Source organism: Eubacterium sp. BL-380-WT-2B (assembly GCF_009696115.1).
GTDB lineage: Bacteria > Bacillota > Clostridia > Eubacteriales > Eubacteriaceae > Eubacterium > Eubacterium callanderi.
This window is the reverse complement of sequence record NZ_VUMP01000003.1, coordinates 337,142-393,337: the sequence shown is the minus strand read 5'-3', so window position 1 is coordinate 393,337 and position 56,196 is coordinate 337,142. Positions and strand designations below refer to the sequence as shown.

Below are 56,196 nucleotides of genomic sequence, written 5' to 3'. Positions count from 1 at the left end.
GATGTTTTACTTTAGAAGGAACAAAATTGTGATGAAATTAATTGTAATCGTATGGCAAACCATGTATAATATAATTGTTAGTATCTGTTTGGCAAATTGGTAGATTATATTAGAAAAGGAGATTAAAATGACTCAGACAGGTAAACTATTGGAAATGGCCAAAAAAATGGCCGAAGCAGCCGAAAAAAAGGCTGTTGAAATTGATGTACCCATGGTAATTGCAGTATGCGATATGGGCGGAAACACCGTTTTAGTCCACCGCATGGAGGATTCTTTACTGGCAAGTATCAGTATTGCTCAAAACAAGGCCTACACAGCCGCTTCATTAAAAATGCCGAGCTCTGTTGCAGGGGATGCTGCAAAGGAAGCCGGAGAACTCTTTGGTCTTGGTAATTGCTGTGAAGGCAGAATTGTGACATTTGGTGGTGGATTCCCGATTATAGACGGAGATCGCATCATTGGCGCCATTGGTGTCAGCGGCGGCAGTGTCGCTGAAGACGAGAGCGTTGCCCAGGCAGGACTTGCGGCTCTCTAAGATATTCTTTTGATATAAAAATCTGCCCCCAACCTCAAAATTTCAAGTCTGAGGTTGGGGGCAGTTCTTTTAACCGCATTTTCACCCCGCCAGCAGCAGTCCAAAAGTGCCGCTCTTCAACAAAATATAAAGCCCCAGCCCGATAAAGACAAGGGGGATCAGCATATCCTTATATTTTTCAAGAAACACCTTAATCAGGGGATACTGGCCTATTTTCATTCCCAGAAAACACCATACGCCAATCAAAACCACAAAAATCACGATAATTGTTATGATTTCTCCAGCCCCCAGATTCGTGAACAAGGGGATATAAACACTCACATTGTCTGCACCGTTTGCCAGAGTTAAAAAGTAAACGTACAAAATATCTGCCGGAAATATTTTCTCGAGAAACTGTCTTAGCCTTCCGGGTTCCCTTTGCGCTTTGTCTGTCTGCTGGCTTTGATCACGCCCTTTATTTCTGAGCTGCCGCACTGCGCCCAGCCCAAGCAAAATCGGAACCAAGCCGAACAGGCCGATATACGCGTGGGGCACAAAGGAAATGCTGTAGCCAAAGAAAAGGCTGAAAAAGGTCAGTGTCAAAACTGCCAGGTACTGGCCAAGGATAATTCTCCACTTATCCGCCGCTGTCTCTGCCCTTGAAAAAAGCAGGGTCAGGATTAAAATATCATCAATATTTGTCCCCGCAAAGGACAACAGCGCAGTCATAACAATGGGCATACTTTCCTCCCTAATCCATAATAACTTTTACTCCACTATTTTATCCTTTTTCATCTGTAAAAGAAAGAGTTAAATGGCATTATGTGACTTCAAAACGGTCTGTTTATGTTATAATCATATTATCTCAATCTGTCTATTCGACAAAAAGGAGGCGCATCTTGGCGATTATAGGTATTGATTTAGGGACGACAAACAGTCTTGTCACCGTGTGGAAAAATGGACAAAGTATATTGATTCCAAACACTTTCGGCCATTTTCTGACACCAAGCGTAGTCAGCATTGACCATGAAACCATTTATGTGGGCGAGATTGCAAAGGAACGCCTGATCACCCATCCAAAGGAAACGGCCGGTATTTTTAAACGTTTTATGGGCTCAGACAAAATCTATACCCTGGGAAAGCGGCGTTTCAGACCAGAAGAGCTCTCGGCCTTTATTCTTAAAAAGCTGAAGGAAGACGCAGAAGCTTTTTTAAAGGAGCCGGTGGCGGAAGCCGTCGTCAGTGTCCCCGCTTACTTTAACGACGCTCAGCGCTCTGCCACAAAGCGGGCTGGAGAGCTGGCTGGCCTGAAGGTGGAACGGCTGGTCAATGAGCCCTCGGCTGCCGCTCTTGCCTGCCAGCTAATGAATGCCGAGGAGGACGCAAATCTCCTTGTTTTTGATTTTGGCGGCGGTACCCTTGATGTGTCCCTTGTCGAGTGTTTTGACAATGTTATCAACGTTCTGGCTGTCAGCGGCGATAATCGTCTTGGGGGCAGCGATTTTGACCGGCTGCTGGCCCGTTATTTCTGCCAGGAAAAACGACTTGATTTTGAGGCGCTCAACGAAAATACCAAAGGGGTGCTCCTGCAGAGTGCGGAAAAATGCAAATTTGACCTCACTGACGCCGAAACGGCAAAGATGACGGTTTCTGCCGAGGAGCTTCACGACACACTTCCAATCAGCCGTGAGCAGTTTATTGAAATTGCCGCGCCGCTTTTCACGCGCCTTACAGAGCCCATAAAAAAAGTGCTCATTGACGGCAGTCTCTCCCTCGATGAAATTGACCAGGTCGTTCTGGTTGGCGGCTCCTGCAAGATGCCTGTGGTCAAGCTCTATGTGAATTATGTCCTCGGCAAGGAGGCGGACAGTATTGGCTCGCCAGATACCATTGTGGCTTTGGGTACCGGTGCTTATGCTGGTATCAAGGCGCGCCACCAGGATATTCGGGATATTCTCCTGACAGATATCTGTCCTTTTTCTCTCGGCGTTAATATTGTTAACCCTCTGGAGCACTCCAGAGATTTGATGTCTGTCCTTATTGAGCGCAACACGACGCTTCCTGCCAGCCGCACGGGTATCTACTGCACAGCCAGCGATTTCCAGTCAAAAATCGAACTTAAAGTCTACCAGGGCGAAGGGCGCTACGCAGATGAAAACAGCTTTCTCGGCAAGCTTGATCTGCCCGTGCCCAGAAAGCCAAAGGGCCAGGAGACCGTTGATGTCCGTTTCACCTATGATATCAACGGCATTTTGGTAGTGGAAGCCACTGCCCTCTCAACAAAAAACACCAAAAGCCTTCTGCTCATCAGCGATTCCAACACCATGGATAAACATGAAATCGAAAAAAAGGTTGCGGCGCTGCAGAAATATAAAATTCATCCAAAGGATAAAGATGAAAACAGACTTCTTCTCGCCAGAGGTGACCGGCTGTTTACTCAGACAGTGGGCGAACTCAGAAAAGCCGTGGAATTTGAGCTTTTCCTGTTTTCCCACGCTCTGGAAAGCCAGAAAACGCACGCAATATCAAAGGCCCGGGAGCGCTTTTCTTATTTTCTTGATCAGGTTAGCTGGGAGCTTGAAAATGGCGGCTTTGGGCCGTCACTCACAAACCCGGATGAAAACTGGTATCAGACATTCAAGACTGAGGATACAGGCGACAAGACAGGAATCCCTTCAGAAGAGGACTTGAAAAATCTGTTCCTGAACTGGCAGTTGAACCGAAAAAAGAGGGATGACTAAATGGATATCTGGAAGATACTTGATATCAACCCAACCCGGGATCTCAAAGCCATCAAAAAAGCCTATGCCCGTCTGTCAGTAAAATATCATCCTGAGGAGCACCCTGAGGAATTCAGGCAGCTCAACGACGCCTACAAGGCAGCGGTTAAATACGCAAAGGGCAGTCTTACAGCACAGACCATCCCCGGGCCGTCACCAGCATCGGTCTTTCCTGTCTCTGAAAATGAAAAAAATATTCCAAACCAGGCTCAGGAGAAAGACGAGCCTGATTTTGAACAGCTGATTGAGCAGGGTCAGAAAAAAGCTCAGGAGGCAAGCCGCCGTGAAATCGACGCAGGCCTTTCCTGTGTGAAAAATCTTTATCTGAAAACAAAAAAACAGCGGTTGAAAACGCTCAATTCATTTTTACAGTCCGATTTTTTTGCCGAATTTCACCAAGACCCTTATTTTATCAGTCAGTTTATCCATATTTTGAAAAGATGCCCCATCGACGCCACAGTAAACCATCTGATCAAAAGCGCTTACACATCCACCTTTTTTACTGCTGACAGCGAATTGCCCTGTCAGCCTCTATTCGACTTTTTGGATAAACGCATTAAGCGTGACAGCCAGACACGCTCTTTTATCACCTTTGGAATCGTCCTTATTGCACTCGGGGCAATGATGGTTTATCATTTCACCCAATCCGCCCGTGATGCTGAAAAATACAGCGCCGCAAACGTCGAAGCCTATCTGGAGGATTTATATCAGATTGATTTAACCGTGGATGAGCCCAAGAGCGTTAATCCTGAAAAGGACCCAACCCGAAGCCTTTATCCTGATGGCCGGCTGTATACGGTCAAAACGGCTGACCAGAGTCTTCAGGATGCCACTGGCTTTGAGGCGCTCTGGAAAAATAACAATCCTGAAATTGATCTTCTGTCCGATACCTATGCACGGGAAACCTCTGATTATTTCGCTGCCCAGTGCAGCATTGACCCCAAGGGACAGTGGGCCATGCTAGACACCAGCTTTACCAACCTGTGCCACCTTTATTACAGCCCTTCTGAAGGAAAGGAGGCTTTTGTTGAAAAATTCGAGCAGTATTATAACGCGGTTCAGACGAGCCACTACCTGAGCCAGACCGGGCAGATGACAGTCCGCATTCAGGCGTCTGGCAGCTTTAGCGCCTCATTGCCATTAACAGTGGACATCGTTAAAAACGTTCCTCTGGACAGAGACGCCTTTCAAGCCGATTTCTCAGCCTATTGGGATGAGGACGCCTCGAAAAATCAGCTGGCTTATCAGCTTCTTAATCCTTAAAATTAATCCACCCATTAAAGGAATATCGTTCAAGCCTTTTTTCTTTTTAACGTGTAAAATGAATTTCAGCAACCAAAAAAGGAGACTGAAAATGAACTTGGAAAATGAAAAAAGTGTCATGATTATTGATGAAGCGCTTCCCCTTGGCATCATCACCAATACCGCCGCTATCCTGGGTATTACGCTCGGTAAAAAAAGGCCGGACATTGTGGGCTGTGATGTAACAGACCAAAATGGAAACGTGCACCTCGGCATTATCGCCTTCCCCATTCCTGTTTTGAAGGGAACTAAAGACAGCATCCGGGAAATCCGCCAAAGGCTCTACACATCCGATTTCAGCGATGTGACCGTTGTGGATTTTTCAGATTTAGCGCAGGGCTGTAATGATTACGAGGAATTTATTGACCTCATGGCAGGCGCGCCGGAGGCTGATCTTCAGTATATGGGCGTTGCCATCTGCGGCTCCAAAAAGAAAGTGAATAAGCTTACTGGCAGCATGCCGCTTTTAAGATAAATATAATGGCCCTATGGATGAGAAGCCTGTCCAAAGGGTCATTATTTGAAAGCTCACTTTTAAACCCGCATCAATAAAGCGGATCTTCAGTCATTTACCATTTTTTAATAATGGCGTTTACTGGGCAGTGGTGATAGCAGTTGCCGCACTCATCGCACCGGTTTCCGTTAATTTTATAGGGTTCACCTTCCTCAACGGCGTCAAAATAACAGAGTTCCGTGCATTTTCCACAGGAGATGCAGGCGTCTGTTATGGTCAGGCCGGGCTTTTCAAAGGACATGCCGCCATAGGCAAAACGCGCACGCTCCAGCTTATGATCCCGCTTTTCTTTTGCGTAATCAAAGTCATAGCGTTCTCCCCAGGCCCGATAGAGCACAAAAATGCGTGTCCTGGGATATTTTTGGATGTCATAGACCGCCACGTTAAAATCCCGGCTTCCCCTGGCCTTTTCCTCCACCTCATCCATTGTGAGCTCCCGCACGTCCCCGGTGATCCGCATGGTATAGCCCGGCACAAAGGAGGGCAGATTGTTTTCATCATGGCTCACCTGACTGCTGGGGTACATGCCACACACACTGACCTTGCCCGTCTGCTTCAGCTCTCTGTAAAACGGCTTAACGTCCATGGTTCGAAAGTACAGCCCGTCTTCATCAAAGGCGAAAAAATGGGCGATCCGCGATTCCACATAACCGTTCTCCGCCAGGGTTGAAAAAGTCACACAGCCAATCTGATCAAAATTTTCATATATTTCTTTTATCGTCATCATTTCTTTTCTCCATTTCTCTAAAACGTCCTGCAATATAAGCTGCGGTCTCCCTCATCAGGTCAAAACCAAACATCTCGGTATTGTCCTCTGACGCGTTGGAGACAGCGTTCACATCAATAATATAAAAATCCCTTTCTGTTTCAATAATATCAAGGCTGCCGAACTCAATGTCCAGAAGCGCCATTGCCCTTACGGCTGTCTGCCTGAGCTTTTCGGGGCAGTCTGCATAGTGGGCGTAGACAGAGCCCAGGTGATAGGCTGACAATCCATCCGATGTCACACTGCGCTTTAAAATGAGACGGCATTCTCCGCCAATCACCTCGACCCGTGTGATATAACCATAAACAGGACGGATGTATTCCTCCGCAATCATGCTGATCGCCGGCATCTCCGACAGAGTCTCTGCCATCGTTTCGGCCTCGCTGATGATGGCTGTGCAGTTGGTCCTTCCTCCGCAGTCTGGCTTGATGACGCAGGGATACCGGAGGCTTCCCAGGTCAATCTCATCGGGCAGAAACACGCCGTAGACCTCTGGAACCGCGATGCCCTTCTCCCTGAGAAGGGCTGTACTGAGGGCTTTGCTGGTTTCATAAAAATGCGCCCTGGGCGAATTGAGTATCGGAATACCTTTACGCTCTGCCTGCTTTATAACCCCCGGCATGCGCTCAAGCGATTTGTGATGCCCTCTGAACTGCGCGCTGGCAAATATCCGGCTGACAAGCAGATCACAGCCGTTAACCCGATCAAAGGCATGGTCCTCTTCAAGGCTGATGAGACAGGCCTCAATTCCAAAGGACTGGATTTCTTCAAGGAGCTTATAGCTTGACCATTCCTCTGACTCGTATAAAATCCCAACCATTTTCTATTCCTCCCTTCTCAGAAATGCAGCCAGCTTCTTTGTCTCAGGCGACTCAAGCAGCCCTGCCGGCCCATGCTCAACGATTTCTCCCTCGTCCATGAACACAAAATAGTCGGCAAACTTTTTGAGAAAGTCAATCTCATGCGTGACAAAAATACAGTCTTTTCCCAGATGCTTAAGCTCAGTGATGGCCTCCAGAACCTCGCCAGTCAGAATCGGGTCAAGGGCTGCTGTTGGTTCATCCAGAAACAGAAGCTCTGGCTCTGTGCACAGCGCTCTGGCAATGGACGCCCTCTGGGCCTGGCCACCGGACACATGGCGGGGCAGCTTATCAGCCTGCTCCGTGAGATGAAACTGGTCAAGGAGCCCGCTGGCCTTAAGCTCAGCCGCATCTGGGCTCACACGCTTAATCGTTTCAAGGATCAGCAGAATATTTTTCCTGAGGGTCAGATGGGGAAAAAGGCTGTGCTTTTGAAACACAACACCGATCTCCCGCTGGTATGCCTGAACGGTTTCCCGGTTAACCACTGTATCATTCACCTTGATGGTTCCCTCCTCTGGAAACTCGATCCCTGCCAGCTGGCGCAGCAGGGTTGATTTGCCGCAGCCCGAAGCGCCCATAATACCAACGGCCTTTTTATCTTCAATTAGAAGATTCAAATTTTTTAATACACAGGTGTCATACTTCTTTGTAACCTGTTGCAGCTCTATTCTCACTGTGAAAGCCTCCTTCCAATAACCTGAGCCAAAAGCGACAGCGGGATTGTCACAGCCAGATACGCGATCCACATTACCAGATAGCCCTCTACCGAAGCCCAGTTTTTGGCTGCGATCACGGTGATCACATAGGCGATTTCCGGAAAGGAAACGACCTTCAGCAGCGCAGAACCCTTAATGATCCCTGAGAGGTGATTGATGAACGCCGGCAGCAGAGGCTTTACCATCTGAGGCAGAATCACATAAAAATACTTCTGAAAACCTGTGAAATGGTAGAGCTGCATAACCACATACTGGTCCTCATCAATCACCTCCGCTGCGCTCTGGTAGGAGTTGGCCACATAGGGGGCTGTGTACAGGGTTAAGGCCGCAATGCCAAGTACAAACTTGTTGTTTATATGCACGGCCTCTCCCAGCACATAGACCGCCAGAAAAACCATAACTAAGAGCGGCGTTCCCATGATGATCTCTCTGAAAACAACCGCGATCCCTTTGATAAAAGGAATGCGGCTTTTCATCATCAGGTAAATAACAAATCCAAGCACAGCGCTCAGAACCAGGGTGATGGCGCTTACCAGCAGCGTATAGCCTACGCCGCTCAGAAGTAAAGGCCACTGGTCAAGAATCAGGTGGTACCGCGGGTGATCGGTGGTATGGCCCAGAACATAAAGGATCAAAAGAAAAAACAGAACGCCTGCCGCCAGGTATTGAAGCGGCCTGCTGTACTTTCTTACCATAATCCGCACGTCCTTCCTATTGCTTTGGCGGATAAATGATAAAATCAAGGCCAAGGCTGTCATCCTTCAAATAATTATGGATCGCCTCATCGTATTTATCGCCGGCTGTCTTGTAGAATCCGCCGTCCTCATACATGGTTTTTACAAAAGCGTTGGCCTGGTCCAGCAGCTCGGTATTGCCCTTTTTAACCGCCATTGCGGACTGGCTGTATTCTTTAATGCCCCAGTAAATTTCTGTGGTATCCGGATAAGCATCATGATTACCGATGATCGTGTTTGCTCCCACAAACACATCTGCGGTTCCGTTGTTTATCTCCATTAAACCGCTGGCCACATCTGTGATCTCCTCAACCGGGATACCATAGCTCTGGGGAACCGACACGGAGATCGTGCCTGCCAGCCCGACATATCTGGCGTCCTTAATGGCAAAGAAGTCCTCTGGCTTCATTTCATCTGTAACATTGTTCCGTACAGCAAAATCTTTGCCCACCAGCGCCAGAGTCCGCCCATACAGATAAGGCTCTGAAAAATCAACCACTTCTTTTCGCTCCTCATTGACTGTCATGTCACAGATGATAATGTCAGCTTCTCCTGTTTCCAGCGCTGGAATAAGCATGGAAAAATCTGTATTGATTATCTCGACCTCTCGTCCGAGGTAATCGCCAAAGGCTTTGGCGATATCCACCTCGATCCCTTTGGGATTGCCATTTTCATCCATCTCTGTAAAAGGCGGAAATTTCAGGTCCATGGCAACCTTAAGCGGAGCTTCTCCGCTCTGGGCGCTGCCTCCCTGGCCGGAACAGCCGGCCAAAATCAAAACCGCCATCAAAATACTCACAAACACACCTGTTATCTTTTTCATTGTCTTACTCCTTACTTTTTTTATTCTCTGAGCACGCTAGAGACGCTACAGCCTCAGCGTCACTCCCCCTGTCGTTTTTGAGCTCCAGGAGCACCTTCCCAATATCACCGTCGATACAGACAGACTGCTTCGCAATATCCTGTGGACATACTGCCTCTCCCAGATTGATACAAGCGAAAGCGGCCCTTGGATTTTCAGCAGTCATCTGCCAAAATGGATATTTAATGATCACCGGTGTCTTTCCGCCTACCCCGAGCTCCAAAAGCAAAAGCCTCGAGCTTTTATGTCGGCGGAAGAAATCCTCATATCGGCTGTGCGCCGCATACCAGCCCTCATCCTGGACAAAGTTATTGTCGCAGCGGAGATTCATTGTCATCGGCGCGCCGCATACCGGGCAATGCGGTAAAAATGCTGATGGAATCCGCCGGTCCTTCTGCGATGTGACCATTCTCCTGACTGCGGCCTCATTGTCCCATGTTTTATCACAGCAGGGCCTTGAACACTGCCACAGACCATAGTCCCCCTGCGTATAAAACAGCCTTTTCTTATCAAAGCCTGACAGCTGGAACTGATGGTCAACATTGGTCGTAAGCACAAAATAATCCTTATGTCCGACAAGCCCAAGGAGTATTTCATAGGGCTTGCGGTCATTCTCTTCGTAGCGGTTATGGTAGATATACCGGCTCCAGTAGCCCCAGTGCTCCTCCGGCGTGTCGTAGGGATAAAAGCCTGCCGAATACATATCCGGAAAATGGTAAGCCCTGATAAAATCCGGAAAAAGCCATTTAAAGCGATCACCAGAATAGGTCATGCCCGCGGAGGACGACAAGCCGGCCCCAGCGCCGATCAATACCGCCTCCGCTGTTTCAATGGCTTTTTTCAGCCAGCGGATCTTTCGGCCTATACCGTCTTCTTTTGTCATCATATTTTTAAAAGACAACCGGCTCACCTCGATTCGTGGTTCATGATTTTTTTTCACACTTCTATCATAAAACAGCGCGTGCCAGCTGTGAAGAAGGCACAATATTGTGGGGTAGTTTCCAAATGGAAACTATTGGGATTTTACAGGCTTTTTACTTTAAACTTTCCTTAAGACTCTTCTTGAAAAGCGCCATTAAAAAAAGGCCTTTCATGATCCTCATCCAATCATGAAAGGCCTTTTGCCCAGAGTACCGTACATTCTCACAGCGTGTCAAAAATCCGGACAATTTCTTTTGCTACCACGTCCACAAGCTTAAACTGCTCAGGTGTTAAGTTTTTTGTCGAAACCACGCTGTCCTTCAGCGCTGTCTTTTTTTCCAGAAGCGTCTCCACATCGACCATTCCTGATACCGGACCGCTGTATTTTTCAATGGCGCGTCTGGCACAGCACAGGCTGCAGCCATCCACTGATATAGTTGGATGGTTCTGGGCAAAGGCCCGTTCCTGCTCGCCGCCTGCGATGAACAGGGGCAGGCACAGGGTGCTGACTTCTCCAGGCCTCAGCTCCTCCATCATCTTGCGGACTGCCAGCCGTGAAAGGGTTCCGCCCAGACATTCCTCACCACTGCACGCGATAATCCCAATATTCTGTTCGCCCATTGCCTACTCTCCTTCCAGCACTGCTTTTGCTTCTTCTGCCATAACTTCGGCCAGCTCATCAGCGAATTTCCAGCCGTCCTCTGTCAGACGGGTTCCGTTGCCATGTTCCTCGCCCCGGTGCGGTTTCATAAAATCAATCACACGGTGCTTATTACAGATGTTTCCTCCCGCGGCCTCCACACTTTTCTGCGCGCAGCATTTGGCACAGCCGTCGATGGTGATACAGGGCTGCCCTTCTATTTTCGCGACAATTTCATCATCGCCGGTGACAATGTGGGCCAGGCACAGGCTCTCGGTTGTCTCGGGCAGCAGCTCACCCGTCACCCTCAAGGCTGATTCACGGGCAATCAGCCCAAGCACCTTTCCAATACCGCTGCATGGAATAACCTTTACCTTAGATTTCAATTTCTTCCACCTTCCTCTTCATGATTTCATAATACGCCTCATCACGGATAAGCATTTCGGTGTCCTCCTCCCATTGCTCCAGCCTTATCTCCGCGATCCAGCCCGCTTCATAAGGGCTTTCGTTGACAAGCTCAGGGGCTTCCTCCAGGGCTGTATTGATGGCTGTAACCACACCGCTGACCGGTGAAACCAGCTCAAAAATTGATTTCCCGGATTCTACTGAGCCCACATCGTCAAACTGAGCAAGCTCCCGTCCAACCTCTGGAAAATCTACAAACAAAATATCGGACAGGTTCTGCTGGACAAAATCTGTTATACCTACACGGGCAATGCCATTTTTCACAAGAGCCCAGCAGTCATTCTCATTGAAGTAATAATCGCTCTCAGGGACTTTGAAAATAAATTTCCCCTTGGAAAAGGACCTGTAATGGATGGGATTTGGCATCTCAAAGACAGAGGCTTCACCCTCGTCGGGCTTTGTCTCAAAACCGTCGGCGAGGGCATTTACAAAGTCTTCAACGGATTCATCCATTTCCAGATAATCGATTAATGGAAAGCCCCTTTCCCTGGCGCTCTCACTCACATTGATCCGTTCAGATACCTTTAAATTTTTTTCGGCAGCCAGTTTGCTGGCACATTTCGTATTACAGCCGTCAATGACCAGCAGCGGCTTTTCAGCCAGTGCCTTCCTGTATTGTTTCTCTGCGGTGTGGTACAGCACCGGACAGATCATCTCATGATCGCCATTTTCCAAAAGCTTAAGGGCGACTTCGCGGGTCAGCGAGCCCACGAATTTATCCAGCCCGTTACAGGGAAGCACGCAAAAATCCTTCTTCATGATTTTTTATCCTCTCTCCGCATTGCTTTGATGGCCTGGGTTGTCGCTGCTTTATCTGGAAATGTGATGGCCTCCGGACCGCAGGTCTTTCCGCAGGCACGGCAAAAAACCACGCAGTTTACCGGATTTTTTACCACCAGCTGGTGCACGCTGCCCTCCTGCACTTCAAATACCCGGTGCGGACAGAAATCCACGCAGTCCATACAATCGCTGCATTTGCTGTAATCAATGCGGGGGAACCAGTCAATCCGGTTTCTTTCCACGCCCATAAATGTTGTGTCACTCATACTTAAACCTCCAGTCCCATAGCTTCAAGGGCTTTTTCAAGCTTTTCAAAAGCCTGCTCGTTTGTCATATCCCGGATATCCAGCATAACCGCATCCTTTTCAATATCCATCCCAGCCTCCCTAAAGGCATCCTTAAACATTTTTCGCTGCATATTCGGCGCACAGGCGCCAATTATAAGTTTTCGATGTGTTTTTAAAAAATCTGCCCAAAAACGGTCCCCATCCTCCTCACACAGCTGCGGATGAATGACGGCATACTCCACAGGCAGCTCCACACGCACCTGATTGATAAAATCCCATATATCCATCGCCTGAAATCCCGGACATTTTCCCGTACACACACACATTATAAAACCCGGCAATTCTCCATTCACATTAGCACCTCTTTATATAATTATTTAATTATATATTTATAATATTACGTTTTCAGGGGAAAGTCAAGGCATTTTATATCGGGAATTTGTCAATTCCTTTTTATTAATCCGCTAGGTCTCTTGTTTTTTAACCATACATCCTATATAATCATTATATAATAGATCAATTATATTATTATAGAAAAGAGGCTTAATATGGATATTGAAGCGTTATCCGTCAAAATATTAAAAGCGATGGGCCACCCCATCCGCTTAAAAATCGTTAAATTTTTACTGGACAAGCCCCACTGTGTCTGTGAGCTGAAAGAGAACCTTGAGTTCAGCCAGCCCAATCTTTCCCAACACCTGAAAATACTGAAGGAAGCTGGCATCATTGAGAGTGAAAAGGTTGGCGTCCAGACACACTACCATGTCGCTTTAAAAAGCGCCGCTGCCCTCATTGCTGCGGCAGAAGCCATGGGCCGGGAATATCTGAGCCAGTTTAAATAAATAAAAAACGCAGCGGGTACCTGTCACTGGGTATCCGCCGCGTTTTTTTAATTTACATTTTTTCATCCATTAAATCCCCGATATACACACCTGGCGTTTCAGCTCATCCGAATAAAACACACAGACTCTTTCCTGATAGAGTTGTGTGAGAGCTGGCTCTGTGAGGATATCCTCAGGCACTCCGCAGTGCAGTTTTCCCTGCCGGTCTAACAAGGCAACAAAACCACCGGTATAAAACACCTGGTCGGGATTGTGCGTTGTCATGATAATACCAAATCCATTTTCAGCCAATTTTTTGACAAGGCGCATGGTCTTAATCTGGTTGCCAAAGTCCAGATGGGCTGTCGGCTCATCCAGAAGGATAAAATCCGGCTCCTGCACAATGGCTCTGGCAATGGTTACAAGCTGTCTCTCTCCGCCGCTGATCTGTGTATAGGGCTTTTCAATAAGATGCTTTATGCCTACCATATCCAGCGCCCGCTCCACCTGCTCGTAGTCGGCGTCGCCCGGTGAACGCATTTTTCCCAGATAAGGGGTGCGCCCCATGACTACAAACTCTCTGACGGTGTACTCGTAGGTGGGAATATGAATTTGCGGCACATAGCCAATTCTCTGTGCCACTTTTTTGGGCGGCATTTTATCGACGGCTTCCCCGTTCAGCCGAATTTTTCCCTTCTGCGGTGTCATTAGATTTCCAATGCAGTTCAGCAATGTCGATTTTCCCGCTCCGTTTGGCCCTAAAACAGATAATATCTGACCTTTTTCAAGTTCGAAATTCACCTGATCAAAGATAACGCGGCTGTTTAAATATTTAAAACTAAGATTATTGACTTCCAGCTTCATGAGAGGTTCATCCTTTGCTTCTTAAGCAGATAAAAATAAAAGGGCGCGCCGATCAGTCCGGTTAAAATGCTCAGGGGCAGCTCGGCGCTTGTGAGTGTCCGGGCAATGGTATCCACCACCAGCAGAAAAATCCCGCCGACTACAAAAGAGACTGGCAGCAGTTTCATATTATCTGGCCCTACCAAAAGCCTGCCGAGATGCGGCACAACCAGCCCGACCCAGCCGATGGTCCCACAGATACAGACGGAGCAGGCTGTCAGCAGTGTCGCGCAGACAATCACGATCATCCGTGTTGTTTTGATGGTGATCCCAAGACTTTTGGCCTCTGTCTCTCCGAGGGACAGCACGTTAATCCGCCATCGCATTGCCATCAATACCACTGTGGAGATAAGCACCGCAGGGCAGATCATCAGAAGACTGTTTGGCAGTACCTTTGCAATGCTGCCCATCTGCCAGTAGGTAATCTCTGCCAGCTGCGTCTCGGGGTCAGCAATATACTTGATGATCCCCATAATGGAGTTCATAAGCCCTGTAACAATGATACCAGCCAGCACCAGCATCATATTGGAATTGTTTTTGATGACTCTGGGGATGGCGGTTGTGATCATGACTGCGATAATGCCCCCGATAAAAGCGCCAACCTGCACACCAAAGGTACCGACACTGAAAAGAATGGCAAGGGCCGCGCCAATACAGGCCCCAGAGGATACCCCCAGCAAATCCGGCGCCACCAGAGGATTTTGAAAAACGCCCTGATAAACCGCGCCAGATAAAGCCAGAGAGCCGCCAACCAGTACCGCTGCCGCTACACGCGGCAGACGAAGGGTCATGACCACGCTCTCTGTATTGGCGTCCCAGCTTCCCGAAACCGGAAAAACTCTGGATAAAAGCACTTTAACCACATCGGGAAAGGGTATCCAGTAACGCCCCAGGCACAAGGCCAGAATCCCGGCCAAAATCAAAACGAGGATCAGTCCAGCGAAAACAGCATCGTATTTCTGGTTGATTTTCTTTTTAAGTCCCGCTGTATCCATATTCTCTCCTCTTCAAGCTTTACTGGTTTGCTTTCACATTATAAATGGTGTCGATCTCTTCTTCGGCTAAATCGTGATTAAAAAACTTCTTGTAGAAATCTTTAATGTCGCTCCGGATATCATAATCCGAAAAGATTTCAGGCTGCTGGATGCTGCCCATCCACTTAAGCATCAGCGGTGTTTCCACACATGGGGCATCCCAGCGCAGAGTCCCTACCGGGGTTTTGTAAACACGGTGGTTTTTGACTGCGTCAATATTACTCCAGTCCTGGCCTTCAATTTTATTTTCATATAAATCCTCTGGCATGGTGTCGTCAAAATTTGAGAGGTAGATGATCTCAGGGTTCCATTCCATGATCTGCTCCATATTAACCTCTGCCCACTTTTTCTCTAAGCCGGCGGCAACATTGCGCCCACCTGTCAGTTCAAGGAGGTAGTTGTTAATATTTTTGGACCCTGCGACGCTCAGCTTTTTATTCTGCAGATAGAGAACGCTCTTTTGGTCTGCCGCGGCAACTTGATCTTTTTTGTTAATAAAGTATGTCTCGGTATCATTGTGGTAATCAATGAGCTCCTGGGTAAAATCCTCCTTGTTCAGAACCCTGCCCACCAGTGTTAAATCTTTTTTGAGGTTCTCAAGGTTTTCGGCGTAGTTCAGCATCACAGGGGTAATGCCAACAGCCTTCAGCTTTTCGGCCTCAGCCTCCTGGTCATTCCAGATAAATGCCACCTCTGGTGAAAGCTTCATAAGCTCTTCGATGTTAATGGAAAAATCCTGAGAGATTTCTCCTGTGGAAATATCCGCAAATTCCGGCGCCAGCTTAGTCATAAAGCTCTTTTTATACTGGGCCATCGCGCTGGGGTTAATGGACACAATCCGGTCGCTTCCCCCGTCAATCGTCCACACTGCCGATGCCCACGGAATCGGGGTAATGGCCACCTTGGTGATCTTTTCCGGCAGCTCTACCTGATTACCGCCCTCATCGGTTATGACATGCGCCTCCACTTTGTCTGCATTTTCTGCGGTATTTCCGCTGCTGGCGCAGCCTCCAAAAATCAAACTGACAGCCAGGCACAGGCCTGCTGCTTTTAACCATTTTTTTTTCATTTTAAACTCCTTTATTTTTAGATTACATAAAAAACTGTTTTAAATACTGGTGTCCTTTTCGGCCAATGATACAATAGTCCCGTTTCACATAACGGTTTCCGCTAAGTGCCGGAAAGGGTAAGGGAACCCTGAGCGCTGCACCTTCAGGAAGATACTGAAAATACAGCGGATCTGCGATGACATAATCCGTTTCTCTATCCAAAGGCCACCCAAAAGAACGAGCCTCAACTATGGTGCACTCAACAATAAATTCATTTCTCAGGGCCACACTTACCTGGCGGTTCAGTTCATGGCTGCCGATCATCACAGCGGTTCTTACCGGCTGCTCTGAAGGCGCCGGATCTTCGGTGCAGCCCTGAAACACAGCGTCCCCGGTTATGCTTTCCAGGTATTGATAAGCTGTCCGGACGCCGCTTACGCTGACAGGCATCTGATAAAACCACGGCGTACCATACTGCTTTTCCATCCATTTTGCCAGATCAAGGCCTGCTTCTGAGATAACCCAGTTGGCCTTTGCTTTTGGCGCGTCTCTAAAGTCCGCGAGCGTTCCGCCTCCCAGCCAGTAAACAGCATAGCCCAATCGCTCCAGATCGTGCGCAATCGTCTCAAATTGCCGCTGGTTTCCAAAAAGAAAGGGCGTATATCCCACAAGATTAATGCGCTTTTCGGTGTATTCACAGCGCCGCATCTCCTGTCTTGAAACGGTAGACAGTGCTTGCCGGGTGCCGTCAAGGGCATCTTGAAACCCGTCGGTCTGTATGAATATTTTTTCCTTCAGCACTGGGAAAGAACTGTCATCAATACCTGTCATGGCAGTCAGCGGCGTGCCGACAATGAACGCCGAGCGCCTTTTTTCTTCCTGCATGACAGCCCCGATGCCCTTCTCAATGCTCTCAGCCGCACCCAATGTTATCTGAAGGTCATTCATCTTTGAATACCAGAAGGGCTTCCCGCTGAAACTGTCAATGGATCTGGGGCAGGAGGCACAGCCTGAGCCTGTTACCAGGCAGGTACAGAGGGCGCGGTCCTTTTCAAAAGCCGTCATCGCACCGCTGTAATCTGCTGCCAGAGGCGGCGGTGGACAAAGGCACGCATCCTTTCCAACCCAGTGGTTTTCCCGAGCCGTCTCAAAGCCCCGAAGTATTTCTTCAAGCCGCTCCACAGGCTTCCTCTTCCGTTTTTCCATGGGGCCTCGCCTGAAAACAGCGACCGGCACATTATGAGGGTTATCTGCCTCCGACATCATGGCCTCAAAATCGGTCTGTGTGAGCAGGTCTGGACAGGAGACATAAAGCACCACCCCTTTTGTCCCACTGGTCATGACAAGCTCCTCAATCATCCTACGAACCCTGGGTACATAACTGCCAAGTGTGTACTCCAGCCTGGAAACAGGACAGAGCCTCAGACGGCTGAGCGCTTCCTTCTCCATCGCTCTGAAATAAAGAATTCGGAGACAGGCCGGCGGCCCCACTGCCAGAACACGCACACCCTCGGTCTGGAAAAGAAGTCTGGACAGCGCTTCATCTCCCATGCCTGGCTGCGCCTTCTCAACAGCTGCTGCGCCCATGACGGTCCTCCTTCTCAAGCTGATAGAGTGTCTCACCCAGGTTATCCATATCCGCGTCGGAAAGCGGCTTCGGCCATAGCTTCCCTTTCTGGCTGGCTATGGCTTTGGCCAATGCCATAAAGCTTTTTTGAAGCACCTCACCCTCTCGCTGTTCAAAAACAGTTGTCCTCCGATAGTCCGCAAGGCGAAGCGTGTCACTTTGGCAGACAGAAGCCGTAATCGGGCTGCCTGTCTTGCTGCCAAAGCACTCAACAACCTGGTGATCCGTACCGGGACGTGCCCGGTTGTGGATCAGTCCTCCAAACAACGGCTGTGTCCCGGCAGAGTACCGGACAATGCTCTTCATGATATTGTTGGCGGCGTAAAGCGACATCAGCTCAGAGGAGGTGACAATATATACCTGATCCACACACTTTTTTCTCATAGGCATTGAAAACCCACCGCAGACCACATCGCCCAGCACATCATAGGTGATTAAGTCCCAGCCCGCTTCAAATATCCCAAGCTTTTCCAATGTCTCCAGAGTAGTGGCGATCCCCATTCCTGCGCAGCCAATACCTGCCTCCGGCCCTCCGGCCTCTACACACGCCACACCTGTCTCACTCGTAAACAGAATATCCTGAGTTGTCACCTGTTCCCCTTTTTCATTCAGCCTTTGAATGACTGTGGGAATCCGCTTTTTCATCAGACACCGCGTTGAATCAGCTTTGGGGTCACAGCCTATGTGCAGCACCCTTTTTCCCATTTTGGCGAAGGCGGCGGATACATTGGCCGCAATGGTCGACTTTCCAATGCCGCCCTTTCCATAAAACGCAATTCTTTTACTGCTTTTTTCCATAATTTCTCCCATTAAAAAAACTCTTCTGACCGATTCATCAGAAGAGTTCCTCAACACAAGCAACACCCTCTCCCAATGATCCGTTAGGTTAGGTATAAACAAGAAATGTTGAAGTATCCTGACTTGGGTTCATTGCCAGCTGTAACAACTTCCCAGAGACTGCTCTCCAGTGTTGATAAAACTTACAGCGGCTCCCCCTTACAGTGGCGGCACCGTACCGGATTCTCACCGGTTTTCATGCAACAAGTCTTCTATGTAATTTTGCTATATTATATCACGATATCTGATAATTCACAACCACTGCAATTAACTCAATTTTTGATTGCCAGCTATCGTATTTTTTGATAGTATAATTAAAACAGAGGAAAGGAATCGTATCAATATGATCTCCATGCAGAACATGAAATACATCGTCGAGATCGCAAAGCACCACTCGATCTCGTCTGCCGCCAAGTCGCTTTTTGTCTCACAGTCAACGCTCTCCACCGCAGTGCGTGAGGTCGAGCAGCAGCTCGGCATCTCAATTTTTAAACGAAACAACCGTGGCATTGAGGTCACCTTTGAGGGACAGGACTTCTTAAACCACGCCAAGGATATTGTTGAGCAAAGCGAGTACCTTGAAAGGCGGTACAAGCATCGGAAAACACTGCCTATGCGCTTTTCCGTTTCCACCCAGCGCCTTCCCTTCTCGGTCATGTCCTTTATACAGATTGTCGAGGATCTTGAGCTCAGGCATTATGACATTGCCATCCGCGAGTGCCCGACCCATGAGGTCATACACGATGTGGCGTCCAGGCGCAGTGAGCTCGGCATCCTGTGTATCAACGAGCATTATCTCAATACCATGCAAAAGCTCCTTGATTCCAGCAATCTGGGCTTTTATGAGCTGGGACAGCTCACCACCTATGTTTTCCTGCGGAAAAAACACCCTCTGAGCGGCAATACCTCCCTGACGCTGGATATGCTCAGGGAATACCCTTTTGTAACTTACGACCAGGGGGAGGACAGCATGATGCATTTCTCTGAGGAGATCCTGTTCAATGAAATCTGGGATAAAAATATCCATGTGATTGACCGCTGCTCCAAAATTGCCCTGGTTCGCGGCACAAACTGTTTCAGTATCGGACCGGACCTGACCAACAGCGACGCTGACCGTATGCATTCCAACATGAGCGAAGTAAGGGCTATCCGTCTTTTGGATAATGACCAGCGGCTCCACGCCGGATATATTCTCAGAAACGAGCACGGCTTAAGCGCGATCGGCGAAAAATACATAAAAGTCCTGACTGAAAAAATAAAAGCCTTTGAGAAATGGGACTGAAAAAGCAAAATAAAAAGCCGTATCTCTGTGGATACGGCTTTTGCAATCTTCTGCCAGGCGATTTTTTATGAAACCCGGCGGGCAATAACGGCTAAGCGGCCGTCATTGAGTCCGACATTAAAGATACAGGTGGACAGCGTGAGGATCTCGTCACCCGGCTGTACACTCACATTGCTTGCGACAATGCTCTGATTCTTTATATTTTGGTAATAGTTCAGAAAGCTCTCATCGTCGGCAAATTCCAACTGTCTGTAATCATAATCCTGCTCAACCACCAGCACGGCAAAAATTTCCCAAACGCCATCACCGCCCAGCTCTGGCGGTCTTCTGTACACAATTTTATTGTGCTCTGTGATAAAATTGGGGTCTTTATAGTAATAAAGCAGATCGTCAAACATGACGTGCACACCGCTGCGCATGGTGCTGTGCCCATAAATCAGAGAGTTCTGGCTTTTAGGCTGCCATTTATAATTCATATCTAAAAAGGGCACGCCCCTTTCATCCGACTCTCCGTTAAATGAGGTGTACAGATATTTGTCATTATCGGTTGTCTGTACCACAGGGGTATCAATATTTGTCCCTTCAATACTCAGCCAGCCAACGGTTTCGGGGTTCACCTCACGCAGCGCCGCCCAGTCGATGCTGTTATCTTCGCGGTTTGTAACCTGCATTTTAAGAATCGGCGTATTGTTGGGAAAAAACTCCTTATAAAGCATCCATCCTGCCGCCCCCAAAAGGGACAGGATGATCAGAATAATGACGATGTCTCCAACAATGCGCACTGCGCTTCTTTTTTTCTTTACTTTCTTTTTTGTCATATTTATGCTCTATAGCCTTCGGGCCTTGCGCACCCATATTTTGTCATCCATAGTTTTAAAACCCAAAGGCTTTCCACCTCCTTTTATGGTTATTCATTATATCAAATCTTTCTAAATTGATAAAGACTTAAATGATAACAAAAAGGATTTTATGCTTGTCTTAAAAAAGAATAAAGCTAAAATGCCTCAAATCAAACACGGGCTTATACGCCGATGCGCTTCTGCCCAGTGAAACAGACCCCGGTCCGCAGTGTTCCCTGCATCGGGCGCTGCAGAAATGGCAGAGCGCGTCTGGATTGTCCAGCTCCGTGGCCTTCTTCTGTTGTCTTTGTCAGGAAAAAGAGCCAGGGAGTGCTACTTGACACGACAGGTTTTATACGATTACTGACAAATGCATTGACACCAGATTAAGAGTATGATAAAGTTTTTATAGTTATACGACTGACGGAAGTGGAATAAACCACATGAAGTATAATAATCAAGAGCCGACCGTCTGGGCAAAAGAGTCCGGATCTGTCGGCTCTTTTTATATGACATGGAGGATGAAAAAAATGAAAGAACTGGAATTAAAGTATGGCTGCAATCCCAATCAGAAGCCTGCCCGAATTTTTATGAAGGATGGTGAGCTTCCCCTTCAGGTGCTAAACGGAAAGCCCGGCTTCATCAACCTGCTGGATGCCTTTAACAGCTGGCAGCTCGTCAGGGAATTAAAGGAAGCCACAGGCCTGCCGAGCGCCACAAGCTTTAAACACGTCAGCCCTGCCGGCGCCGCTGTGTATGTTCCCCTGACCGACATTGAAAAGAAAATGTACTTTGTCGAGGACACGGAGCTCACACCTGCCGCCACAGCCTATATCCGGGCAAGAGGCAGTGACCGTATGTCAAGCTACGGCGACTTTATCGCCCTGAGCGACGAATGTGACGCGGCCTGCGCCCGCTATATTTCGATGGAAGTCAGCGATGGTATCATCGCCCCTTCATTCTCAGAAGAGGCTTTAGCGCTGTTATCCGAAAAGAAAAAAGGAAATTATGTTATTCTCCAGATCGATGCCGATTATGAGCCCGCTCCACTGGAATATAAGGATGTTTTTGGCATAACCTTTGAACAGGCCAGAAACAACCAGGCCATCACCGAGGACCTGTTTCAGAACATTCCAACCAAGAACCAGACGCTCAGCGCTTCGGACCGCGTCAATCTCCTGATTGCACTGGTCACTCTAAAATACACTCAGTCAAATTCCGTCTGCTATGTCAAGGATGGACAGGCCATCGGCATCGGCGCCGGGCAGCAGTCCCGTGTCCACTGCACCCGCCTGGCAGGTAACAAAGCAGATAACTGGGCGCTGCGTTACCACGAAAAAGTGCTGAACCTGCCTTTTAAGGAAAATATGCAGCGGGCTAACCGGGACAATGCTATTGATGTCTATATATCAGACGACGCTGAGGACATTTTGGCTGATGATGTATGGCCAGAGTTTTTCACAAGCAAACCTGAGCCCTTATCTCGGGAGGAAAAGAAAGCCTGGCTGTCCCAGATAAGCGGTGTCGCGCTTGGAAGTGATGCCTTTTTCCCCTTTGGCGACAACATTGAACGCGCGCACAAAAGCGGTGTCACCTGTATCGCCCAGTCCGGTGGCTCGATCAGAGACGACCTTGTCATTGAAGCCTGTGATAAATACAATATCGCCATGGCCATGACCGGAGTCCGCTTATTCCACCATTAAACTTTAAAGCTGAGCAGCGAGACCTTTTCGGGGCTCGCCGCTCAGCTTTTTATGGTTTTTGACTGAGAACAGCATTAGGCATTCTGCACCATCACAAACGCTCAAACATCCTCTCCAAACTCATCTGCACTTTGTCATCCAACAATTCCTTAAGGCTTCTCTTTTGTTGAATTTCAATCATTGACACTTATTCAATCACTATGCTATCATATATGTGAGGTGATGAAATGCGAGTATCAAAGGACCCGGATATCCGAAAACAAGAAATTTTAGATGTTGCCATGCGTGTTTTTGCAGAAAAAGGCTATGAGACCACAACGATGAAGGATATTGCCAAAGAGGCCGGTGTTGTAGCCGGTTTGTGTTATCACTATTTTCAAAACAAGCATGTGCTGTACCAGGAAGCCCTCACGCAGTACGCTAGGGCGTGCAGCAAGCCCTTTGTAGATATTTTTAAACAGACCGAGCTATCGTTAGCCAAGTGTATCAAAATATTGGAAACAACATCCGAAAACGAAGCAGAAAACTATAAATACCGTGACTTTTTCGATAAAGACGGAAATGAACTCTTCCATGCCCAGCTGGAAGTATATATGTCAAAAGAAATTTTTCCACATCTTGAAACCTATATTAAAAGCCTGATGGCGCGCGGAGAAATCGAAAAAAGGGATGCACACATGCTATCGCGCTTTATATGGGGCGGACAGATGGCCGTCACGAACAATGCCGCTGGCTCTGTTAAAGAAAAAAATTTTTTTATACGGCAGATGCTTACCTTAATTTTAAAATAACACCACAATTAACCCCGCCTTTACGGGCGGGGTTAAAAATAGCCATTCATTGAATATTTATCAATGAATCTGAATCAATGGAGGGATTATTATGAAAAACACCAGAAACACTAAACAGACCACTATAGACTATTTTAACAGCACCGCGGAGGATTATGACAAAAGTCACGATGGAAAATTTGTCCAGTGTATGTATGACACTATCGTGAACCGCGTCCTTGATTTAAATCCTAAAACAATTTTAGATCTTGGCTGTGGCAATGGCAATATTATCGCCCGCCTTCAAAAACGTCTGAACGCTGATTATTATGGATTGGACATTTCAGAGGCAATGATCGCTCAGGCTGAAAAACGGCTGCTCAACGTTCATTTTATGGTAGGTGACGCCGAAAAACTGCCCTATGAGGATAATAAATTTGACGCGATTGTCTGCAACGCTTCCTTTCACCACTACCCCCATCCAAAAGCGGTTATCCGTGAAATACAGCGTGTTTTGAAAAAAGACGGGACCCTCATACTGGGCGACCCAACGGTTCCCTTCAAATTGCTGACTGGCTTTTTAAACAGCACTATGGCCCACAGCAATTCCGGTGACCACCACATCTACCATAAATCTGAAATCATTGATCTCCTCAGCCAGGAAGGATTTCAGGTCTACGGATGGGCCAAGCCCAACTATAAAACCTTTGTTTTAAACGCAAAGCTTTCATAATGAGCCACCCATCCACTCTGCCTCAGGAAATAATTCCCATTTTATTGCTTACCGATTATCCCATCACTCCTCATCCTCACCGGAGACGGTTATCTTATACCCTTTCTTCACGGGCTCGTCCTCATCATCCAGTGACAGCCGTACGGGCTTTTTGATCTCTACCAGGCTCATCTGGCTGATCTCCCGCTTGACGGCCCGGTCGATGGCGGCGCAGGTGCCTTCAAAGTCGGTGTCAATTTCACGGTAGGTGTAGGCAATGCGTTTTAAGCCTAAATCCCTGAGGGCGTCGCCCTTTTTCCCCAGCGAGCCGCTGCTGGTGTCCCCAAACTGTTTAAATTTCTCCAGCTCCACCACCAGTCTGGCAGAGGGGCAGAAGAAAAGAAAGCCGTCAAAGCCCGGCAGCGCGCTGCGCTTAAAGGGTTCGGGATAGGTTTTAAGGTACTCGTTCCACAGCTTCTTTTCCTGGGGTGAGGTTTGTTCTTCAAAGTCTTTTAAGGTTGGTTTGTTTTTTTCTGTCTGTTTTCCATAAGCCATGGGTTCCTCCTTTAAAAACGCTGGCCTGTTATAAAATAGCAGGCCAGCGTTTTTGTCAATTCATCATTCTATTTTTCTTTCATTTCCAGTGCGGCCTGTGCAGCGGCTAAGCGCGCGATGGGCACACGGTATGGTGAGCAGGAGACATAGTTAAGTCCTGCGCGCTGGAAGAAGTGGATGGACTTGGGATCTCCGCCGTGCTCGCCGCAGACACCGATCTTGAGGTCAGGTTTTGTTGTGCGGCCAAGCTTGACGCCCATTTCGACCAGTTTACCAACGCCACCTACGTCAATGCTCTGGAATGGGTCGTTTGGCAGGATGCCTTTTTCTTTGTATTCACCAATGAATTTGCCTGCGTCATCTCTGGAGAAGCCGTAGGTCATCTGGGTTAAGTCATTGGTACCAAAGGAGAAGAATTCTGCTCTTTCGGCAATTTCATCCGCGATCAGGGTCGCTCTTGGGATTTCCATCATGGTCCCTACTTTATAGTCAATGTCGGAGCCCTTTTCTGCCTTGATCTTTTCTGCGGTTTCTCTGACAACATTTTCGACATAGTCCAGCTCTTCTTTCATGCCGATCAACGGAATCATGATTTCTGGGACAATGTTATAGCCATCTTCTTTTTTCACTTCGATGGCAGCTTCCATAATGGCTCTTGTCTGCATCACCGCAATTTCCGGGAAGGTGACTGCAAGACGGCAGCCCCGGTGTCCGAGCATCGGGTTGAATTCTTCGAGGCCATGGATCGTGCTCATCATTTCATCCATACTCATATCCATATCTCCCGCTAAAGCTTCGATATCTTCCGGTTCAGTTGGCAGGAATTCATGCAGTGGCGGGTCCAGCAGACGGACGGTTACCGGCAGATCCTTCATGGCTTTGTAGATACCCATAAAGTCTTCCTTCTGCATTGGCAGCAGCTCGGCCAGATATTTTTCGCGCTGTTCTTTGGTCTTTGACAAGATCATACGGCGTACACTCGGGATTCTGTCTTCGTTGAAGAACATGTGCTCTGTACGGCAGAGCCCAATCCCTTCTGCACCAAAGCCTACCGCTACAGCGGCGTCTCTCGGGGTGTCGGCGTTTGTGCGCACGTTCATGGTTCTGCAGGCGTCTGCCCATTCCATGAGCTGTCCGAAATGTCCGGAGAGCTCAGGTTCCTTTGTTCCGATGCTTCCCTTATAAACCTTACCGGCGGAGCCGTCTAAAGAGATATAATCGCCCTCGTAAATATATTCTTTACCGACGCGGAACTGCTTGGCGTCCTCATCGACCTTTGCGTCCTCACAGCCTGCAACACAGCACTTACCCATGCCGCGCGCAACAACCGCCGCGTGTGAGGTCATACCACCGCGTGCGGTCAGGATACCATTGGCGGCGTACATGCCTTCAATATCTTCGGGAGAGGTTTCTTTTCTGACCAGGATCACTTCCTCGCCATTTTCTGCAGCGGTCTTTGCTTCTTCCGCTGTAAAATAAACCTTACCGGTGGCAGCGCCGGGAGAGGCGGGCAGGCCGCTGGCCAGAACGACTGCTTCCTTCAGGGCGGTTTCGTCAAAGGTCGGGTGGAGCAGCTGGTCTAAGGATAACGGTTCAATGCGCATAACGGCTTCTTCCTTGGTGATGAGGCCTTCTTCTTCCATTTCTACAGCAATTCTGAGCGCAGCCGGGGCGGTTCGTTTACCATTACGGGTCTGGAGCATGTACAGCTGGCCCTTTTCAACGGTAAATTCCATATCCTGCATGTCTTTATAATGTTTTTCAAGGAGCTCTGCGGTATCGTGGAACTGCTTGTAGACTAAAGGCATAATTTTCCGGAGTTCATCGATTTCACGAGGAGTACGGATACCTGCAACAACATCTTCGCCCTGGGCATTTACCAGGAATTCTCCGAAGAGCTTGTTTTCACCTGTTGCTGGGTTTCTTGTGAAGGCAACGCCAGTACCGGAGTCATCACCCATGTTGCCGAATACCATTGACTGTACATTGACAGCTGTACCAATGTCATGCGGAATATCATTCATGTCACGGTAGACAAACGCGCGTGGGTTGTTCCAAGATCTGAATACTGCTTCAACAGCCATGAGCAGCTGTACGTTCGGGTCCTGTGGAAAAGGTTTACCTGTTTCGGCTAAAACAATTTCTTTATAACGCCCTACAACTTCCTGCAGGTGATCGGTCGTGAGCTGTGTGTCAATCTGGAAGCCTTCGCGCTCTTTGATTTCATCCAGAACGTTTTCAAATTTGTTTTTGTCAATTTCCTGCACAACATCACCGAACATCTGGATAAAGCGACGGTAGCTGTCATAGGCAAAACGTTCATTTGCTGTCTTTTCAGCCAGACCTACAACGGTTTCATCATTAAGGCCAAGGTTTAAGATGGTGTCCATCATACCCGGCATTGAGATTCTTGCGCCGGAGCGTACTGATACCAGCAAAGGATTGTCTTTATTGCCAAATTTTTTCTTGGTAATATCTTCCAGAACCGACATATGGCTGTTGATCTGGCCGATCATTTCATAGGTCAGCTTGTTTTCCTTCAGATACTCGATACACGCTTCGGTCGAAACGGTAAAGCCCTGTGGTACAGGCAGGCCGATTCGCGTCATTTCCGCCAGATTCGCGCCCTTTCCACCTAACAGGTTCCGCATGTCCGCATTGCCATCACTAAATAAATAAACCCATTTTTTATCCATATTGACTACCTCCTCATAATGGTTGCAAGTATGAAATTCGCAATTTCTTCAATTGCTTTGGATGTAACGTCGATAACCGTACATCCTAATTTATCAAAGAGCTCCTGAGCCTTGTCAAGCTCATATTCCACTCTTTTTAAACTAGCATAATTTGAATCTCCGGTAAGCTTCATGGTTTTTAAACGCTCTTCTCTGATGCTGACAAGCTTATTGGGATTTAAAATCAATCCGAATATCTTTTGACTGGATATCTCAAAAAGTTCTCTTGGCGGTTCTACCTCAGGCATGACCGGTATGTTGGCAACCTTGAAGTTATTGTTCGCCAGATAAACACTGATCGGCGTCTTTGAGGTTCGTGAAACCCCAAGCAGAATAATGTCTGCCTTGTTAAGATGGTCCATGCGTTTTCCGTCATCATATTTGACGGCAAACTCAATGGCTTCCACCTTTTTAAAATAATCCTCATCCAGCTTGCTTCTGCTGAAAGGGTCAAGATTCGGTTTAACGCCTGTTAAAATCCTCAGTTCATCCAGAAAGGGATCCAGCACATCGTAAACCGGCACCTGTTTTTCTTTTGCTCTTTCTTTAACACATTTTAATAACTCCGGCGTTGTGATCGTACAGACAAGCAGGGCGTTTTTTCCCTTCGCCTCAGCTAAAATCTGATCAATCTCTCTCTTTTCATGGACAAAGGAAAAAACCTTAACATCCTCAATCGAGTCCTCAAAATGGCCTCTCCCCGCCTTTGCCAGCACTTCACCCGGCTCGCCAAGGGAATCGGAGACAACATATAGGGTTAAAGGCTTGTTGTCATTCATTCGTATCATCGTCTTTACCTAAATTCACAACATAACGTGTAATATTGGTACGGGAAACCTTTCCGAGCAAGATTAAACGCAGGTTGTTTTTTTCATCCATTTCTTTTTTCACAATGGGCAGCGATTCGACTTCGTACTCCATGGTTTTAACCGCAGCGTCATAAACCGATTCGTGCTCCTCCAGATAGACTATATTGGGCATTCGGGTCATGATAATCGGAATCGGCAGGGTTTCAACATCCTTCCGGCCAATCATCGACTTGATGAAATCCTTACGTGAGACAATGCCAGACAGGTATTTGTCCTTCACCACATAGAGTGTTCCGGCGTCTTTCGTAAACATGGTGATTATTCCGTCATAAATGGTTGTGTCTTCTTCGACGGTGGTCGGCTCAGACTGGATGTCCATGACGCTGATGGTTTTAATGTAGCTGCCCATAACATGCAGCAGCGAACGCCCCGTATAATTATACCCGACTTTTCGCTTTGCTTCCAGGATGCCCATCATGGTAAGCACCTTTAAATCAGGCCGGATCGTCGCTCTGTTAACGCCGAGCTGCTCTGCAATTTCGACACTTTTCACGGGTTCTCTGGCCTTAACAATTTCCACAATCTGATTCTGTCTTTCTGATAGCTCCATTCAACCACCTACCATTCATGTAACTTTTATAATATAAAGTATAACACATATGGCCAAAAAGTAAATAACTAATCCTGATACTTTTCTGTCATTTCATCTTATTATTTTGTTAAAACTTTGTCAACCTTTTCACAAACTCGTAAAAAAATAATTTTTATAGTGTAATTGAATCCTTCAGCTTCTCAAAAACCTTGTCACCGATGCGGTCAACCTCCTTCAAATCTTCAAGGGATCTGAAAGCGCCGTTTTTCTCCCGGTAGTCGATGATGCTCTTCCCGATGGCGTCACCGATTCCCGGCAGGGTTTTCAGATCCTCCAGACTGGCTGTATTGATATTGACTCTGCCCGTACCAGATGCAGCAGACGCACTGCCGACGCCTGTCTCTGCGGTTTCATCTTTGGTGTAAATGTGGATTTTATCCTCGTCTTCCAGCACTGACGCGAGGTTGACGCTGTCGGTATCTGCGTTTTCTGCCAGGCCGCCCAGTTTTTCAATGGCGTCGATCAGTCTTGAGCCCTGGGCCAGCTTGATGACGCCGGGGTTATTGACGGCCCCGGTAATATGCACGTAGATCTCCGCGGCGTTTTCCTGGCCGTTTTCGGCATTAACAACTTCTGTATCGGAGGTCTTTAAGACTGCTTTCTGCCGGCTGTCCTCCTGAAGGAAAAGCCACAGGGCAAAGATCACCAGAGCTGCTGTTATAATACTGATATAAATCCACCTTTTCAGGTTCTTAGACTTTTCCATGGCGCTCAGATACTTTCCTGAGCCCAGCTGCCCTTTTTTCGCACCATAATGGCTTTAAAGCCGACTTTTTTCAGGAGCGTTAAAACTTCCTCATACGCATAGCAAATTCCCTCTGTCGTATGCGAATCGCCGTTTAGGGTGATGGGGATCTCTTTTTCCAAAATCGTTTCCATCAGCCAGCGTTCCGGATAAAGACAGCGGTCTCCATAGCGAATCATGCCGCCGGTATTCACCTCGATGATTGAGCCTGAAGCCTTAATTTTATCAAGGCAGGTGCCTGCGGCTTCCTGGTACCAGGCTTCCTGGTCGTCAAAAAAACGGTTATCCGCATTGTTTTTCTTGATGATATCCATATGTCCGATAATACCAGGCTGAATCGTGAGGGCCATATTTCCAAGCGACTCATAATAACGCCGGACAAAGGCCGAAACCGAGCCGTCAAAGCAGTCTTTTATCCCCGCTTCAAAAATCTCGGGCGTGTAGTCAATATCAGCCATCAATCCGTTTCTCATCTTTCCGATGGTGTGGATCGAGCCGATAAAGAAATCCAGTTCCGGAATCAGTGCCTTTGAATCGCTGCTGATGTCTTCAGTATCCATAAAATAGTCGATTTCCATGCCCAGGCTGATGTCGATGTGTTCCTGATACTTTTCTGCCAGAGTCCGGACCTCGTCCATATAGCTGCGGACTGTTTCCTTTTTCATGGTCCAGTCGTTCTCATAGGGAAGCGGCGCGTGGCCTGTAAAGCCAATGCTTGTGAGCCCCTCTTGAATGGCTGCCTGCACCATTTCTTCCAATGAATTTTTGCCGTCACAATAGTTCGAATGAATATGATAATTTGAATGTACCATAGCTCCTCCTTTAGAAGACATATCTGAAATGCGACATCTTTATTATTGTAGCATAAAAAGATGTATAAAAAAAAGCCCCTGAGGGCATTTTTTGAAATACATTACACCACTAAAGAATCTTATTCAGGAAGCTCTGTGTACGTTCTTCCTGTGGATTAAGAATAACCTCCTGCGGTGTTCCCTGCTCGCAGATCACACCTTCGTCCATAAAAATGACGCGGTCTGCCACTTCACGGGCAAACCCAATTTCGTGGGTTACGATCAGCATTGTCATCCCGTCATTGGCGAGTTCCTGCATGGTGGCAAGCACTTCCCCGACCAGCTCAGGGTCAAGGGCTGAGGTCGGCTCATCGAACAGCATAATCTTCGGGTTCATCGCCAGCGCTCTCGCGATGGCCACACGCTGCTGCTGTCCGCCGGACAGGCGCACCGGGTATTCATCCCGCTTATCGGCAAGTCCAACCATGTCGAGCAGCTCCAGGGCCCGCTTTTCTGTCTCAGCCGAATCGGCCTTGCGCACAATTCTGGGGGCTATCGTAATATTATCTAAAACAGATAAGTGTGGGAAAAGGTTAAAGTTCTGGAATACCATCCCTAAATCGCAGCAGAGATTCTGTAATTTTCCAGGGTCAATTTTTTCCAGATCTTTTCCGTTTTTGCGTTTTTCCATCAGCTCGTCTTCAATATAGATTTCGCCTTCTGTGATGCGTTCCAGGCGGTTAAGGCAGCGCAGCATTGTACTCTTGCCAGAGCCGCTTGGCCCGATGATACAGACCACTTCACCGGATGCTACTTCAAAATCGATTCCCTTTAAAACCTCAAGGGCGCCGAAAGATTTTTTTACATTGACTAATTTTACCATACTCATTGTTGTTACCACCTATCTCTTTTCATATGCGCCAAGCTTATTTTCCAATTTGTCGAATACCACCTGAAGGATGGTTGTCAGGAAAAGATAAATGACGGCCGCATAGATATAGTAGACCCAACTGCCTGTGGCACTGGCCATTGTTTTGACTGTCCTGAGTAAATCAAACAATGCGATCGTGGAGACAAGGGAGGTATCCTTTAAAAGCATGATCAGCTCGTTGCCCACCGGGGCTACCAGACGTTTAAAGGTCTGGGGAATAATGATCTTACCCATCGCCTGTTTATAGCTCATTCCCAAGGCTTTGGCAGCTTCCATTTGTCCATGGTCAATGGATTCGATGGCCGCACGGATAATTTCTGCCAGGTAAGCTGTGGAGTTCAAGGAAAAAGTAATGAACGCACAGATCATCGGATCAATTTCAAAGGTCGCGCCGGTCATATCCAGATAAACAATCGGTACCGCATAAAAGATAATGAATAATTGCAGTAAGAGTGGTGTTCCTCTGAAGAACCAGATATAGAACCATGAAAGTCCATTAAAAATCTTATTCTTTGAGATTCGTCCCAGGGCTATGACTACCCCAAAAATTGCACCAAAGATAATCGCGACAACCGCAATCTCAAGGGTAACAATCGTTCCGTCAAAAATCGCCCACAACTGGGTTTGGTTTAACAAATTAATCGCTCCTTCTTAAGTAATAAGTCCGGCAAAGTGGTTTGCCGAACTTATAACCGTTTTTTTCTATGGATTATTCAATGACTTTGATTTCGGAGTTGATATTATTGGTCATATCTTCTCCAAACCATTTCATAGAAATCTCTGTCATTGTACCATTTTCTTGTAATTTTTTCAATGTTTCATTTAATTTTTCGGTAAATGCATCTTCACCTTTACGTACAGTAACCGCAATTGGTTCATTGGTTAAAACTTCAGATGTTACTTCAAACAGCTCTGGCTTCTGAGCCACATAGTACATGGCAACGCCCACATCGGTCATGACATTATTAATCTGTTTACCTTCAAGCGCGGCGAAAGCGTCTAACATGCCGTCATACTGTTTGATTTCCACATTGGTTCCAGTCTGTTCTTTCAACTTCTGGGCGCCGTTATCAGCGGTTGTGGCCAGCTGTACGCCGACGGTTTTACCAGCGAGCTCTTCAAAGGTTTTTACAGGTGTGGCATCCTTGCGGGATACGATGACAATACCGTTGGATACATAAGGATTTGTCTGATTGAAACCTTCCTGTCGTTCCGGTGTGATACTGGTACTGGAGATAATCGCGTCATACTGCTTTGCGTTTAAGCCATTGAAAATACCATCCCAGGCCACAGTTGTAAAGTCAACCTTTACACCCAGGTCTTCACCGATCGCCTTTGCGAGATCCACGTCAAAGCCCACCAGATTGTTCTGATCATCCCTGAATTCCATTGGAAGATAGGTATCATCAACAGCAACGGATAATGTACCGTCTGCGATCGGATCGTCATTTGAAGCAGAATCGCCTTTACCGTTACCACTACAACCAGCCAACGTCACGGAGAACACCAGCATAAATGCCAAAGACAACACCAAAAATTTCTTTTTCATCATTTCCTCCTTTTATATACGAAAATTGATTAAAAGCATTATATCGCATATTGTATACATATACAAGTATTTTTTATAAAAACACCTTATTTTTTCATTTTTCTGCATGTTTATACAATTATTACTGCGATAGATCGGGATTGTCAGGAGAATGTTTGTATAAAAATACCAATAATGTTGAGGCTGCCTGTAATGTTGCCGATGGCACAGCCGACATTGGTCAAAATTACCACCAGGAGTATTTTGGTCACCTTATTATGCCAGAGGCCTTTTAGCGAGCCCAGATCCTTTGGCAGAGATTCAAAATCCTCCACCTTGGGCTTTCTGAAATGAGCCTCGGTGATGCCGGAAAACCATCCGGCGGCCAAAACAGGGCTTAAAGCGGAAATCGGAGCCGCAACAATGGCGGTGAGGATCGAAAGGATATGCCCTCCTGCCAGAAGTGCGCCAATACCCGCCAGAGACGTAGTCCATAAAAGCCAGTTGCGCGTTTGCTCCCAGCCCGACCCGGGGTTGACCGTAAAGGTGGCCAATACCAGAAGCACCAGCAAAATCGGGATGGACCAGCCGATAATCTTACCGGCCTTTGACTTGGGCGGTAAGGACTCAAGCTCAGCAATATCCTGGTCTTTGTAGAGCTCTTCCCGTATTCCCGGAACATGTGCCGCCCCCAGAACCGCAACCACCTTTTTACCCGGAGCGTTTTTGATCTTATACGCCAGATACTGGTCCCGCTCGTCAACCAGGTATTTTTTTACACCCTTGAAGGAATTTCCAAGTTCGGACAGCGCCGCTGACAGCATGTCCTCTGTTTTCAACTCCTCAAGCTCTTCTTCGGTAATTTCTTCATCATCAATGATGCTCATGATGATGGTGGTCAGCAGCTTCATCTTTTCCCAGAGGCTGCAGCCCTTCCAGATACGGTTAAAGGTAACCTGGATACTGCGGTCTGCCAGCACCAGCTGGGCCCCGCATTTTTCAGCGGATTCAATTCCCTGCATCATCTCCTGGCCAGAGCGGATGTCAAACTGCTCGGCCAGCTTTCTCTGATAATTTGACAAGATGATATTGGCAAATAAAAAGCCTGCCTTTCCAGCCTTTATTACTTTTACTATGTCTGTATCTGCCCACTGCTCCTTTTGGTTCATGGACTCATATCTGCCGGCATCCAGCTCGATGCAGACCGAATCGGGACACTCGCTCTCGATGAGATCCTTTACCTCAGATACGCTTGTGGGGGATACATGGGCTGTGCCAATCAAAATAATCTCTTTGTCATTTACCTGCAGGCGCGTTATGTTTTCTGATTCCAATCGTTCATCACTCCCTAATAAAGCATCAGATCGATGAACTCGTCATCTGTCATGCCATTGATGTAATCCGACAGATCATTATTCTGCAGCAGGCGGCGCAAAACACTTTCCTCGGGCTTTGATCCTACCAGCTGCCCCTCAAGCTTTGTAATATCACCATTCCCAAAGAAATCACCGTAGAAGTGTATATCTTTAATAATACCCCTATCGACTGTCATTAAAACAGTTACAAGACCGCAGGGGTATTTTCTTTCTCTTCTCAGGTTGTATTCCGGAGACCGGCCGTAGTTCCATTCCCAGGTGGCGTACTTCTCTTCCTGCAGCTTTTTGATGGCCGCAATATCCTCTTGGGTAAGACTGCGCTCTTTAAGCTCGCCATCCTCAAACATATAGCTGACAAGGGCCTTTTTAAAATCCTCCAGTGTAAAGTCCGGGTCCAGATAGTCGGCAATATTGGTCACCCGGCTCTTGACGGATTTCACGCCCTTTGATTCGATTTTATCCTTCTTTACCTTCAGGGCGCTCTGAACCGTGTCCAGTTTTGAATTAAAGAGGACGGTTCCGTGGTGGAGGACCCTGCCGCGCTTGGCGTACTGAGAATTGCCTGAAAATTTCTTTCCATCAATGGTAATGTCATTGCGCCCGTTAAACTCGGCATTGACGCCCAGGCTCTGCAGTGCTTTGACAACCGGTCTGGTAAAGGACTGGAAATCAAAGGGCTTGCCGGAATCATTATTTACAATGAAGGTAAAATTCAAATTACCCAGATCATGATAAACCGCGCCGCCGCCGGTTAAACGGCGAACCACCTTAATGCCCTGCTCCTTGACAAAATCCTGATTGATCTCCTCAATCGTATTCTGATGCTTGCCAACAATGATGGCATGGTCGTTCTGCCACAACATGAAATAAGTTTCATCCTGGTCCATGGATTCAAAGACATATTCTTCAAATGCCAGATTAAACGTCGGGTCTGTGCTGTAAGTATTATTAATAAAAATCATTTTAATATCCTCAAATACATGGATCGGCTGCCATAAAGACAGCCGACAGCTCTTTTTTATTCACTTTTCAGATTTTTGACAGAATTGCGCATCAGCATTTCGTAAGGGACAAAGACGGTTTTTGTCTCACGCTCTTCCTTTTCGCACATCTTGATGAGCATTCTTGTGGCGATAGCCCCAATATCATACATTGGCTGGCCAACGGTTGTGATCTGCGGTCTGGTCCACTCTGCGATCCAGAAGTTGTTAAAGCCGCAGATACTCACATCGTCCGGAATAACCTTTCCGTTATCCTCAGCCGCGCGCATTGCGCCCAGGGCGATCTGGTCATTGAAGCAGAATACATTGGTGAACTCTCTTCCGCTTGCCAGGGCTTCTTCCATCATATGATAGCCGCCCAGTGTGCTTTGGCTTCCAAAATAGACCAGGTCATCGTCCAGCTCAACATTCCATTCGCCAAGGGCTTTCTTAATCCCCTGAAGGCGTTTCTGGTTAATGTAGCCTTCCTTGTACTCATCGTAGAAAATCGCGAATTTGGTGTGCCCCATCTTCAGGCATTCAATGGTCAGGTCGTAGGCAGCGGCTTCATTGTCAATCAGGACACCGCTCAGCTGTCCGGATTCGTCCGGTACACAGCCAAGAACAATCTCGCTGGGAGCGTCGATCAGGTCGTCTCTTAATTCATCGGTCAGATGCTTGCCGACATAGATAATTCCATCACACTGCTTTTCAACAAGAACGCCAAGGGAGTTCTGTTCCTTTTCGTGGTCAAAGTCTGTATTACTCAGGATGATGTTGTAATTATAAATACCACAGACATCCTCTGCACCACGCACCATTTCTGTATAGAAAGGGTTGGTAATATCCGGGATCATGATGCCCAGAGTGTTGGTCTTCTGGATTTTCAGGCTTCGCGCAATGGCATTCGGCTTATATCCAGTTTTCTTGATGGCCTCCAGCACGCGCTCCTTTGTCTCTTCGTTGACCAAGGGAATGTTGTTTACAACACGCGATACTGTTGCCACCGATACGTTTGCTTCTTTTGCAACATCAACAATTTTTACTTTCAAAATAACACCTCCGTTTATTTATTTTTAGCATCCTGCTACTTCTTTAATGGCGTCTAAAATGAGCTGCGGCGCTTTGCGGCATTTTTCTTCGGATACGGCACATGGTGCAAAACGCAATCCCTTTGCCAGCGCAACAATGAACACATTTTTTTCCATCAGCAGATCGCTGACAGCCTTTGGATTTTCACAGGGAATGCTGATAAAGAATCCATCACAATAATTGCAGAGCTTCAGACCAATTTTGTCTGCTTCGTCAAGGAATGCCCTGGCGCGCTTCTGTAAGATTCCCTTGTGGAAATCCTGCTCTGCGATAAAGCGGTCGCGCAGATTGTCATCAGACATAATGTCTGCCAGCGTCTGCATGGCGCCTCTGGTTCCATTTGACCAGGTGCCGCGGTTTGAATAGGCGCAGGCCGCTGCAAATTCCTCTGCAATTTCTTCCGTCGGCGCGACACAGATAATAGCGCCGTTTCTCAGGCCATACATGGTAAAGCCCTTTGAAGCGCTGTAGGCGTACAGCGGCAGAACATTTTCCGGCAGTCCGGAAAGCAGCGGCATAAAAGCCCGCGCGTCCTCACCCTTTCCTGCAAAATCAATATACGCGATATCACACAGAATAATGATTCTCGCATCAGGATTAGCCTCGGCCATTTCGGTATAAAACGCGGTCAGCTCTTTCCATTCATCCAGCGAAATACTGTAGCCGGTCGGGTTATGCGCCGGTGTATTCAGAATGCTCAGCACTCTGTTCTGCTTTTTAAGCAGGTCTGTAAACGCCGCTTTATAGGATTTCATATTAAAATTGCCCGCTTCATCAAACAGCTCAAAGGTTGTGGTCTCACGTCTGTTTTCATCGGCAATGGTGCTGTAGGGCGCCCAATACCAGTCTGGAATCAGAATCTGGTCACCAAACTCGGTGTAGTTGCACACCGCGTGGCGCACAGCACCGGTTCCGCCCGGTGTTGCCACTGCGCGAATATGGCCTTCTGGTCTGTAGGACTTAAAGCAGGCGTCCACCACCTTATCCAAAAACTCTGGAATCCCCGGAATCCCGGCATAATCACAGATCTGCTCATCTGGCAGCCCCTTCAGAACATCAAACACTGATTTGAAGGCAACCAGATCGCCATGATCATCCATCAATGCCCCAATCGTTGAATTGATCACTGCCTCGGTTCCCAGTTCCTTTGTTCTCTGCGCAGCTTCGCCTGCAACTCTAAAAATCGGATCTGTCCCGGCCTCCCGGACAGAACTCTCGATAACCATACGTGACATTTCCTATTCCTCCTAATCAATAAATTTATTAGCGTATTTCTGACGTTCCGTTTCATACAGATTGTTGCCCTTGGAATCAATGACAACAAGGGCAGGAAAATCTTCTACCACCAGCTTGCGCAGCGCTTCTGTCCCCAGCTCCTCGTATGCCAGAACCTCGACAGATTTTATGCAATCCTGCAACAGTGCCCCTGCGCCGCCGACACACCCAAAATAAACACACTGGTTGATCATCATGCTGTTGATGACCAGCTCCCCGCGGTTTCCCTTGCCAATCATGCCGCGCAGGCCATTTTCCATCAGCACAGGCGCATAAGCGTCCATACGGTGGCTTGTGGTCGGCCCGGCTGAGCCAATGATCTCACCCGGCTTGGCAGGACAGGGCCCTACATAGTAGATAATCTGATCGGTAAAATCGACGGGTAGTGCGCCGCCGGATTCAAGGGTTTCAACCATTCTTTTGTGCGCCGCGTCCCTCGCCGTATAGATGACTCCTGAAATCAGAACCTGATCCCCGGCTTTTAATTTTGCGGCGTCGGCCTTTGAAAGCGGCGTCGTTAATCGTATCACACTCATGTAAGCCTCCTAAAGTGTCCGTTCCACATGACGGTTAACATAACAGCAGATATTGACAGCAACGGGCAAACCGGCAATATGCGTTGGGAAAACGTCCACATTGACACTCAAAACCGTGTTGATGCCGCCGAGCCCCATGGGCCCGATCCCCAGGTTATTGCACCGTTCGATCAGTATTTCCTCAAGGCCTTGAATGTGCTGCCTGGCATTGCGCACCCCGATGGGCCGGCTCAGAGCCTCCTTGGCTAACAGCGCGGCCTTTTCAAAGGTACCGCCCACCCCCACACCGACAATGATCGGTGCGCAGGCGTTTGGCGCGCCCTTCTCAACGGTTTCCAGCACAAATTCCTCAACACCTTTGATCCCGTCCGATGGCTTAAGCATCTTCATGGCACTGGTATTTTCTGAACCAAAGCCCTTTGGCATCACCTTAATATGAAGATCATCCCCCGGGACGACCTTATAATGAATGATGGCCGGGGTATTGGTGTTTGTGTTGTTTCGGATAAAAGGGTCGTCCACGACCGATTTTCTCAGATAGCCCTCGCGGTAGCCCTTTTCGACGCCGTCCTGAATGGCGTCCTCCAGGGAGCCGCCGGTTATCTGCAGGTCCTGTCCCATGGTAACAAAGATAACCGCCATTCCCGTATCCTGACAGATGGGAATCTCTTTCTTTTCTGCTACCTCAAAGTTTTCAATCATCGTTTCCAAAATGGCGATGGCGCTCGGCGATTCTTCCCGCGCCAGAGCGACTTCCATTTCTTTGAGAATATCATCGGTAAGTACAGTGTTTGCTTCAATACACATTTCTGCGACAGTGTCTCTTATGTACTTAACATCAATTTTCTTCAAATTTATCTCCTTCTTTCAGCTGTTCTTTCTTCTTAAATGATTCTTCTAATTCTTCCTGTTTGATGACATGCTCAATGTCCAAAGCCTCGGTCCGCGTGATTTTTTTGTATTCCTTTTTCCCCATGATGACAGACCTCAGGGAAAGGAAGATACCCCCAAATAAAATAATGAAGTAAAAAGTGATAATACGCCACAGAATCAGGGCTACCGACATGTTAACAGCGCCGTAAATCGGCCCGAACAGCAAAGCAAAGCCCGCTTCGGCGCCGCCTGCCGCCCCCGGTGTGGGGATAAAGGCAACCGCTACATAGAGGATCGCCTGCATGGATATGACCAGAAAAGCACTGGAGCCGCTTAAGCCCAGCGAACAGTAAACCCAGTAGTTAATGCTGTAAAAAATCATGATCTGCACAATGGAGACAATGAAAAGCTTAAAGGTTTCCAGCTTGTGCTCCTTGAGCGCAGTGATGGCTTCTGAGTATTCCCCGATAAAGTGGTCCACCTTGGCATAATATTTATCCGGGTCCTTAAAGACACGGATAAACAGCAAAAACCGAACGACGCCATTCATGATCCCGCGGGCCATCCTCGGGCTTAAAGCCAGGATAAAAACAAGGATAACCCCAGCGATATTAATGATGAGGCCAAAGGCGATCAGCCATCTCGCCGCAACCAGGCCACTGTTAATCTCAGAAAGATTGAGCAGTGTGGCCAGAATGGCAAGGAGTGTGACCGTAACCTGGTACAGCGCGTATTTCTGGACCAGCACGGCGGTTCCTGTCCCCATACTGTAGCCCCTGCGGGACATTTCGTAGAGCTGGAGCGGCTGACCGCCGGAGGAGCCGGGTGTTATCAGGTTATAATATTGCCCTATAATGGTGACGATCATCGCAAAAGACAGCTTCTCCTCGGGATAATCGCGCTGCATCAGCTTCAGGAGCATGTACCCTTCCAGAAGCCAGTAAATAAAAACGCAAACGATTCCCAGCAGAAGAAAACCGATATTCGCGCGGCGCAGGGTATCTGCAAACTCCTTGAGATCCACCTGCGTCAGGATTACAATAACGGTCGCGCCGATTAAGAAAACAAAAAAGATATAGTTTGAATACTTTTTCCAAAACTCAGAAAAGCGGCTTTTCGCTTTTCCACTGTTGCTGTCATTCATAGTCACCTACCCGTAAACGTTTCTCACTCTAATGACGAATCGTTTACTTTTTCATTCAAATATTATAACACATAATTAATGGAATTTAGAACACTTTTTGAAAATTTTTTCAGTTTTTTTCATTGTTTTTCATGATACGCTGCACAAAGCTTAAATCAGCTCAGGGAAGCCCAGTTGTCTGAGCGCCTCATACAAAACAATATTGACCGAATTCGACAGGTTAAGCGAACGGGCCCGCTCATGGTTCCTCATGGGAATACGAAACCGGTGGTCTGGATAAGCGCTGTGGATTTCATCCGGCAGGCCGGCAGTCTCGCGGCCAAACAAAAGGTAGGCATCCCCGGTGTATTCAATGTCCGAATAAAACGCTTTGGCGTGGGTGGTGAGCACATAGATTTCGGGATCTGGATTTTTGTCCAGAAAATCCTCAAAATCGTCGTAGACAGCCAAATCCAGGAGATCCCAGTAATCCAGCCCTGCGCGTTTCAGGTGTTTCTCGTCCAGTGAAAAACCCAGTGGCTTTATCAGGTGCAGCTTTGTGTTTGTCAGCGCGCAGGTACGCGCGATGTTTCCAGTATTTTGTGGTATTTCCGGTTGATACAGTACAACATTCATTTTTACTTCGTTACTCTCTTTCCTTATTTAATGTCCATTTTATGGAGGTTAAAACCATAAAAAAAGATAAATCTCATTCCGAACACTCAGAACGTCATGAAATTTATCTTTATTACTATTTTAAAATGGTCTTGGGCAGTACAATCGTAAAGGTGCTTCCCTGATCGGGCACACTGTCGATTTTTATTTTGCCGTTATGCTGCTTAACAATCATATCCGCAATGCTTAAGCCCAGGCCCACACCGCCTTTTTCACGGTTCCGCGCGTCATCCACACGGTAAAAGCGGCTGAATATTTTCTTTTTCGCTTCCTCTGTCAGCCCGACGCCCGTATCCTTAACCGCGATACAGACATTCCGCTTTGTCATTGTCAGAGAGAGCGTCACTGTCCCTTCTCCAGGCGTATATTTAATGGCGTTGTCAACCAGAATACGAATCGCCTGTTTTATCCGCTCCTCATCGCCTTTATAGTCAATGCCCTCTGCGATGCTGCCCTTCAGCGCAATCTCATTTTCCCTGGCAACATCAAACATCAGGTCGATAATCTCGGCGCAAAGCGCACTCAGATCAAATACTTCCTTTTTCATAATGACCTTTTTATTGTCCGCCTGGGCAATCAATAGCAATTCCGATACCAGATGCGCCATGGTCTCGCTCTCAAGGCTGATGTTGTTGAGCCACCGGATATTATCCTTAAGCACCTCATCCTCCTTCAGTTTTAAGACCTCCACATTGGTCTGGATCACTGTCAGCGGTGTCCTAAGCTCGTGGGAAGCATCGGCAATGAATTTCTTCTGATTCTCAAAGGTCTCCTTGATCGGCTGTAAGGATTTCCCGGCCAGAAAATAGCTGATCGGGATCAGCAGAAGGATTCCCCCGCTGCCGATGAACAGCAGAAAGGAAATAACATAGGTAATCATTGAGCGCTCGGTCGTGATCTGCTGAAAAACCTCCAGTGTGTGGGATTCATCATCACGGCTGAAGCGCGTGACATAAACTCTGTAATCTGCCCCGTTAAGATTAAAAACCTTAAAATCATTGTTAAAGCTTTGATCCATTGCCAGTTCGTAGCCATGCATAATCAAATCATTATCTTCGACCTTCATGCTGACGGTCTGGTTATTTTCATCCCATTCAATGTATTCATACCCCATTTTGTCGTGCATGGAATTATTGTTGAAAATACCGTCGCCCTTTTCAGACTCCATGGAATTATTGATGATGCCCTTGGCGGTATCCATCAGGTAAACCTCCCCGGTGAGGCCCAGACTCCACTGGACGAGAAAGCCCAGCAGCAGGATAAATAAAAAAAGAAAAGCAATGAGAATCAAAGTGTTGAACAGCGTAATTTGCCTCTTGATCTCTTTAAACATTATTTTTTACTCAAAGTGTAACCCACACCACGGATTGTGTCAATCTTAACGTTTGTATTGGCGAGTTTCTTACGGAGATTATGGACATATATTTCAATGTTGTTTTCATTGACTTCCTTGTCAAAGCCCCACACCCGGTCTAAAATCTGTTCTCTTGTAAATACCTGGTTCGGACGCTTCAGCAGCATTTCAAGGATCTTCGCTTCCTTCACAGAGAGCTTATACTCATTTTCCGGCGTCTGCATCATGTTCTTCTTGGTGTTAAAGCTGACATCCTCAAAGGAGATGATTTCCCCTTTTATTTCATGGTCGGGGCGTCTGCTCAGCGCGCGGATTCTGGCAAAGAGCTCCTTGGCAGAGAACGGCTTGATCAGGTAATCATCTGCGCCGAGGTCAAGGCCCTTGACCTTATCGTCAACCGTCCCCTTGGCCGTCAGCATTAAAACAGGCGTTGTAATGTCCCTGTCCCGGACCTCCTTGAGAATCTCAAGTCCGCTCTTCATGGGCAGCATAATGTCCAGTACAATGACGTCATAAATCGGATTCAGGGCAAAGAGAAGCCCCTCCTCACCGTCGTTCGCCACATCACAATCTATATTTTGGATTTTACACAGCTCCTGGAGAGCGTCTGTAATTTTCACTTCATCTTCTATAAATAATATGCGCATTTTATTCTCCTATTTTTTGGAATTTTATTATTATTAAGTATATAGGCCAATCCTTAAATTTGGATAAATTCAAGAGCTAAAGCGCCTGAACAAGCGAAATTCATTGCAACCCACCCCCAGAATCCTTATAATAAAGAAAGATAAAAGGAGGAGGTACCCCATGGATTGCATACTTATTGTTGAGGATGATAAAAAAATTTCCCGCATCATCGAGCTTCAGCTGAACCACGCAGGCTTTGAAACGGTCAAGGCGTTTAACGGACGAGAGGCCATTGATGTTTTCAACAACACCCCGGACATCGGCCTGGTTCTGCTGGACATCATGCTGCCCCAGTTTAACGGCTACGAGGTTTTAAAGTATATACGCGAGCGTTCTCCCGAGCTGCCTGTTATATTTCTTACCGCGAAGGATGATACCGGCGATGTGGTCAACGGCCTCAATCTCGGAGCCGACGACTATATCACCAAGCCCTTTATTTTTGATGAGCTTCTGGCGCGCATCAAGGCGAATCTCCGAAAAAAAGCCGCTGTCTCGCCCAGGAACAGAGTTGCCTTTGAAGACCTGTCCATCGACCTCGATACTTTTATGGTTAGCCGCGGGGGCGAGAGCATCGAGCTTTCAAAAACAGAGTTTGACCTTCTGCACTACCTTGTGCTCAACCACGGGCTGGTCCAGTCCCGGGAACAAATTCTGGACCAGGTGTGGGGCTTTGACTATTTTGGAAATGACAATATCGTAGACGTTTATATAAAATACCTGAGGGATAAAATTGACAAGCCCTTTGAAAAAAAGCTGATCCAGACAGTGAGAGGGCGTGGCTATGTCATCAAATAGGGTTCAGGAACCAAAACCGATGAAGCTCTACACGCGCATCGTCCTGTTTTTTGTGCTGGCGTTCTCCATTCTGCTGGTCATTTCCTTTGTAATGGTGTTTTATTTTTCCCAGCAAATCGTTTTAAACGAAAACCGGAGCAATCTCATAAAATTCAACAGCTATATCATCAACGTGATCAAGGAAAACGAAGAGGCGCTGCTGTCGCTTCCCACCAGCAGCCGGCTGGACTTTATCTCTGAAAAAATATACCCCAATATCAAGGATAATACCTTGATTTCTTATAAAATTTCGGATAACTACGGGGATGTGTACCTGTCCTCCGAAGGCGTGGATGAGCTTCTGAACCAGGATAACTTTTCGGAATACAACATTGACATCTTTAAAGTGCACATTGACAACCCCGCCGACCAGACCGAGGACAACGTGGACGTGGACTCCTTCCGCTACAACAAAAATGAGTATTATTATCTCGGCTCAAGCTATCTTGTCAGCGACGACTACACTATTTACATCCAGGTCGTAAAAAATCTGAATGACAGCTTTGTCTACATGACTGCCCTGTTCAGTATTCAGATCGCCATCAGCATTGTCTGCCTTGCGATCATTATCTTTATCGGGATTTACGGCACCAAGCGCTCTCTTAAGCCGCTGATCGAGATCGCCGAGACCGCTAAAAACATCACAGAAAACAACCTGAATACCCGTATCAAAGAGACCGGAAACGACGACGAGCTGGATCAGCTCATCAAATCCCTCAACCAGATGATCGGCCAGCTCGAATCAGCCTTTGACGCTCAGAAGCAGTTTGTCTCAGACGCGTCGCACGAGCTTCGGATTCCTCTGACCGTCATCCAGGGCTACTCGGACATCCTCTCCTCCTGGGGCAAGGAAAACCCGCAGCTCCTGGAAGAATCTGTGGATTCTATTAACGAAGAGATACAGAATATGAAAAAGCTGGTGGAGGAGCTGCTCCTGATCACCCGCCTTGAAAACAACTATTTCACACAGAAATTTGAGCCGGCGGACCTAGGCGAGCTTGTCACAAAGGTATACAATGAATGCGAAATGATCGACGCCACCCATTCCTTTGAGCTGACCCGGGTCGACCACTGTCTGGTAAAATGCAATGAATCGCTCATATTGCAGGCTTTAAGGGCACTTGCCGACAACAGCATGAAATACACCCCGGCACAGGGAAAAATCTGTTTCAGCTGCACTGAGACGGCAAACAGGTGCATCCTGTCTGTCACCGACACAGGCATCGGCATTCCTGAGAGCGAACTCGAAAATGTCCGCCGGCGTTTCTTCCGGGTCGACGGCGACCGCTCAAGGGAAACCGGCGGCACAGGCCTTGGCCTCTCCATCATCGAGAGCATTGTAAAACTCCACCGGGGAGAGCTCGTGATCGAGAGCACCCTGGGACAGGGAACGAATATGAAAATTATTTTAATCCGGTAGAGGGAGGGCAGCGCCCTCTCTCTTTGGTTTGGTTTCATTTGGTTTGGTTTATATAATGTGTCCGGTTTGCTATCCGGAACCATAACCGGAACCTTGTCCGGTTTACTATCCGGTTTGCTGTCCAGACACACATGCTTTTATGCCGTAAAATGGCGTGTGTGCTTACCCGGCCACCCGGACCATCGCACCCTCATAAAAGACGCAGAGTCTTCCCCTGCCCGGCGCTGTCCCCAGATACCTCTGGGCAAGGTCAAGGGCGTTTTCTTCAAAATACTGGAAAAAGACGCGCTTGATCACCTGCTTGGCAGGCTGTCCTGAGAGCGCTGGCAGACATGCAGCCACAAAGGCTTCGTCCTTCAGCTGCTCAAAGGCCTCTGTTTTTGAGAGGGTTCGGTTTTCAAAAAAACCGGGAAGGGAGCGGTGCCCCTGCCTGAGATAATCCATTTTGATCAGCTCCCCGAGCATTTCTTTATGGGGCACCTCGACGCCTGAGGCCGTAAATGTCTGCATAATTCCGTAGAGCTGCTCCTTTGATTTTCCCAGCTCATAGAAGCCTTCCTCCCGCCAATAGTCCGAGAAAGCCTCAAAAAACTCAAAAGGGGAGCCCCAGCACTGGTTTTCAAAAATATACTTCAAACTCAGATAAAAGGCGCCGGAATTGTAATAGCGGTCTACCAGATCCTCAATGTCCTTTAAGCGCATAAGCTCGTCTGAGGAGATAAAATCATTACTGATCACCTCATAGGGCGGAAAGCTCGCATAGCGGTAATAAAATTTATCCGCTTCTTTTCGGATTTTTGTTCCCTTCAGCAGCTTTAAAAATCCCAGCTGCAGCATATCCGGCTCAATGGCAATGGTCTCGTCAAAGGATTTTTTAAAAACCGCGTAGGTTTCCTTTGGCAGCCCGGCGATCAGGTCCACGTGCACATGGCAGTTTTTAAACCCGATGAGACGTTTCACATATTTCCGGATCTTTTTCAGATCGGTCTTTCGCGTGATGGCCTCCAGCGTTTCATCATGAGTGCTCTGGATACCGATCTCAAACTGCAGCAGGCCCTTTGGTGCTTTTGCAATTATCTCAAGGAGCTCGTCGTCCAGAAGATCCCCCGCGATCTCAAAATGAAAATTCGTGGCGCACTTTTTTTCGACCAGGTAAGCGATAATGGCCTTGGTCCGCCGGATATCGACATTGAAGGTGCGGTCCACAAATTTCACCTGCTTTACATCGTGACGGATGAAAAAATCCAGCTCTCTGAAAACACGCTCAAGGGGCAGAAAGCGCACCTTCTGCAGGGTGGAAGAAAGGCAGTAGGAGCACTGAAAGGGGCAACCGCGCATGCTTTCATAATAAATGATTTTGTCTGAAACCGGCTGGATATTTTGGTCGTCATAGGGGAAGGGCAGCGCGCCGAGATCCTCGACAATCCCCACCTTTTCGCCGTTTACATGCGAATGGGACACATTGCGCCCAAACCAGTTGACGTTTTCCATTTTCAGAAGCGGGGTTTTATCCCGGCTCTGCAGTGTCTCTACAAATTCAGGAAAAACCGTTTCCCCCTCGCCGGAAATAATATAATCCACGAATGGATGCTCCTCCAGAAGGCGCCCGCTGTCATAGGAAACCTCAGGCCCTCCCCAGAAGACAATGCAGTTGGGCCTGCTCTTTTTCAGCACCTCACTGATTTTTGCAATAAAGTCCATATTCCAGATATAACAGGAAAAGCCATAATAATCTCCCTGCATCCTCAAAAGCCTGCCGACCACCACGTTAATCTGGTCGTTAATGGTTACCTCACAGAGCTCGATATTTTCCGCCTGCGCGGCTGCTTTCAGGGCTCTTATGGCAAGATTGGTGTGCACATATTTTGCATTGACACCCACTAATACACATTTACTCATTTGTTTCCTCTTTTACAGAAAAATCCCGAAACATGCAGCACACGTTTCGGGACAATTTTATTATACATTAAACCTGAAAAATGTGACATCGCCATCCTGCATGACGTAGTCCTTACCCTCGATCCGGGTCACTCCAAGTTCTTTGGCCTTGACGTCCGAGCCGGCTTCCACCAGCTGTTCATAGGTTGTAATCTCAGCCCGGATAAAGCCCCGCTCAATATCGGAATGGATCTTTCCGGCTGCCTGCGGCGCTTTTGTGCCCTTTCGGATGGTCCAGGCGCGTGTTTCCTCTGGCCCGGCAGTCAGGAAGGTGATCAGGCCCAGCAGCTTGTAACCCGCGCGGATAACCTGATCCAGCCCAGAGGCTTCAAGTCCCAGATCTGTCAGGAACAGGGCTTTTTCCTCATCGTCGAGCTCAGCGATCTCTTCCTCGATCTTGGCGGAAATTTTGATGACCTCACGGTTATCGCCGGACACCTTTTCTTTTAAGGCTTTGACCATGGCGTTATCTGAAATCAGATCATCCTCAGACACATTGGCGATGTACAGGACCGGCTTTGTCGAAATGAGCTGGAGCCCGGAAACATACTGCCATTCATCCTCCGAAAAATCCGTATCCAGGGGCATTCTTCCCGCTTCCAGAATGGCCTTCAGCTTTTCCAGAATTTCGAGGTTCGCCCTTTCAGCTTTATCGCCCTTTGCGGCTTTACGCGTTTTTTCAACCCGGCGGTCTACCATTTCCAGGTCGGCTAAAATCAGCTCAAGGTTGATGGTTTCAAGGTCGTCCAGAGGGTCGATCTTTCCCTCGACATGAACGACATTCTCGTCCTCAAAGCAGCGGACCACATGGGCGATGGCATCGACCTCACGGATATGGGACAAAAACTTGTTGCCCAGACCCTCGCCCTTGCTGGCGCCTCGGACCAGGCCCGCAATGTCCACAAATTCAATGGTGGTGGGCACCACTCTCTTGGACTGATACATTTTCTCAAGCACTTCCAGCCGTTCATCCGGTACGGTCACCACCCCTACATTGGGGTCGATGGTACAAAAGGGATAGTTGGCGGATTCTGCGCCGGCTTTTGTTATCGCATTAAAAATTGTACTTTTACCGACGTTGGGTAATCCGACAATTCCAATTTTCATCTGTATACCTCTCTTTTTACAATTCGGTGTTTGTTAACTTTATAATTATACAATAGGAAAAGCATAATCGCAAGCGGACACGCCCCATAAACAAAGAAAAAGGACCGAATAAATATCCGGCCCCTTGCTTATTCAAAGGCAGAAGGTCTTGTTCCGTCTTTCCAGAGGCGTTCCAGGTTGTAGAACTGGCGTTCCTCTGCGTGGAAGATATGGACGATCACGTCATAATAGTCCAGTAAAATCCAGCGGGCTTCCCGTTCGCCCTCAATGCTTTTCGGGACAATACCAAGCTTTTCGGCTTCATATTCAACGTTGTCGGCAATGGCCTTAACCTGGCGTTCCGAATTACCGCTGGCGATGACAAAATAATCGCCCAGGGTCGAAACCTCCGCAATATCAATGATTTCAACGTCGGTTCCATTCTTAGCGTCAATCCACTCTTTTACTTTTTCTGCAAACTCTTTTGGTTCGATATCAATCACTCCTTTTCATTTTTCTCACGATCCATTTTTTCCAGGATCAAATAATTACGTGCCGAGACAGTCCTTTCGTGAATCAGGCCGCCAATTCCGCTGATATAGCGGATGGTGTTGGTCAGCGCCTGGATCATCGCGTCATCCAGATTTTCAAAAGCCATCTTCCTGAGCTTATCCACGCCCGGGTAACTGCGCCCAGGCTCGATAAAATCAGCGAGATAGATAATTTTTTCGAGCACACTCATGTTTTTGCGCCCGGTTGTGTGGTATTTGATGGCGCCGAGGATTTCCTTGTTCTCAATGCCGTATTCCGTCCGGGCCACCACTGCCCCTACGGGGCCGTGCAGCAGCTGCGGCTCACGCCGGGTGATCTCATCCACATTGAGGTAATGCCGCTCCGCTGTTGCCAGAAGCTCTGCGTCACTGTAATTTTTGGCACAGTCGTGCAGCAGGGCCGCGTATTTCACCTTGTTCGCGTCACAGGGATAGATTTCTGCCAGCTTCAAGGCTGAGTCCACCACGTTTAAGGTGTGCTCATAACGCTTGGGCTTTAGTTCTTTTTTTAATTTTTTTTGAATTTCCGCAACATTCATTCTGCATCTCCCTGAGACGGCTTCGCCAAATAAAGCTGATTTTCAATAATATACTGCTCCACCGTTTCTGGCAGAAGGTATTTTATGGAATAACCATTCTTCACCCTTCCCCGTATATCGGAGGAAGCGATGTCCATTTCTGAGGTAAATAGTTTATAGATCCTGGCGCCGTAAATTTCCTGGAGCTCCTCGATCCGCGCGTCCAGCTTGTTGTGTGAATAGCCCGGCCTGAAGGTCGTGATAAAATTGACAGAGGCCAGCAACTCTGGTGCTCCCTTCCAAAGCGTGATCTCAAACATAATATCCGCGCCGGTGATAAAATAAAACGCACTCTCCGGATAAGTCTGCTTGATCTGCTCGATGGTATCGACGGTGTAGGTCATTCCTGGCCGGTCGATCTCAATGGACAGCACTTCAAAATAAGGGTTGGACCGGGTCGCGAGCTCCACCATTTTCAGGCGGTGCCTGCGGTCAATCTCCTTATCCATCTCTTTAAAAGGATTGTTGCCGGCAGGTATAAACAGCACCTTATCCAGACCATACTGGTCTCTGGCCGATTCTGCCAGCAAAAGGTGTCCGGTATGAACCGGATTAAAGCTCCCGCCTAATAAGCCTATTTTTTCCATACTTACCTCTTTAAAAAGCTACCGTTTGTTTTTCTTCTTCAGTGTCTTAGAATTTTTGGACGGCACTTCTATCTTTGTTTTCAAAAGATTCTTTTTATATAATATGAATTTATTGCCGATGGTGCAGACAATCTCTGACCTAGTCGCCTCGGCCAGTTTCCGGGCGGCATCTTCCACCTCTTCCATGGAATTCTGCTGGATTTTCCCCTTTATCAGCTCTCTGGCCACAATGGCGTCTCTTGTCTGCTGAATAACCTCAGGGGTAATCCCGTCTTTTCCGATAAAAATAATATCGGGAATGTCCATGGCAAGCTTTCTCAAATAGCTTCTCTGTTTACTTGTTAGCATATTTCTCTCTTTCTATTATAGCATATCTCGCTCAATTTTATTTAAAATATTCAAACTCAATATCCTGGAGCCGGACAGTGTCCTCGTCCTGTATCCCCATTTCCTCAAGCTTTTTGAATATCCCCTTATCCTTAAGCACTCTCTGAAAATATCCAATGGAGTCAAAGTCCTCAAAATTGACGGAATTGATCAGCCGCTCAAAATCACCTTCGACCACATAGACATCGCCCTCCTTGTGTACTGTGAAGGGTTCTTCATCAAAATCAGCCTTGTACACCACATCCTCGTCGGCTTCCACCTCAAAGATCGGCTCAACCTCGCCAATTTCGTCCAGCAGCTGAATCACACGGCTCAGCAGGGCGTCAATGCCTTTTCCTGTAGCGGCGGATATGGGGAATACCTCATAGCCCATCGCTTCAAATTCTGACACCAAAAGCTCCAGCTCTTCAGGATCCGCGATCAGGTCGGTCTTATTCAGGGCCACCACCTGCATTCTCTGTGCCAGGCGCTCATTGTATTCTTTTAATTCTTCATTAATCGCTTTAAAATCCGCCAGAGGGTCCCGGCCTTCACTGCCCGAGGCATCCAGCATATGGATTAAAAGCTTCGTCCGCTCAACATGGCGCAAAAACTGGATTCCCAGGCCGGTGCCCTCATGGGCGCCCTCAATAATGCCCGGAATATCCGCGATGACAAAGGGATCGTAATCCTTCCACGCTGCCACGCCAAGGTTTGGAACAATGGTCGTGAAATGGTAATTCGCGATTTTTGGCTTGGCGGCTGTTACCATGGACAAAAAGGTTGATTTCCCAACATTTGGGAAGCCCAGCAGTCCAACGTCTGCCAAAAGCTTTAATTCCAGCACCAGGGTTCTCTCCTGGCCCTTTACACCGCCCTGGGCAAAGCGCGGGGCCTGCCTGGTGGAGGTCGAGAAATTCATGTTCCCAAGTCCGCCCCGGCCGCCCTGGGCCACGATACAGGATTCGCCGTCCTCGCTTAAATCACAGAGAATCCGGCCAGTTGTCTTATCCTTGACTACTGTGCCTACCGGCACCTTTATGAGCAGGTCCTCACCGGATTTACCGGTCGAGCGGCCTCCGGTCCCATTGCCGCCGCTTTCCGCCTTGTATTTTTTTCGGTATTTAAACGCCAGCAGCGTTCTCAGGCCGTTATTGGCCTGGACAATAACATTGCCTCCCCGGCCGCCGTTTCCGCCGTCTGGCCCGCCGTTCGGGACGTATTTCTCACGGCGGAAGCTCATTCCGCCATGACCACCGTTGCCGGCAGTTACATATATCTGCGCTTGATCAACAAACATTATAGCACCTCATTTCCAATGTTTATATACCCATATATAAGAAAAACCTCTTATCATAAAAATACAATAAGAGGTTTTTGAACTTATTCGACTGTCGTCCTAAAAGAACTACATTGCTTCTCGAGGATAAATGCTGACCTGTTTCTTGTCTTTGCCTTTACGTTCGAAAGTTACGACACCGTCACACATCGCAAATAAAGTATCATCGCCACCGCGGCCTACGTTCTTGCCAGGATGAATATGAGTTCCTCTCTGTCTTACTAAAATGTTACCAGCCAATACGAACTGACCGTCTCCTCTTTTAACGCCAAGACGTTTGGATTCACTGTCACGACCGTTTCTAGAACTACCTACCCCTTTTTTGTGGGCAAACAGTTGAAGGTTCATTTTAATCATTATTTTCACCTCCTGTTAATTATCAATTATTTTAACATAATCTCTGTAAGCGGCTTCTGTGGCACACAGCCCCAAATGGAAGGTATCCATCAGGGCGTCCGCCTGGATTTTCTGCACTGGGTCTTTGATCTCAGGAATTTCAAAGGAAGTATAGCCTTCCTCCACCTGGCGGTTTAAATCTTTCAAACCAACGATCTCACTCAGACCATTCAATATGCTGATGGTTAAGATCGAAACCCCTGCACATACAATATCTTCGCCTGAATCCGCATATTCTCCATGTCCGGATACCTCTACTTTTCGTATTGTATCCCGGTCTCTCTCAAAAGTTACTGTAATCATTACGCTTCAATTGCTGTAATTTTAACTTTCATAAATGGCTGTCTGTGGCCCTGTTTTTTACGGTAATCTTTTTTAGATTTGTATTTATAAACAATTACCTTTGAAGCCTTAGCGACTTCTAAAACTTCGCCTTTAACCACTGCATTTTCAACAACCGGAGTACCAACGGTTAATTCACCGTCCTTGTTTACAGCTAAAACTTCGTCAAAAGCAATATCTTTTGCGCCGTCTTCGAGATTGATTTTTTCAATTTCGATCACATCGTCCTGCTGAACACGGTACTGTTTACCACCTGTTTTAATGATTGCGTACATAATAAAAACACCTCCTCATACCAGTCTCGCCACGAAAGGTGCATTTCTGACTTATAACCTTACATGTGCGGCTTCATAACTCGTTAATCATAACACATGCTCAAAGTCTTTGTCAATCACAAATAAAAAATTTTTCTTTTTAAAACGCAGGTACTTTCTTTTTAATGTAATTATGCTAAAATAGACCCATTACTATTTTTGACAAAGGAAGCCAAAATGAGCAAAAACCAAAAGACTGAAAATAAAAAGACAAACAACCGCATCATAAACAGCATCTGTATTATTGTCATCATCGCCTCACTGGCTGGCCTGATCTACTACAGCCTGCCCTATATCCGCCAGTATTTTAAAAAAGAAGAGGTTGTGAGCATTGCCCAGCCAACAGCAGAGGATGCTGGCATTGATTTCGATGCTCTCAAAGCCGTTAATCCGGATACAGTCGGCTGGATAAAAATAGAGGGCACCACCATTGATTATCCGGTTGTCCAGACCGACAATAACGAAAAGTATTTATACACTACCTTTGAGGGCGAGGAATCCCAATGGGGCGCGGTCTTTCTCGACTATACCTACAACTTTAACCGTGTGCCAAAGGCCCAGAACAGCGTTCTGTATGGGCACAGCCACAACATCCAGAAATCCTCCACCTTCGGGGATCTTCACAGCTATCTGGATGAGAGCTTTTTTAAGGCACACCAGACCATCGAGTATGACCGTATTGGTGACCCGGGGAAATGGGAAATCTTCTCTGTCTATAAAACCGAGGCCAACTATGATTACAGACGCCCCGATTTTGCAGGCGACGAGGATTTTCTCTCTTACTTCCAGCGTATCCAGGCCCGAAGCCTCTACAAAACCGATGTGGTTCTTGAGCCTGACGATGAAATCCTGACCCTTTCTACCTGTGTTTTTGACATGGATGATGGCCGTCTGGTTGTCACAGCCCGAAAAATTAAATAAAAAACGCCTGCATCTACGTGCAGGCGTTTTTTTCAATTCTTCTGCTTTTTGAGCTTGCGCATTTCCCTTTCAGGAATCAGGATATTTTCCTGATAATCAAAGCATTCCCGGGCGATCACTTTGTTGAGCACCAACAGACAGATAAGATTTGGAATGGCCATCAGGCCATTCATGGTATCGGAAAAATCCCACACAATCTGCAGTGCCGTTGTCGCGCCAAAAAATGTGACGACTGAAAAGACAAACCGGTAAATTTTAACCGCCGCAGTTGAAGGGATCAAATATTCCAGTGACTTTTCGCCATAGTACTCCCAGCCCAGTATGGTCGAGAAGGCGAACAGCATAATACCAATGGTGACGATCAAAGCGCCCACTGGTCCAATGGCTGACTCAAACGCCCGGATGGTCAGGTTCGCTCCGGTATAGAGCTCACCCGCCGCATCGATTGTCCCGAGAACACCTGAGGATGCGATAACAAGGCCGGTAATCGTGCAGACAACCAGTGTGTCAAAGAAGGTACCCGTCATATTGATATAGCCCTGTCTTGAGGGGTGGTCTGTTTTAGCCGCTGCCGCTGCTATCGGCGCAGAGCCAAGACCCGCTTCATTTGAAAACACCCCTCGCGCGACGCCCCAGCGCATGGCTGAAAGCATGCTCGCAATGATGGAACCGCCCACGCCGCCGGCGACTGCCTGAGGTGAAAAGGCCATGCGGAAAATCTCAACGATTCCAGCCGGTACGTTGTGAAAATTGATGATAATAACAAGGATTCCGGCTGCAAAATAGAACACCGCCATGATCGGAACAATAAAACCGCAGACACGGCCAATACTCTTGATACCGCCCAAAAGAACGATCAACGCCAAAACAGTCAGGACAACACCAGTTATCCAGGTTGGTACCCCAAAGGTATTCTGTACCGCATCGGAGATGGAATTCGCCTGTGTCAGGTTCCCGATCCCAAAGGACGCTATAACGGCAAAAAGTGAAAACAAAAATGCCAGCAGGCTCCCCAGCCATTTAACCTTAAAGCCCTTTTTCATGGCGTACATGGGGCCGCCAGCCATCTCACCAGACGAGTTGGTCTCACGGTATTTGACCGCCAGAACACTCTCGCCGTATTTGGTGGAAAGCCCAAACAGCGCACTGATCCACATCCACACCAGAGCCCCTGGGCCGCCCAATACCATGGCGGTGGCAACACCGACAATATTGCCGGTGCCAATAGTCGCGGCCAGAGCGGTCATCAGAGACTGAAACGGCGAGATATCTCCGCTGTGCTCCTTAGTGTTTTCATCCTTGGGCGCACGGGTAAACACCGATCTAAGGGCATATCCCAGATTCCGCCACGGCAAAAACTTCAGGCGTATGGTCAAAAAAACACCTGTACCCACCAGCAGTACAAGCATGTATGGGCCCCACACAAAGTCATTGACCGCAGCAACAATTTCAGAAAAACTCATTTTCTCCCTCCCTTTTCTAAATATACCTGTCCATTTTACCACATTTCATGTTAGTGCACAAGTTATGGGTACAAGTGTCCTCATTACACGGTCTTTTTGGCCTGTAAAAAAAGATCAGGCTGAATATTCCCAATCTACTTTAGACATTTCGGCCCTGTCCTGATTTGTGATGGAATGGATATATAACTGTAATGTCAATGCTGCGTTTGAATGTCCTAATATCCTGCTCAAGACAGATATCTGCATATTTTTGCTGGCTGCGATGGTGGCAAAGGTGTGGCGGAGCGCATGAAAATTGACCTCCTTGACCTTTGCCTTTTTCAGAACGACTTTAAAATACTGCTGGTACACCCTCGGGTCAATAAAGCTCCCCGACTGATTTTGAAAAACAAAGGTGTTTTCATTGATGTTTCCCCACGAGTCGGCCACGACCATCCGGTGATAAGCCTTTAAATACTCGTACTGCCCATTATTCATGGGAATATCCCGCACAGAGTTTGTTGTCTTTGTCTCTGAAACGACCAGCTTTGTCTTTGGTCCCTCCGGCTCAAAGGTTTTAACCCGCTGAACCGAATGCCGTACATGTATTACCCGGTTGGAGAAATCAACATCTCCCCATTTGAGGGCCGCCAGCTCGCCGAGCCGCATCCCGGTTTTTAATGCCAGCAGAATTGCGACAGACTTGGGGTTGTCATCCGTGTGCAGCAGCACATATTCCAACCGTTTACACTCATCCGGCTCCAGATAAACCGGCTTATGGAATCTTTTGGGTGGCAGCGACACCTTTCTGCAGGGATTTTTGATCATCAGCTCCTGGTCCACAGCCAGCTCAAGCGCGCTCTTTAGAATCATCATATAGCTCCTGACCGTTGCAGGCGACAGGCCTGTATCATCATTTTTTCCGTCCTCGCACAAATACTTGACGAATTTCTGAATAATATCCGGTGTCAGCTCCAGCAGGTTATAGCTGCCGATCTGCGGGATGATATGCTTGTAAATCACATTGTAGTACCGCATGTAGGAGGTCGGCCGAATCGTATTTCTCTTGTGCCCCTCCAGCCACTCAATCATCCATTCCTGAAGCGTCAGTGTCCGGACGACCTTCAGCATTTCGTCATGGCTGAAGGCTCTCTGTAAAATCCCGGTTGTCTGCTGCTGTGTTTTCTGTCTGCGCAGCAGACGCTGAAGCTCAACCTCCTCGTGAACCCTTTCCTCTGCCTCCTCCAAAACTTCTACCGCTTCCTCATAGGTATGGGCGTAGACCGACCGGTATATGGCCTTTCCATACACGCTTTCATACCCTACAATGTAACGCCCCTCGTAACGGTTGTCTTTTCGCTTGTAGATGTTTCTTCTCTGTTCTTTCATGATTTCCTCCTGATAAATAAAATTTCTATATCATTTTATATTCGGAGATCAAAATCGGCTGAGATTTTTTTTGACAAACTATGTTTATTTGTTTTAAACCCTTTTTTAGGCAAAAATAAAAAGAGCCTGCAGACTTACCTTCTCTGCAGGGCCCTGTTGCTCATAGACTTAAGGGTTTACCGGATGAACTTCAGCACACTTTGCTTAAGCAGTTCTGCACTGTTCTTTCCTGCTTTATTTTCATAATATTCTTTA

General features: G+C 47.5%; 62 protein-coding genes and 2 riboswitches (1 of these 64 running past the window's edge). Of the genes, 12 read left to right on the top strand and 50 right to left on the bottom strand.

Features of this window, described 5'->3' with window-relative positions; all coding sequences use genetic code 11:
* The first annotated feature begins 127 nt into the window (after positions 1-127).
* Positions 128-535, top strand: a complete 408-nt coding sequence (locus FYJ53_RS07995) for a heme-binding protein (RefSeq protein WP_013380046.1) — start codon at positions 128-130, stop codon at positions 533-535.
* An 81-nt stretch (positions 536-616) separates the two neighbouring features.
* Here FYJ53_RS07995 and FYJ53_RS07990 read toward each other — a convergent pair whose 3' ends face one another.
* Entirely contained in the window at positions 617-1,255 is a 639-nt protein-coding gene (locus tag FYJ53_RS07990; protein ID WP_013380045.1) for a cadmium resistance transporter, read from the bottom strand.
* A gap of 158 nt (positions 1,256-1,413) precedes the next feature.
* Between FYJ53_RS07990 and FYJ53_RS07985 the strand changes: the two genes are divergently transcribed.
* The 3 genes from FYJ53_RS07985 to FYJ53_RS07975 all read left to right on the top strand — a co-directional run bounded on the left by FYJ53_RS07985 (position 1,414) and on the right by FYJ53_RS07975 (position 5,071).
* Positions 1,414-3,255, top strand: a complete 1,842-nt coding sequence (locus FYJ53_RS07985; protein WP_073382412.1) for a molecular chaperone HscC — start codon at positions 1,414-1,416, stop codon at positions 3,253-3,255.
* The gene (locus FYJ53_RS07980; RefSeq protein ID WP_013380043.1) at positions 3,256-4,557 is read left to right on the top strand and encodes a J domain-containing protein; all 1,302 of its coding nucleotides are present in this window, start codon (positions 3,256-3,258) and stop codon (positions 4,555-4,557) included. It abuts the gene before it with no gap.
* 91 nt (positions 4,558-4,648) lie between these two features.
* Entirely contained in the window at positions 4,649-5,071 is a 423-nt protein-coding gene (locus tag FYJ53_RS07975; RefSeq protein WP_154557245.1) for a DUF2000 domain-containing protein, read from the top strand.
* Positions 5,072-5,165: 94 nt separating this feature from the next.
* On the opposite strand, the gene FYJ53_RS07970 is transcribed toward FYJ53_RS07975, so the two are convergent.
* The 11 genes from FYJ53_RS07970 to FYJ53_RS07920 form a co-directional block, all read right to left on the bottom strand.
* On the bottom strand, positions 5,166-5,837 hold the full coding sequence (locus tag FYJ53_RS07970; RefSeq protein ID WP_013380041.1) for a 4Fe-4S binding protein: 672 nt from the start codon (positions 5,835-5,837) through the stop codon (positions 5,166-5,168).
* On the bottom strand, positions 5,812-6,696 hold the full coding sequence (locus FYJ53_RS07965; RefSeq protein WP_013380040.1) for a RimK family alpha-L-glutamate ligase: 885 nt from the start codon (positions 6,694-6,696) through the stop codon (positions 5,812-5,814). The genes FYJ53_RS07970 and FYJ53_RS07965 overlap by 26 nt, the downstream gene beginning before the upstream one ends.
* A gap of 3 nt (positions 6,697-6,699) precedes the next feature.
* Positions 6,700-7,413 carry an amino acid ABC transporter ATP-binding protein gene (locus FYJ53_RS07960; RefSeq protein WP_013380039.1) on the bottom strand — a complete coding sequence of 238 codons (714 nt, stop codon included), beginning with the start codon at positions 7,411-7,413 and terminating at the stop codon, positions 6,700-6,702.
* Entirely contained in the window at positions 7,410-8,150 is a 741-nt protein-coding gene (locus tag FYJ53_RS07955; protein WP_013380038.1) for an amino acid ABC transporter permease, read from the bottom strand. Before FYJ53_RS07955 ends, FYJ53_RS07960 begins: the two co-directional genes overlap by 4 nt.
* Positions 8,151-8,166: 16 nt before the next feature.
* Positions 8,167-9,012, bottom strand: a complete 846-nt coding sequence (locus FYJ53_RS07950; RefSeq protein ID WP_013380037.1) for a transporter substrate-binding domain-containing protein — start codon at positions 9,010-9,012, stop codon at positions 8,167-8,169.
* Between the two features lie 4 nt (positions 9,013-9,016).
* The gene (locus FYJ53_RS07945; protein WP_013380036.1) at positions 9,017-9,952 is read right to left on the bottom strand and encodes a hypothetical protein; all 936 of its coding nucleotides are present in this window, start codon (positions 9,950-9,952) and stop codon (positions 9,017-9,019) included.
* A gap of 242 nt (positions 9,953-10,194) precedes the next feature.
* Positions 10,195-10,593, bottom strand: coding sequence for a putative zinc-binding protein (locus FYJ53_RS07940; RefSeq protein WP_013380034.1), 399 nt, complete (start codon positions 10,591-10,593; stop codon positions 10,195-10,197).
* A gap of 3 nt (positions 10,594-10,596) precedes the next feature.
* Positions 10,597-10,998: a putative zinc-binding protein gene (locus tag FYJ53_RS07935; protein WP_013380033.1), complete on the bottom strand. Its 402-nt coding sequence runs from the start codon at positions 10,996-10,998 to the stop codon at positions 10,597-10,599.
* Positions 10,988-11,836: a glycine cleavage system protein GcvH gene (gcvH, locus tag FYJ53_RS07930; protein ID WP_013380032.1), complete on the bottom strand. Its 849-nt coding sequence runs from the start codon at positions 11,834-11,836 to the stop codon at positions 10,988-10,990. Before gcvH ends, FYJ53_RS07935 begins: the two co-directional genes overlap by 11 nt.
* Positions 11,833-12,123: a ferredoxin family protein gene (locus tag FYJ53_RS07925; RefSeq protein WP_013380031.1), complete on the bottom strand. Its 291-nt coding sequence runs from the start codon at positions 12,121-12,123 to the stop codon at positions 11,833-11,835. Before FYJ53_RS07925 ends, gcvH begins: the two co-directional genes overlap by 4 nt.
* 2 nt (positions 12,124-12,125) lie before the next feature.
* The gene (locus FYJ53_RS07920; RefSeq protein WP_337926962.1) at positions 12,126-12,497 is read right to left on the bottom strand and encodes a hypothetical protein; all 372 of its coding nucleotides are present in this window, start codon (positions 12,495-12,497) and stop codon (positions 12,126-12,128) included.
* A 195-nt stretch (positions 12,498-12,692) separates the two neighbouring features.
* Between FYJ53_RS07920 and FYJ53_RS07915 the strand changes: the two genes are divergently transcribed.
* Positions 12,693-12,986: a helix-turn-helix transcriptional regulator gene (locus FYJ53_RS07915; RefSeq protein WP_013380029.1), complete on the top strand. Its 294-nt coding sequence runs from the start codon at positions 12,693-12,695 to the stop codon at positions 12,984-12,986.
* 69 nt (positions 12,987-13,055) lie between these two features.
* On the opposite strand, the gene FYJ53_RS07910 is transcribed toward FYJ53_RS07915, so the two are convergent.
* From FYJ53_RS07910 to FYJ53_RS07890, 5 genes are read right to left on the bottom strand one after another with little or no spacing between them, the layout of a single operon-like run.
* Complete coding sequence (locus FYJ53_RS07910) at positions 13,056-13,829, bottom strand: ABC transporter ATP-binding protein (RefSeq protein WP_013380028.1); 774 nt, start codon at positions 13,827-13,829, stop codon at positions 13,056-13,058.
* The gene (locus tag FYJ53_RS07905) at positions 13,826-14,863 is read right to left on the bottom strand and encodes an iron ABC transporter permease (RefSeq protein WP_013380027.1); all 1,038 of its coding nucleotides are present in this window, start codon (positions 14,861-14,863) and stop codon (positions 13,826-13,828) included. The genes FYJ53_RS07910 and FYJ53_RS07905 overlap by 4 nt, the downstream gene beginning before the upstream one ends.
* 19 nt (positions 14,864-14,882) lie before the next feature.
* The gene (locus FYJ53_RS07900; protein WP_013380026.1) at positions 14,883-15,971 is read right to left on the bottom strand and encodes an ABC transporter substrate-binding protein; all 1,089 of its coding nucleotides are present in this window, start codon (positions 15,969-15,971) and stop codon (positions 14,883-14,885) included.
* Between the two features lie 22 nt (positions 15,972-15,993).
* Positions 15,994-17,538: a nitrogenase component 1 gene (locus FYJ53_RS07895; RefSeq protein WP_013380025.1), complete on the bottom strand. Its 1,545-nt coding sequence runs from the start codon at positions 17,536-17,538 to the stop codon at positions 15,994-15,996.
* The gene (locus FYJ53_RS07890) at positions 17,519-18,376 is read right to left on the bottom strand and encodes an AAA family ATPase (RefSeq protein WP_123876046.1); all 858 of its coding nucleotides are present in this window, start codon (positions 18,374-18,376) and stop codon (positions 17,519-17,521) included. Before FYJ53_RS07890 ends, FYJ53_RS07895 begins: the two co-directional genes overlap by 20 nt.
* Before the next feature lie 92 nt (positions 18,377-18,468).
* A riboswitch (cobalamin riboswitch) is annotated at positions 18,469-18,646 on the bottom strand.
* 112 nt (positions 18,647-18,758) lie between these two features.
* Here FYJ53_RS07890 and FYJ53_RS07885 point away from each other — a divergent pair.
* Positions 18,759-19,697: a LysR family transcriptional regulator gene (locus tag FYJ53_RS07885; RefSeq protein ID WP_013380023.1), complete on the top strand. Its 939-nt coding sequence runs from the start codon at positions 18,759-18,761 to the stop codon at positions 19,695-19,697.
* Between the two features lie 65 nt (positions 19,698-19,762).
* Here FYJ53_RS07885 and FYJ53_RS07880 read toward each other — a convergent pair whose 3' ends face one another.
* The gene (locus FYJ53_RS07880) at positions 19,763-20,515 is read right to left on the bottom strand and encodes a class B sortase (protein ID WP_013380022.1); all 753 of its coding nucleotides are present in this window, start codon (positions 20,513-20,515) and stop codon (positions 19,763-19,765) included.
* Positions 20,516-20,942: 427 nt separating this feature from the next.
* A riboswitch (ZMP/ZTP riboswitch) is annotated at positions 20,943-21,021 on the top strand.
* Positions 21,022-21,066: 45 nt separating this feature from the next.
* Here FYJ53_RS07880 and FYJ53_RS07875 point away from each other — a divergent pair.
* From FYJ53_RS07875 to FYJ53_RS07865, 3 genes are all read left to right on the top strand, one after another.
* Entirely contained in the window at positions 21,067-22,239 is a 1,173-nt protein-coding gene (locus FYJ53_RS07875; RefSeq protein WP_041690164.1) for a phosphoribosylaminoimidazolecarboxamide formyltransferase, read from the top strand.
* Positions 22,240-22,466: 227 nt separating this feature from the next.
* Positions 22,467-23,030: a TetR/AcrR family transcriptional regulator gene (locus FYJ53_RS07870; protein ID WP_013380020.1), complete on the top strand. Its 564-nt coding sequence runs from the start codon at positions 22,467-22,469 to the stop codon at positions 23,028-23,030.
* Between the two features lie 91 nt (positions 23,031-23,121).
* A complete protein-coding gene (locus FYJ53_RS07865) occupies positions 23,122-23,742 on the top strand; it encodes a class I SAM-dependent methyltransferase (protein WP_013380019.1) in 621 nt (206 codons plus the stop codon).
* Positions 23,743-23,805: 63 nt separating this feature from the next.
* Here FYJ53_RS07865 and FYJ53_RS07860 read toward each other — a convergent pair whose 3' ends face one another.
* From FYJ53_RS07860 to FYJ53_RS07770, 19 genes are all read right to left on the bottom strand, one after another.
* Positions 23,806-24,276, bottom strand: coding sequence for a DNA (cytosine-5-)-methyltransferase (locus FYJ53_RS07860; protein ID WP_013380018.1), 471 nt, complete (start codon positions 24,274-24,276; stop codon positions 23,806-23,808).
* Positions 24,277-24,344: 68 nt separating this feature from the next.
* The gene (gene ppdK, locus FYJ53_RS07855; RefSeq protein ID WP_013380017.1) at positions 24,345-26,972 is read right to left on the bottom strand and encodes a pyruvate, phosphate dikinase; all 2,628 of its coding nucleotides are present in this window, start codon (positions 26,970-26,972) and stop codon (positions 24,345-24,347) included.
* Positions 26,973-26,977: 5 nt separating this feature from the next.
* Complete coding sequence (locus FYJ53_RS07850) at positions 26,978-27,799, bottom strand: pyruvate, water dikinase regulatory protein (protein ID WP_013380016.1); 822 nt, start codon at positions 27,797-27,799, stop codon at positions 26,978-26,980.
* Positions 27,783-28,430, bottom strand: a complete 648-nt coding sequence (locus FYJ53_RS07845) for a helix-turn-helix transcriptional regulator (protein ID WP_013380015.1) — start codon at positions 28,428-28,430, stop codon at positions 27,783-27,785. Before FYJ53_RS07845 ends, FYJ53_RS07850 begins: the two co-directional genes overlap by 17 nt.
* A 154-nt stretch (positions 28,431-28,584) precedes the next feature.
* A complete protein-coding gene (locus tag FYJ53_RS07840) occupies positions 28,585-29,178 on the bottom strand; it encodes a helix-hairpin-helix domain-containing protein (protein WP_013380014.1) in 594 nt (197 codons plus the stop codon).
* Between the two features lie 5 nt (positions 29,179-29,183).
* Positions 29,184-30,029: a histidinol-phosphatase HisJ gene (hisJ, locus tag FYJ53_RS07835; protein WP_013380013.1), complete on the bottom strand. Its 846-nt coding sequence runs from the start codon at positions 30,027-30,029 to the stop codon at positions 29,184-29,186.
* Between the two features lie 109 nt (positions 30,030-30,138).
* Positions 30,139-30,897, bottom strand: a complete 759-nt coding sequence (locus tag FYJ53_RS07830) for an amino acid ABC transporter ATP-binding protein (protein WP_013380012.1) — start codon at positions 30,895-30,897, stop codon at positions 30,139-30,141.
* Positions 30,898-30,909: 12 nt separating this feature from the next.
* On the bottom strand, positions 30,910-31,575 hold the full coding sequence (locus FYJ53_RS07825) for an amino acid ABC transporter permease (protein ID WP_013380011.1): 666 nt from the start codon (positions 31,573-31,575) through the stop codon (positions 30,910-30,912).
* A 73-nt stretch (positions 31,576-31,648) separates the two neighbouring features.
* Positions 31,649-32,488, bottom strand: coding sequence for an ABC transporter substrate-binding protein (locus tag FYJ53_RS07820; RefSeq protein ID WP_073382415.1), 840 nt, complete (start codon positions 32,486-32,488; stop codon positions 31,649-31,651).
* Positions 32,489-32,631: 143 nt separating this feature from the next.
* Positions 32,632-33,801: a TraB/GumN family protein gene (locus tag FYJ53_RS07815; protein WP_013380009.1), complete on the bottom strand. Its 1,170-nt coding sequence runs from the start codon at positions 33,799-33,801 to the stop codon at positions 32,632-32,634.
* A 14-nt stretch (positions 33,802-33,815) separates the two neighbouring features.
* On the bottom strand, positions 33,816-34,805 hold the full coding sequence (locus tag FYJ53_RS07810; protein WP_013380008.1) for a lipoate--protein ligase: 990 nt from the start codon (positions 34,803-34,805) through the stop codon (positions 33,816-33,818).
* A gap of 56 nt (positions 34,806-34,861) precedes the next feature.
* Positions 34,862-35,875: a LacI family DNA-binding transcriptional regulator gene (locus FYJ53_RS07805; RefSeq protein WP_013380007.1), complete on the bottom strand. Its 1,014-nt coding sequence runs from the start codon at positions 35,873-35,875 to the stop codon at positions 34,862-34,864.
* 24 nt (positions 35,876-35,899) lie between these two features.
* On the bottom strand, positions 35,900-37,150 hold the full coding sequence (locus FYJ53_RS07800) for a pyridoxal phosphate-dependent aminotransferase (protein WP_013380006.1): 1,251 nt from the start codon (positions 37,148-37,150) through the stop codon (positions 35,900-35,902).
* 12 nt (positions 37,151-37,162) lie between these two features.
* On the bottom strand, positions 37,163-37,726 hold the full coding sequence (locus FYJ53_RS07795; RefSeq protein WP_013380005.1) for a Fe-S-containing hydro-lyase: 564 nt from the start codon (positions 37,724-37,726) through the stop codon (positions 37,163-37,165).
* A 9-nt stretch (positions 37,727-37,735) separates the two neighbouring features.
* Positions 37,736-38,578, bottom strand: a complete 843-nt coding sequence (locus tag FYJ53_RS07790) for a fumarate hydratase (protein WP_013380004.1) — start codon at positions 38,576-38,578, stop codon at positions 37,736-37,738.
* Entirely contained in the window at positions 38,565-39,743 is a 1,179-nt protein-coding gene (locus tag FYJ53_RS07785) for a lysylphosphatidylglycerol synthase transmembrane domain-containing protein (RefSeq protein WP_013380003.1), read from the bottom strand. The genes FYJ53_RS07790 and FYJ53_RS07785 overlap by 14 nt, the downstream gene beginning before the upstream one ends.
* A 150-nt stretch (positions 39,744-39,893) precedes the next feature.
* On the bottom strand, positions 39,894-40,358 hold the full coding sequence (locus tag FYJ53_RS07780; protein ID WP_013380002.1) for a tRNA (cytidine(34)-2'-O)-methyltransferase: 465 nt from the start codon (positions 40,356-40,358) through the stop codon (positions 39,894-39,896).
* 115 nt (positions 40,359-40,473) lie between these two features.
* The gene (locus FYJ53_RS07775; RefSeq protein ID WP_154557244.1) at positions 40,474-41,730 is read right to left on the bottom strand and encodes a cell wall metabolism sensor histidine kinase WalK; all 1,257 of its coding nucleotides are present in this window, start codon (positions 41,728-41,730) and stop codon (positions 40,474-40,476) included.
* On the bottom strand, positions 41,730-42,398 hold the full coding sequence (locus FYJ53_RS07770; RefSeq protein ID WP_013380000.1) for a response regulator transcription factor: 669 nt from the start codon (positions 42,396-42,398) through the stop codon (positions 41,730-41,732). Before FYJ53_RS07770 ends, FYJ53_RS07775 begins: the two co-directional genes overlap by 1 nt.
* Positions 42,399-42,558: 160 nt before the next feature.
* Between FYJ53_RS07770 and FYJ53_RS07765 the strand changes: the two genes are divergently transcribed.
* Together FYJ53_RS07765 and FYJ53_RS07760 are read left to right on the top strand one after the other, a co-directional pair.
* Positions 42,559-43,233 (top strand): response regulator transcription factor, encoded by a 675-nt coding sequence (locus FYJ53_RS07765; protein ID WP_013379999.1) that lies wholly within the window; start codon positions 42,559-42,561, stop codon positions 43,231-43,233.
* Positions 43,220-44,692: a cell wall metabolism sensor histidine kinase WalK gene (locus tag FYJ53_RS07760; protein ID WP_013379998.1), complete on the top strand. Its 1,473-nt coding sequence runs from the start codon at positions 43,220-43,222 to the stop codon at positions 44,690-44,692. Before FYJ53_RS07765 ends, FYJ53_RS07760 begins: the two co-directional genes overlap by 14 nt.
* 162 nt (positions 44,693-44,854) lie before the next feature.
* Here the strand turns inward: FYJ53_RS07760 and FYJ53_RS07755 are convergent, their stop codons facing one another.
* The 10 genes from FYJ53_RS07755 to rplU form a co-directional block, all read right to left on the bottom strand.
* The gene (locus FYJ53_RS07755) at positions 44,855-46,591 is read right to left on the bottom strand and encodes a B12-binding domain-containing radical SAM protein (protein ID WP_013379997.1); all 1,737 of its coding nucleotides are present in this window, start codon (positions 46,589-46,591) and stop codon (positions 44,855-44,857) included.
* Between the two features lie 60 nt (positions 46,592-46,651).
* Positions 46,652-47,737 carry a redox-regulated ATPase YchF gene (gene ychF / locus FYJ53_RS07750; protein ID WP_013379996.1) on the bottom strand — a complete coding sequence of 362 codons (1,086 nt, stop codon included), beginning with the start codon at positions 47,735-47,737 and terminating at the stop codon, positions 46,652-46,654.
* Between the two features lie 128 nt (positions 47,738-47,865).
* Positions 47,866-48,219, bottom strand: a complete 354-nt coding sequence (gene rsfS / locus FYJ53_RS07745) for a ribosome silencing factor (protein ID WP_013379995.1) — start codon at positions 48,217-48,219, stop codon at positions 47,866-47,868.
* The gene (gene yqeK, locus FYJ53_RS07740) at positions 48,216-48,806 is read right to left on the bottom strand and encodes a bis(5'-nucleosyl)-tetraphosphatase (symmetrical) YqeK (protein ID WP_073382420.1); all 591 of its coding nucleotides are present in this window, start codon (positions 48,804-48,806) and stop codon (positions 48,216-48,218) included. Before yqeK ends, rsfS begins: the two co-directional genes overlap by 4 nt.
* Complete coding sequence (gene nadD, locus FYJ53_RS07735) at positions 48,803-49,432, bottom strand: nicotinate-nucleotide adenylyltransferase (protein ID WP_013379993.1); 630 nt, start codon at positions 49,430-49,432, stop codon at positions 48,803-48,805. The genes yqeK and nadD overlap by 4 nt, the downstream gene beginning before the upstream one ends.
* A gap of 18 nt (positions 49,433-49,450) precedes the next feature.
* Entirely contained in the window at positions 49,451-49,780 is a 330-nt protein-coding gene (locus FYJ53_RS07730; protein ID WP_013379992.1) for a YhbY family RNA-binding protein, read from the bottom strand.
* Positions 49,781-49,817: 37 nt separating this feature from the next.
* Entirely contained in the window at positions 49,818-51,098 is a 1,281-nt protein-coding gene (gene obgE, locus FYJ53_RS07725; RefSeq protein WP_013379991.1) for a GTPase ObgE, read from the bottom strand.
* A 108-nt stretch (positions 51,099-51,206) separates the two neighbouring features.
* A complete protein-coding gene (gene rpmA / locus FYJ53_RS07720) occupies positions 51,207-51,494 on the bottom strand; it encodes a 50S ribosomal protein L27 (protein ID WP_013379990.1) in 288 nt (95 codons plus the stop codon).
* Positions 51,495-51,509: 15 nt separating this feature from the next.
* Entirely contained in the window at positions 51,510-51,836 is a 327-nt protein-coding gene (locus tag FYJ53_RS07715) for a ribosomal-processing cysteine protease Prp (RefSeq protein ID WP_013379989.1), read from the bottom strand.
* Positions 51,836-52,150, bottom strand: coding sequence for a 50S ribosomal protein L21 (gene rplU / locus FYJ53_RS07710; RefSeq protein WP_013379988.1), 315 nt, complete (start codon positions 52,148-52,150; stop codon positions 51,836-51,838). Before rplU ends, FYJ53_RS07715 begins: the two co-directional genes overlap by 1 nt.
* A 216-nt stretch (positions 52,151-52,366) precedes the next feature.
* Between rplU and srtB the strand changes: the two genes are divergently transcribed.
* Positions 52,367-53,110, top strand: coding sequence for a class B sortase (srtB, locus tag FYJ53_RS07705; protein WP_070081169.1), 744 nt, complete (start codon positions 52,367-52,369; stop codon positions 53,108-53,110).
* Between the two features lie 32 nt (positions 53,111-53,142).
* On the opposite strand, the gene FYJ53_RS07700 is transcribed toward srtB, so the two are convergent.
* The 3 genes from FYJ53_RS07700 to FYJ53_RS07690 all read right to left on the bottom strand — a co-directional run.
* A complete protein-coding gene (locus FYJ53_RS07700; RefSeq protein ID WP_070081170.1) occupies positions 53,143-54,573 on the bottom strand; it encodes a sodium:alanine symporter family protein in 1,431 nt (476 codons plus the stop codon).
* A 114-nt stretch (positions 54,574-54,687) separates the two neighbouring features.
* The gene (locus FYJ53_RS07695; protein ID WP_013379985.1) at positions 54,688-55,941 is read right to left on the bottom strand and encodes a tyrosine-type recombinase/integrase; all 1,254 of its coding nucleotides are present in this window, start codon (positions 55,939-55,941) and stop codon (positions 54,688-54,690) included.
* A gap of 176 nt (positions 55,942-56,117) precedes the next feature.
* Positions 56,118-56,196: the end of a MerR family transcriptional regulator gene (locus FYJ53_RS07690; protein WP_073382579.1), read on the bottom strand. 680 nt of this gene lie beyond the right edge of the window; only the last 79 of its 759 coding nucleotides appear in the window; its start codon lies beyond the right edge, outside the window — the gene reads right to left on this strand; its stop codon occupies positions 56,118-56,120.

Excerpts from the sequence above, each read along its gene's own strand:
- FYJ53_RS07995 (WP_013380046.1), top strand. The coding sequence starts at position 128 with ATGACTCAGACAGGTAAACTATTGGAAATGGCCAAAAAAATGGCCGAA.
- FYJ53_RS07990 (WP_013380045.1), bottom strand. The coding sequence starts at position 1,255 with ATGCCCATTGTTATGACTGCGCTGTTGTCCTTTGCGGGGACAAATATT.
- FYJ53_RS07980 (WP_013380043.1), top strand. The coding sequence starts at position 3,256 with ATGGATATCTGGAAGATACTTGATATCAACCCAACCCGGGATCTCAAA.
- FYJ53_RS07975 (WP_154557245.1), top strand. The coding sequence starts at position 4,649 with ATGAACTTGGAAAATGAAAAAAGTGTCATGATTATTGATGAAGCGCTT.
- FYJ53_RS07970 (WP_013380041.1), bottom strand. The coding sequence starts at position 5,837 with ATGATGACGATAAAAGAAATATATGAAAATTTTGATCAGATTGGCTGT.
- FYJ53_RS07965 (WP_013380040.1), bottom strand. The coding sequence starts at position 6,696 with ATGGTTGGGATTTTATACGAGTCAGAGGAATGGTCAAGCTATAAGCTC.
- FYJ53_RS07955 (WP_013380038.1), bottom strand. The coding sequence starts at position 8,150 with ATGGTAAGAAAGTACAGCAGGCCGCTTCAATACCTGGCGGCAGGCGTT.
- FYJ53_RS07950 (WP_013380037.1), bottom strand. The coding sequence starts at position 9,012 with ATGAAAAAGATAACAGGTGTGTTTGTGAGTATTTTGATGGCGGTTTTG.
- FYJ53_RS07940 (WP_013380034.1), bottom strand. The coding sequence starts at position 10,593 with ATGGGCGAACAGAATATTGGGATTATCGCGTGCAGTGGTGAGGAATGT.
- gcvH (WP_013380032.1), bottom strand. The coding sequence starts at position 11,836 with ATGAAGAAGGATTTTTGCGTGCTTCCCTGTAACGGGCTGGATAAATTC.
- FYJ53_RS07925 (WP_013380031.1), bottom strand. The coding sequence starts at position 12,123 with ATGAGTGACACAACATTTATGGGCGTGGAAAGAAACCGGATTGACTGG.
- FYJ53_RS07915 (WP_013380029.1), top strand. The coding sequence starts at position 12,693 with ATGGATATTGAAGCGTTATCCGTCAAAATATTAAAAGCGATGGGCCAC.
- FYJ53_RS07910 (WP_013380028.1), bottom strand. The coding sequence starts at position 13,829 with ATGAAGCTGGAAGTCAATAATCTTAGTTTTAAATATTTAAACAGCCGC.
- FYJ53_RS07905 (WP_013380027.1), bottom strand. The coding sequence starts at position 14,863 with ATGGATACAGCGGGACTTAAAAAGAAAATCAACCAGAAATACGATGCT.
- FYJ53_RS07900 (WP_013380026.1), bottom strand. The coding sequence starts at position 15,971 with ATGAAAAAAAAATGGTTAAAAGCAGCAGGCCTGTGCCTGGCTGTCAGT.
- FYJ53_RS07895 (WP_013380025.1), bottom strand. The coding sequence starts at position 17,538 with ATGGGCGCAGCAGCTGTTGAGAAGGCGCAGCCAGGCATGGGAGATGAA.
- FYJ53_RS07890 (WP_123876046.1), bottom strand. The coding sequence starts at position 18,376 with ATGGAAAAAAGCAGTAAAAGAATTGCGTTTTATGGAAAGGGCGGCATT.
- FYJ53_RS07885 (WP_013380023.1), top strand. The coding sequence starts at position 18,759 with ATGATCTCCATGCAGAACATGAAATACATCGTCGAGATCGCAAAGCAC.
- FYJ53_RS07880 (WP_013380022.1), bottom strand. The coding sequence starts at position 20,515 with ATGACAAAAAAGAAAGTAAAGAAAAAAAGAAGCGCAGTGCGCATTGTT.
- FYJ53_RS07875 (WP_041690164.1), top strand. The coding sequence starts at position 21,067 with ATGAAAGAACTGGAATTAAAGTATGGCTGCAATCCCAATCAGAAGCCT.
- FYJ53_RS07870 (WP_013380020.1), top strand. The coding sequence starts at position 22,467 with ATGCGAGTATCAAAGGACCCGGATATCCGAAAACAAGAAATTTTAGAT.
- FYJ53_RS07865 (WP_013380019.1), top strand. The coding sequence starts at position 23,122 with ATGAAAAACACCAGAAACACTAAACAGACCACTATAGACTATTTTAAC.
- FYJ53_RS07860 (WP_013380018.1), bottom strand. The coding sequence starts at position 24,276 with ATGGCTTATGGAAAACAGACAGAAAAAAACAAACCAACCTTAAAAGAC.
- ppdK (WP_013380017.1), bottom strand. The coding sequence starts at position 26,972 with ATGGATAAAAAATGGGTTTATTTATTTAGTGATGGCAATGCGGACATG.
- FYJ53_RS07850 (WP_013380016.1), bottom strand. The coding sequence starts at position 27,799 with ATGATACGAATGAATGACAACAAGCCTTTAACCCTATATGTTGTCTCC.
- FYJ53_RS07845 (WP_013380015.1), bottom strand. The coding sequence starts at position 28,430 with ATGGAGCTATCAGAAAGACAGAATCAGATTGTGGAAATTGTTAAGGCC.
- FYJ53_RS07840 (WP_013380014.1), bottom strand. The coding sequence starts at position 29,178 with ATGGAAAAGTCTAAGAACCTGAAAAGGTGGATTTATATCAGTATTATA.
- hisJ (WP_013380013.1), bottom strand. The coding sequence starts at position 30,029 with ATGGTACATTCAAATTATCATATTCATTCGAACTATTGTGACGGCAAA.
- FYJ53_RS07830 (WP_013380012.1), bottom strand. The coding sequence starts at position 30,897 with ATGAGTATGGTAAAATTAGTCAATGTAAAAAAATCTTTCGGCGCCCTT.
- FYJ53_RS07820 (WP_073382415.1), bottom strand. The coding sequence starts at position 32,488 with ATGAAAAAGAAATTTTTGGTGTTGTCTTTGGCATTTATGCTGGTGTTC.
- FYJ53_RS07810 (WP_013380008.1), bottom strand. The coding sequence starts at position 34,805 with ATGATTTTTATTAATAATACTTACAGCACAGACCCGACGTTTAATCTG.
- FYJ53_RS07800 (WP_013380006.1), bottom strand. The coding sequence starts at position 37,150 with ATGTCACGTATGGTTATCGAGAGTTCTGTCCGGGAGGCCGGGACAGAT.
- FYJ53_RS07795 (WP_013380005.1), bottom strand. The coding sequence starts at position 37,726 with ATGAGTGTGATACGATTAACGACGCCGCTTTCAAAGGCCGACGCCGCA.
- FYJ53_RS07785 (WP_013380003.1), bottom strand. The coding sequence starts at position 39,743 with ATGAATGACAGCAACAGTGGAAAAGCGAAAAGCCGCTTTTCTGAGTTT.
- FYJ53_RS07780 (WP_013380002.1), bottom strand. The coding sequence starts at position 40,358 with ATGAATGTTGTACTGTATCAACCGGAAATACCACAAAATACTGGAAAC.
- FYJ53_RS07775 (WP_154557244.1), bottom strand. The coding sequence starts at position 41,730 with ATGTTTAAAGAGATCAAGAGGCAAATTACGCTGTTCAACACTTTGATT.
- FYJ53_RS07770 (WP_013380000.1), bottom strand. The coding sequence starts at position 42,398 with ATGCGCATATTATTTATAGAAGATGAAGTGAAAATTACAGACGCTCTC.
- FYJ53_RS07765 (WP_013379999.1), top strand. The coding sequence starts at position 42,559 with ATGGATTGCATACTTATTGTTGAGGATGATAAAAAAATTTCCCGCATC.
- FYJ53_RS07760 (WP_013379998.1), top strand. The coding sequence starts at position 43,220 with ATGTCATCAAATAGGGTTCAGGAACCAAAACCGATGAAGCTCTACACG.
- FYJ53_RS07755 (WP_013379997.1), bottom strand. The coding sequence starts at position 46,591 with ATGAGTAAATGTGTATTAGTGGGTGTCAATGCAAAATATGTGCACACC.
- ychF (WP_013379996.1), bottom strand. The coding sequence starts at position 47,737 with ATGAAAATTGGAATTGTCGGATTACCCAACGTCGGTAAAAGTACAATT.
- yqeK (WP_073382420.1), bottom strand. The coding sequence starts at position 48,806 with ATGAATGTTGCGGAAATTCAAAAAAAATTAAAAAAAGAACTAAAGCCC.
- nadD (WP_013379993.1), bottom strand. The coding sequence starts at position 49,432 with ATGGAAAAAATAGGCTTATTAGGCGGGAGCTTTAATCCGGTTCATACC.
- FYJ53_RS07730 (WP_013379992.1), bottom strand. The coding sequence starts at position 49,780 with ATGCTAACAAGTAAACAGAGAAGCTATTTGAGAAAGCTTGCCATGGAC.
- obgE (WP_013379991.1), bottom strand. The coding sequence starts at position 51,098 with ATGTTTGTTGATCAAGCGCAGATATATGTAACTGCCGGCAACGGTGGT.
- rpmA (WP_013379990.1), bottom strand. The coding sequence starts at position 51,494 with ATGATTAAAATGAACCTTCAACTGTTTGCCCACAAAAAAGGGGTAGGT.
- FYJ53_RS07715 (WP_013379989.1), bottom strand. The coding sequence starts at position 51,836 with ATGATTACAGTAACTTTTGAGAGAGACCGGGATACAATACGAAAAGTA.
- rplU (WP_013379988.1), bottom strand. The coding sequence starts at position 52,150 with ATGTACGCAATCATTAAAACAGGTGGTAAACAGTACCGTGTTCAGCAG.
- srtB (WP_070081169.1), top strand. The coding sequence starts at position 52,367 with ATGAGCAAAAACCAAAAGACTGAAAATAAAAAGACAAACAACCGCATC.
- FYJ53_RS07700 (WP_070081170.1), bottom strand. The coding sequence starts at position 54,573 with ATGAGTTTTTCTGAAATTGTTGCTGCGGTCAATGACTTTGTGTGGGGC.
- FYJ53_RS07695 (WP_013379985.1), bottom strand. The coding sequence starts at position 55,941 with ATGAAAGAACAGAGAAGAAACATCTACAAGCGAAAAGACAACCGTTAC.